A 56,504-nucleotide genomic window follows, 5' to 3' on the forward strand; every position below is an offset into this window, starting at 1 on the left:
TCTTTTCTAAATAGTCAATCATGATCTGTTTCTGTCCAACGGTTCGCTCGAGCTCCTTGACCTTTTCTTCGAGTTCCTTTAACCGATGTGTCTGGCTGTCTTTCATCTCAACGATTCTGATATTTTTTTCATTGTAAGTAGAATACTTGTAAATCCAACGATAAATAAGAGCATTACAAACTCCGTAAAGCTTTTGCATTTGAGGAACAGACATGACTCCTTTTTCGAAGTCGTCTACCAATTTACGTTTAAATTCTTCAGAAAATTTACGATGTGAATTGATCCTTTTTCCCGTTTTTAGCATCTTCATTCTGATTTAAAAACGGTCAACCTATTTCAGGGAATGACAAGGCCTAGCTTTGAATTCTTTCCAAAAACCCGACAACTAATAACTCAATAACCAATAACTCAATAACCAATTACCCAATTACTCCTCCCACGAAGGGTAATGAATAGATTTATCCCCTGACACTGAAGTTTATTTTTCATTTTTAGAATATTGTTGCAGTTTTGTAGCAAATCAGAAATAATGGCTGTACTATTCAGAGGTATCACCCTCATTGCTTCAGGAAAATCTACTCAGGGAGATTTTATTTTTGATCAAGGGAATTTCACTCCTTTTTCTTCCTCCGAAGAATCACCCAAAAAAGAAATAAATGCATCAGGCTGGATTGCTAGTCCAGGCTGGACTGATCTTCGCGTTAAAGCTGGAGAACCCGGATTGGAATACAAGGAAACTATTGAAAGTTTATGCGAATCACTTCAAGTAAGTGGTTTTTCAAGGGCTGTTTTAATGCCCAATACAGATCCCGTAGTTCAATCCAAAAATGAGGTTGATTTCATCAAATCCAAGGCTGCTCAGTATTCTCCTAAATTGGTTGTCCAAGGTGCTGTAACGAAGAACACCGACGGAGAAGATCTGACCGAAATCTTGGATATGCATTACCAATCTGGTGTTAGGATTTTTGGAGAAGGTAATAAGCCCCTTTCTAATAGCGATCGCTATTTAAAAGTTATTCAGTATTTACAGAAGTTCGAGGGTATTCTGTTTGACCATGCATATGATCCTTTATTGTCTATTTTCGGACAAATGCACGAAGGAGAGATGTCTACTCATTTGGGTATGAAAGGGATGCCTTCTTTGGCCGAAGAAGTGGCCATACACCGTAACCTGGAATTGATTCGCTACGCTGGTGGCAGAGTACATTTTCAAACAGTATCTACAGCAAAAGGGGTGGAATTAATAAGACAAGCTAAAAAAGAAGGCTTGGCCGTTACTGCTGATGTATCCATCTATCAACTCTTGTTTTCAGACTCTGACTTAAAGGATTTTGATCCAAATTATAAAGTGATTCCACCTTTCAGAGGTATTGGAGATCGAAAAGCCTTGATTAAAGGCCTCAAAGATGGAACAATAGATGCCTTGGTGTCCAACCATCAGCCTCAGGATTTTGACTCCAAATTTATGGAGTTTGATCTCGCCTCTTTTGGGATGTCTGGCCTTCAAACATTTCTTCCTGCTATGGTAAAGCTTGAAAAAGATTTGGGCTGGGATCTTTTGATTGAAAAAATCACGGATGGGCCAAACAAAGTTTTATCCGATAACCAGGATAGCTCTTGGACGATTTTTGATCCAGCGGAAAAGTGGACCTATAATCGTAAATCCAATAAGTCTCTCTCAGCAAATCACCCTTGGTTCGGAACTGAGTTGACCGGTAAAGTGAAGTATGTGTTTCAAAAAGGGCAATTGATAAGAATTGATGAATAAATATTTTGGATCTGCGTATCAATTCGGAACCTTAGGTGGAATCTTAAGTGTCATAGCTTTCGGGATATTAGCTTGGATGGAACCGGATCCTACGAATCTTAATTTGATTTTCGGCTATGTCATCACTCCCATATCCATATTTTTGGCTTTGAAGTTTTTCAAAGATTATTCTAATAACGGCTTTATTTCTTTTGCAGAGGGGATGTCGGTTGGTTTCGTGACCTATTGCTTGATAGCCATTATCTCTGGATTAGGTATTTGGATAATTTTGCTTTCATTTCCTGAATTATTTGAAGAAATCAAATCCTCCAAACTTGAGGTTTTGGGATCAAGTAAAGACACTATCATATCTCAAGTGGGAGAGGATTCTTATCAGAGTACTTTAAAAAATGTACAATCTATGGTTCCTTTTGACATTGGATTGAATGATGCCATATGGAAAATCATCCCCGGACTGTTTTTTACCATTATTATTTCTATTATTTTGAGGAAAAACCCTAATTGATCACTTATGGAAGAGCAACAAACTCCCTTTAAAGCCGCAGTCCAACCTGGTTTGACAATCGGCCTAGTTTCTTTGGCAATAACTTATATAGCGTATTTCATTGATTCTACTTTACTCGCTTCTGGTTGGTTTGGCTTAGTTGCAATCGTATTATTTTTTGTATTGATAATTTACTTTGGAAGGCAATACAGAGCCGAATTAGGTGGGTTCATGAGTTTCGGGACTGCCTTTAACTTTAGCTTTATAGCTATTATCATCTCAGGAATAATTAGCATTGTAGGGCAAATCCTACTATTTCATGTGATAGACCCATCATTACCAGATGTACTCGCAGATGCATCAGTTCAGAATACTCTGGAAATTATGGAGAGTTTTGGTGCGAATCCTGATAATATGAGTACTGAGCAGCTGGATGAGATGAGGGAAGCTACCAGAAATAATTTTACGCTAGGAGGCCAAATCAAAAACTTTGGCTTTGGATTGGTAGTATATGCAATCATTGCCTTAATTTTGGGAGCTATCCTTAAAAAAAGAGATAAGTCCCTAGATTATTAAAATGCTTCAAGTCTCAGCTGTAGTTCCAGTATTCAACGAGGAGGAATCTTTACCGGAATTGACCCAATGGATTAGCCGTGTCTGTAATGACAACGGCTTTTCTTATGAAATTATACTGGTCAATGATGGAAGCAGCGATCAGTCCTGGGAAGTAATCCAACGCCTTGCCAAAGAAAATGGAAATATAAAAGGACTGAATTTCATTCGAAATTATGGCAAATCTGCAGCTCTCGATGCTGGATTTAAAAAGGCTGAAGGACAAGTAGTGATTACCTTGGACGCTGATTTGCAAGACAGTCCCGACGAAATTCCGGGACTCTTTAAAATGATAACAGAAGAAGGGTATGATGTAGTGTCTGGCTGGAAAAAAGAACGGCATGACCCTATTTCCAAAACCATTCCTTCCCGATTTTTTAATGCAGTTACCCGTTGGATATCAGGAATAAAACTTCATGATTTCAATTGCGGACTGAAAGCCTATAGGTCTAAAGTGGTTAAAAACATTCAAATCTATGGGGAGATGCATCGCTATATCCCCCTTTTGGCAAAATGGAATGGGTTTGCGAAAATCGGTGAAAAAGTTGTTCAGCATCAGGCCAGAAAATACGGATATTCCAAATTTGGGATCGAGCGTTTCCTGAATGGGTTTTTAGACCTGATTTCGGTTTCATTTGTGCACAGATATAAAAAGAAGCCTATGCATTTTTTCGGGTTGTGGGGTACTCTTTCCTTCTTTTCAGGATTTATTATTACCTGCTGGCTGATTTTTCAAAAAGTTTATGGGCTAAGCCAGGGAAAACCAGTTCGGGAAATCGTAGACCAACCTTTATTCTTTTTGGCCTTGGTTGCCTTGATTATAGGAGTTCAGTTGTTTGTGACAGGTTTCATTGCAGAATTGATGACATCTAATCAATCTAAGGAAACTGAATACAAAATTGATGAAGAAATCAATTTTCACTTTTGATGAAATTTTCGGTAATCATACCGGTCTATAATCGTCCTCATGAAATTCGAGAACTTTTAGAAAGTCTACAAAATCAGAGTTATTCAGATTTTGAAGTTGTCATTGTTGAGGATGGGTCTTACATCAAATCTGAAGAAATTGCGGCTTCATTTTCCTCAGACCTAGAGGTCCGGTATTTTTATCAGGAAAATTCAGGTCAGGGCTTTGCCCGAAATTTTGGGATGAAAAATGCTTCTGGTGACTTTTTTGTCATTCTAGACTCGGATGTAATTCTCCCACCAAATTTTCTGCAAGTCTTATCGCAGGAAATTCCGAAAAGGAAATTGGATGCATATGGAGGGCCAGATGCTGCAAAAGAAGAATTTACAGCTCTTCAGAAGGCAATGGATTTTGCCATGACCTCTTTCTGGACAACTGGAGGTATTAGAGGTAAATTAAAAGATCCCTCCAAGTATCAGGCAAGAGGCTTTAATATGGGAGTTTCCAGAGAAGTTTTCGAAAGCACTGGTGGATTTCTGGATCCCAATAGGGGAGAGGATATTGAATGGAGTATCCGAATAAAAAAGGCAGGATTTAAATTGGAGTTAATAGAAGATGCCTTTGTTTATCATAAGCGAAAAAATACACTTTTAAGCTTCACCAAGCAGGCATTTTCTTTTGGGAGAAACAGAGTGAATGTGTCAAGATTTCATCCAGGTGCAATCAAGTTGGTGCATTTGTTTCCTTCCCTTTTTCTCCTATTTCTATTTATTACTTTGATTGGTTGGCATCCTCTAACTATTCAACTTCAACAGGGATTGATCTGTCTATGGGCCTTCTTAATCCTAGTTTCTGCATCTCTTCAAACCAAGTCATTGCTCACAGGATTTTTGGCCTTAGTCTGCTCAGTTATACAACTCTCAGCCTATGGGAAAGGTCTTATTTATGAGTTGGTGTTAAAACAATTTAAAGGCTAATCTCCTTTTTTACAGACAAAAATGATTTCCTGAGAAGGTAAAGCAAAGTGAGATACTTTTTCTGTGGATAATTCCTTCACGAATTGATTTTCTTCTATGCGCAATCCTGAGCGCCTTAATCTTTCTGCGTAATCTTTACCGAATTTTCGAACATGGTCTCTTTGGCCAAAGAGTTTTTCTCTTTCAGCAGGGTCTGTAATGGAGGAGTCTTCCAGAGTTGTTTCTATAGGGTATACTGGAGACTGGAGAATACCCCATCCGCTGGGCTTCAGGACTCTATTAAACTCCTGACAAGCCCTTATATCGTCTTCTACGTGTTCCAGAACATGGTTACAGAATACTACGTCAAAAGAATTTTCAGGAAAGGGAATATCATGAACGTCCATTTTAACTTTTGCCAAGGGGGACTCAATATCTGCTGTGACATACTCCAAATTTGGAAGGGCTTCAAATCGCTGGATGAAACAATGCTCCGGTGCAACATGCAAAACTCTCAATGGAGCTGTAAAAAAGTTGGTCTTTTCTTTCAGAAAAAGCCACATCAATCTGTGTCTTTCTAAGGAAAGGCAGTTGGGGCAAAGAGCATTTTCCCTTGCTATCCGGCCGTAAGGGAGGAATTTTTTGTATGATTTTTCACAAACGGGGCATTGAACTGCGGTGCCACGATTAGTGATGGCGAAAAATTTCATAGCCAAAGGACTCACTCTTTGTAAAAATGGCCTAGGAATATACCGGATGACAAAACTGATTATCTTCTTCATATCGCTTTTCAGGCTGCAAGATAATCAATCATTTTTGCCTGAAAGAATCATCAAATACAAGGGATTTAGGATTTTTTAGGATTTGGGATTCTGCGCTTAATTTGTAATTCGTAGAACTATCATTATTTTAGTTCAAATTACCATTTTATGATTTAAAATCTGATGAAAAAAAGATACTTTATTGGCTTATTATTTTTTGCTCTGACCTATTTTCCAACCAATTTAAAAGCCCAAAATGAAGCTACTTATACGCTTCAGGAAATGGTTCAACGAGCTAAAGATAGATCTCCCGCAGCCTTAAGAGCATTGACCAGAAAGGAAAACAGGTATTGGCAATACAGGCTTTTCAAGTCCAATTACAACCCTCAACTTCGCCTTAATGGGACAATTCCCAGCTACTCTCAGGCTTTTAATAGTATCACTCAGCCAGATGGTAGCATTGAGTTTTTGCAGGTAAGACAGAATTTCATGGACTTGGAGTTGGGGCTGCAGCAGGTGATTGCTCCTACAGGAGGTATTATTTCGGTGAATACTTCAACCAACCGCTTCGATAACTTTCTAGCTGGACCTAATGAGATTCAAACTCGCTGGTCGGGAGTTCCTGTGAATGTCAGGTTGCAACAGCCGCTTTTTGCTTATAATCAATTCAAATGGGATAAGAAGATTCAGCCTTTACTATTTGAAGAAAGCAAAAGAGAGTATGTACAGGAGATGGAAGAGGTTTCTTTGTTTGTGACTCAATTGTTTTTTGACTACCTGATAGCTCAGGTAAACTTGCAGGTGGCAACTCAAAATCTCGAGAATACAGAGGAGATTTTCTCTATTGAAAAGAAGCGTTACGAATTAGGAACTACTTTCGAAGATAGACTTTTGCAGGTTGAATTACAGGCCTTACAGGCAAGACAGGATTTAGCTCAGGCGAAATTAGATTTGGAGAGTTCCGCCCTCTCAGTCAACTCATTTATTGGATTGGATCCAAGCACCAAAATTAATTTGTTGTCTCCTGAAAACTTGCCTGATTTTGAAGTCAATGTGGAAGAAGCAATTCGATTGGCTTTTCAAAACCGGTCTGAAGCCCTAGGGTTTGATCGCAGGAAATTGGAGGCAGAAGCTCAGGTGGCAGAAGCCAAAGGTCAGAGAATAGGAATGCAACTGAATGCGAGTTACGGTTACAATAATGCCGCTTTTGCTTTTCCCGATATTTTCAACAACCCAAATACTCAAGCTTTGGTGAATTTAGGCGTGTCGGTGCCTATTTTGGATTGGGGAAGAAATAAGGCGAGAATGGCTCAGGCCGAAGCTAATCAGCAGCTCGTAAATTATACTGTGCAGCAGGATGTGATAAATTTTGAACAGGAAATATTTACCAAAGTCAAAAACTTCCTAATGATCAAGGAACGGCTGAATGTGACCAAAACTTCCGATGAAGTGGCTCAAAGAAGATACGAAATTGCTTTGAAACGATATCAAACAGGCAATGTCACGGTGACTGATTTGAATATTGCTCAAAATGAAAAAGACAGCAATAAGAGAGCTTATTTCAATGCATTGAAAGATTTTTGGGTCGCCTATTATGAATTAAGGGCTTTGACCTTGTATGACTTTGAAAAAGAGGAATTATTATATAAACCTGAGATCTAAATGAAAAAAGACGGCTATATGCCGTCTTCATTTTCATTAATGTACTTCTCGAGTTTTTCAATGTCCTTTTTCAAGCCTTCAATACTTTTCTTTTGCTTGGCAATCTTGCTTGTGATTTTCTCGACATCATTTGGGGAAAGTTTCCCCGCTGCATTGTCTTTTTCAAATTTGGTTTGGGTTTTGACCAGCTTTGCTTCTTCTTTTTGAAGCTTTTCTAATTTTTTCCCCAAATCAATCTTCGCCTTGACTAGCTTTTCGGCCGATTTGATTTCTTTTTTTTCTTCTTTAGACATCTCCGACGTCTGAGCTGAAGCAAGATTTGGAATTGTAATCAATCCAAAAACTGCAATCAGGCTTAAAAGAAGTGTTTTCTTTATCGTGTTCATTTTAAAGTTCGTTTATCCAATATACTCACTTATATAAGGAAATGATTCTCTTTGGAGTTCAATTATTAGCCTTTGCTAAGAATTTTTCGGAAGCCTACCTGCTTTTTTAAGCGCTTCTCTGATCACCCATTCTAATTGACCATTGGTACTACGAAATTCATCTGCAGCCCATTTTTCGATGGCCTTCATGGTTTCTTCATCGATACGAAGTGCAAATGCTTTCTTTTTTGACATAATCTAATCCTCCCTCCAATCAATGATAAAAACTCGTAACTCAGGCCCTTTTTGTGTTCCCAGCATTATCTTTTTAGAATCGCCGGTATCGATTAGTAAGCCTTCATCTCCTACTATACTATAAGCCTTGGTGGTCTTGTTTCCTTTCAAACCCCATCCTCCATAATCGGTGATTGGACTGTAATGAATCACGTCGATAGATTTGATTTTTTCTCTTGGAATATTCCTCCATTTGTTGATGAATGGGAAAAACTTATAGTGAATACCCTGATCATCAATTCTTGTTTGCAGTTGAATATTCATTATTAACAAAAATGTACCAATGATGGCAATGGATGCAATAGTAAGGCCCACTAAGTTCTCTGTGACATCTTTGTCAGAGTTTATCAAAACCACAGTAAGAAGTATGAGTATGGGCACCTCTGTCATGAGCAAAAGATACATGACCCAAGTTCCTCTGTAGTTTTGATTTTCATTGAAGACTCTATTAGCCATTTTATTGATGTAAGGTTCCTACATTCAAAACCGGGCTGGCACTCTTATCAGAGCAAAGAACAACCATCAAGTTGGATACCATGGTAGCTTTTTTATCCTCATCAAACTCAATAATATCTTTCACTTTGAGATCTTCTAAAGCCATTTCCACCATACCAACAGCCCCTTCTACAATTTTCTGTCTCGCTGCTACGATTGCAGTGGCTTGCTGTCTTTGAAGCATGGCTGAGGCGATCTCTGAAGCATAGGCCAAGTGGGAAATTCTGGCTTCAATTACTTTGATCCCGGCATGATTAAGTCTTTCTACAATCTCTTCCTCTAAGGAATGATTTACTTCTTCCACACCTGAACGTAGGGTGACCTCTGCCTCTTCATCTTCAAAATTATCGTAAGGATAGGATCCGGCCATTTTTCTAACTGCCGCATCCGATTGGAGATGAACAAAGTTTTCATAATCATCCACATCAAAAGTGGCCTTGAAAGTGTCTTCCACTTGCCAAACTACGATGGTACCAACCATGACTGGATTACCGATTTTGTCATTTACCTTCAATGGCTTGTTTTCAAAGTTTCTTACCCGAAGTGAAATTTTCTTCTTGGTCATAAAAGGGTTGACCCAGAAAAAACCGTTTGCTTTCACTGTTCCCTTGTATTCTCCAAACAAGAGTAATACCATGGCTTTATTAGGCTCCACTATAAAGTAGCCCGGTATAATGAGAATGAATGCAAAGATTGAAGCGACTCCCAGCACTACTTGTCCATTAATCAATGAAAAGATAGCTGCTGGAATCAAGGCTAGGTTCAATAAAAGAATCACATAGCCTGAGATGGGTTTGGTTATTTTTTCCATTTCAATATGATGTTAAAATGATATCATATTAAATTACGATAGAAAAAATTAAATGTTCAAATTTTTGCAAAAAAAAGCTCCGGAAATTCCAGAGCCTCTTTGGTTTGTGGTCTTCGATTATTTCTTGGTAAAAAGAGAATCAACAAACTCCTTTCGATTGAAGATTTGCAGATCAGTCATTTTTTCCCCAACCCCTATGTATTTAACCGGAATTTTGAATTGGTCAGAAATACCAATAACTACTCCACCTTTGGCTGTTCCGTCTAACTTGGTAATGGCCAAGGATGTGATTTCCGTTGCCTTGGTAAACTCTTTTGCTTGAATGAAGGCATTTTGTCCCGTAGACCCATCCAGTACGAGTAATATCTCATGAGGTGCATCAGGGATAAACTTTTGCATTACCCGCTTGATCTTGCTCAACTCATTCATCAGGTTAATTTTCGTATGAAGTCTACCTGCAGTATCTACAATTACAACGTCTGCTTTTTGATCAACTCCTTGTTTGACTGCATCAAAAGCAACAGAAGCTGGATCAGTATTCATCCCGTGAGAAATTACAGGTACTCCTACACGATCGCCCCAGAGAATCAATTGATCCACCGCAGCTGCTCTAAAAGTATCAGCAGCTCCTAAAATCACATTTTTACCGGCACTTTTAAAAAGGTTAGCGAGTTTTCCGATAGTGGTTGTTTTGCCAACTCCATTCACCCCAACAACCATTATGACATAGGGCTTTTTGTCTTCAGGTAAATCAAAGTCTAGAAAATCCTGTGAATTATTCTCTTCCAACAGAGCCGCTATTTCCTCTTTCAAGATAACATCCAGCTCCTCTGTATTCAGGTATTTGTCACGAGCTACTCTTTCCTCAATTCTTCGGATGACTTTGATTGTGGTGTCAACACCCACATCAGAGGTGATTAGGATCTCCTCCAGCTCATCCAATACATCTTCATCCACCTTGGATTTCCCAACTACAGCTTTACTGAGTTTGGAAAAGATATTGTCGCTGGACTTTTGAAGTCCTTGATCTAGACTTTCTTTTTTATCCTTTGAAAAGAAACCAAAGATTCCCATGATAGTATGATTTAAAAGTGGAATATAATGAAAAAGTCCCTGCTGACCGATGGACAGAGGGACTAGAAATCATTACGATGCTTTTGGCAAATTATTTCTTAAGGGTATCCTGAACCAATGTGGAAGGAACCATTTCTTCTCTGAAGGTGTATGCACCGGTCTTCTCAGACTTCACGGCTCTAATCACTTTGGCGTAAGACACGCCACCTTCTTTTTTTAGGGTTGCTACTACTTTCTTAGCCATATCTTTGTCGTTTTATCGGATTGAATCCGAGCTTAAATTACTTAATTTCTTTATGAACAGTAACTTTCTTAAGAATAGGGTTGAATTTTTTCAACTCCAATCTCTCAGTTGTATTCTTTCTGTTCTTGGTAGTGATGTATCTGGAAGTACCTGGCATGCCAGAGTTCTTGTGCTCTGTGCATTCCATTATCACTTGTACTCTATTTCCTTTCTTAGCCATCTTCTTATTCTTTTATTGCGTCGTGACTTTGATTATCTGATTACAATCATTCCTTTATCCTGCGCTTCTTTCAAAACTGCAGTGATACCTTTTTTGTTGATCGTCTTCAATGCTTTAGAGCACACTTTTAAAGTGATCCATGCATCCTCTTCAGGTACGTAGAAAGTCTTCTTATGAAGATTTGGGTAAAATCTACGCTTCGTTTTGTTGTTTGCATGGGACACGTTGTTACCTACTCGAGGTCTTTTTCCGGTAATGTCACAAACTTTTGCCATGATTATGTATCGTAATTTGTATGCGTTTCTGTAATGAGTCTGCAAATATCGGAACTTTTTGGGAATTAACAACAAAGGCTTTTAAAAATATCCAGGAATATTTTCAGCCTTTGGGATATGGACAGTGTTTGCAGCCACTGCCACAGCAATAACCGCGTTTGAGGTGGTACTTTTCTGTGAAGACCATCAGGCCTTGCTCATTCAAATAATAATCTCCCGGCTCCAAGGCAGGTAATTTACCCTGCTTCTTTTCTGATTTCATAGTAGCCCTCTTCTGCATTTGTTATATTTGCATTAGAGGAATTAATTAAGAACTCAAATTTACGAAAAAACATGGAGACTATCACTTCGAGCAAGCAGGCAATCGCCTTGGAAGATAAATATGGAGCACATAATTACCATCCTTTGCCTGTGGTATTAAGCAAGGGTGAGGGGGTGTTCCTATGGGATGTGGAAGGAAAAAAATATTATGATTTCCTATCTGCTTATTCCGCGGTCAATCAAGGACATTGTCATCCTCGTATCAAAGATGCATTAATTGAGCAGGCTGGAACTCTTACTTTGACTTCCAGAGCTTTTTATAATGATGTACTTGGGCCTTTTGAAAAATATATCACCGAGTATTTTGGCTTTGACAAAGTGCTACCGATGAATACCGGTGCGGAAGGCGTGGAAACAGCCATCAAAATCGCCAGAAAATGGGGCTATGAAAGAAAAGGAATTGCTGAAAACAAAGCCAAAATCATAGTTGCTGAAAACAACTTCCACGGAAGAACCACTACTATCATTTCATTTTCCAATGATGCTAATGCTAGGAAAAACTTTGGTCCTTATACTGATGGATTCATTCGCATACCTTATAATGATATAACAGCATTAAAGACCGCTTTGCAACAGGAAGATGTAGTTGCATTTTTGGTGGAGCCTATACAAGGTGAAGCTGGAGTGTATACACCAGCAGATGATTACATCAGACAAGCGAAGGCAGCCTGTCAGGAGCAAAATGTGCTGTTGATTGCTGATGAAATTCAAACTGGAATAGCAAGAACCGGGTCTTTATTGGCAGTTTGCGGTGATTGTACTTGCCAAGGCCATTGTGAAAAGCAGGAGACTTATACAAAACCAGATATGCTGATTTTGGGGAAGGCAATTTCAGGGGGCTTCTATCCAGTTTCTGCAGTATTGGCAGATAAAGAAATTATGGATGTGATCAAGCCTGGTCAGCATGGATCTACTTTTGGAGGAAATCCTCTGGGGGTAAAAGTAGCTATGGCAGCTTTAGAGGTTGTTCGCGATGAAAAATTAGCCCAAAATGCCAGGAAACTTGGACAACTTTTCAGGGATCGCATGCAAAAAATGGTGGACAAATTCCCGATTGCAAAATTGGTTCGTGGCAAAGGGTTATTGAATGCTGTTGTCATTAATGACTCTGAAGATAGTTCTACAGCATGGGATATTTGTGTGAAACTCGCAGAAAATGGTCTCTTGGCAAAACCAACGCATGGGAATATTATCCGCTTTGCGCCACCTTTGGTAATGACCGAGGAGCAATTGCATGAGTGCTGCGATATTATAGAAAGAGTAATTGCTGAATTCAACCGATAATTTCTTGTCATTTCTATTAGTCGCTTTTCATTTAAATATGGAAAGCGACTCTTTTATTATATAACTATGGGTAAAGCAGTGATTTTTGATATGGACGGCGTGATCTGTCATACCAATCCATTTCATTCTATGGCATTCAAAGAGTTTTTTGCAAAAAGAAACTTATTTCCAACGGAAGAAGAATTTGCGGCCCATATGTATGGGAAAAGTAACTCATATATAATGAGTCATTTCTTTGGGAGAAAAATAGAAGGAGAGGAGCTATTGATTTTAGAAGATGAAAAAGAAGGTTTGTTTCGTGAAATCTATCAGCACCATGTCAACCCAATTGATGGTTTCTTGGAATTTTTTCACGGTCTGAAAAAAAATAACCTAAAAACAGGAGTAGCGACATCAGCACCTAAAGCAAATCTGGAATTAATTGCTGGGAAGCTGGATCTATTTCCGCATTTTGAATCCAGCATGGCAAGTGAGGATGTGAATAAACATAAGCCTGACCCGGAAGTTTATCTGAAGTCTGCTTCAAATCTTAAGGTAAAGCCGGAGAACTGTTTGGTGTTTGAGGATTCTTTTTCTGGTATAACAGCAGGATTGAATGCGGGGATGAGGGTAGTGGGGGTTCTTTCTTCACATCAAAAGGAAGAGTTGCCGCCATGTCATTTATATATTAACGATTACAAGGAGCTTGATGTAAAAACTGTAATTAGACTTATCGAGGATTAATTTTTCATAGGGAAGTGAAACTTTTTTTATCTAAACTTCAAAAAATTCAAAAAACGGCTTGATTGTTTACTAATAATCTAAGGAGAGTAACGAATTGATAATATACGGGTAACAATACAGACACTTTTAAAGTGGTACTTTGCAGCGCTGTACAATTTATTATTCATTAAATCTTCCTGCCATGCGAAGGATTTTCGCAATCACTGCTTTATTGGCGGTGATGACCATTACTGCTCTCTCTGCAAGAGGAGAGCAAGGTGACTCTATACCTTCCAAGGTAGTACCATCGCCAAGCCCGACAAAGGGATGGTATGAAACGCTCAGATTACGAGGTTATGCCCAGTTAAGATACAACGGGCTATTCGAGACTAACCCTAACTTGGCGTGTGATCAGTGTGATAAATCCTGGGGAGGAGAAGGTGGAGGTTTTTTCTTCCGTCGAATTCGACTTGTGTTTTTTGGGCAAATCCATGAAAGGGTTTATTTATATATTCAGCCAGACTTCGCTTCTGGAGGATCCAATTTGGCACAAATCAGAGATGCTTATTTTGATTTAGCCTTGGATGCTAAGCAAGAGTTTCGCTTGCGGATAGGACAGTCAAAGGTTCCGTTTGGCTTTGAAAATATGCAATCCAGTCAAAATAGATTGCCCCTGGATAGACATGATGGGATGAATTCAGCAGTTCCAAATGAGCGAGAGGCAGGTGTTTTCTTTTATTATGCACCCAAAGAAATCAGAGATAGATTTCGATACTTAGTCTCATCTGGACTAAAAGGTTCTGGAGATTACGGAATGTTCGGTTTTGGCCTTTACAATGGTCAGGGTCCGAATGCTCAAGACAGGAATAAGAGCGTTCATGTGGTGTCCAGAATGACTTATCCTTTTCTGATGAAATCTGGACAGATCATAGAGGCCTCATTTCAAGGGTATTCGGGCAAATATATTGTTCGACCAAGTGCAGCAATTGATGCGGGTCAGAATGAATTCAAAGATTATCGATATGGACCTTCTTTAATTATTTATCCTCAGCCTTTTGGTTTACAAGCAGAGTATAACTGGGGTGTGGGGCCAGAATATGACCCTGAGTCAGGTAAAGTGGTTGAAGCTCCTCTAGGTGGGGGGTATATTTTGGCCAATTATCAAATTAAAGCAGGAGAAAGGTTGATTATTCCGTTTACTCGTTACCATTATTATAAAGGAGGAAAGAAGTTTGAGGCCGATGCAACCAAGCATAGAGTAAAAGAATTTGAAATCGGAGTTGAATGGCAGCCTCATAAAAACTTTGAATTGGTAACGATGTATACTATTTCTGATCGAACTTTCGAGGATTCCTCAAATCCAAATAACAGACAAAAAGGAAGTTTACTTAGGCTTCAAGCTCAAGTGAATTTCTAAAATGAATTTTCCAAAAATTGAAAAAGCAGGGTCTGTCCTGCTTTTTTTGTTTCTATGTAAACTTTATCAGGTAAATTCTCATTAGTAACTTTGAAGAAATTTTGAAAATCCATGAACAGACGCCCAAGAAGAAATCGAAAATCAGAAGTTATCCGGAATATGGTGGAGGAAACCACCTTGTCTGTCAAGGATTTGATTTTTCCAATGTTTTTGGTGGAAGGGAGTGGAAAGAGGATTCCCGTAGACTCTATGCCTGGGATTTATCGGTATTCTACAGATACCCTACTAAGTGAAGTTGAATCCTGCATGAAGTTGGGGATTCAGGCAATTGATGTTTTTCCGGCATATCCTGAAAGCCTAAAGGATGCGATGGCTACTGAAAGCTATAATCCAGAGACATTTTACCTTAAAGCCTTGAGGGAAATAAAGAAAAACTTTCCCGAAATCTGTTTGATGTCTGATGTGGCTATGGATCCTTATAGCAGCGATGGTCATGATGGTATAGTGAAAGATGGAAAGATTTTGAATGATGAAACCTTGGAAATTTTGGGGAGAATGTCATTGGCACAGGCTGACGCCGGGGTTGATATCTTAGGGCCTTCTGATATGATGGATGGAAGAGTGGGCTATATCAGGGAGTTATTGGATCAAAATGGTTTTACGGATACTTCCATCATGTCATATACTGCTAAGTATGCAAGTGCATTTTATGGTCCTTTCCGGGATGCGTTGGATTCAGCTCCGAAGTTTGGAGATAAAAAGACTTATCAAATGAACCCCGCCAATTCTCAGGAGGCACTGGTCGAGGCTGATTTGGATATGGAGGAAGGAGCTGATTTTTTAATGGTTAAGCCTGCTTTGGCTTATTTAGATATTATCAAGCTTTTGAAAGATAATTACCCCTTGCCTATTGCAGCTTATAATGTGTCAGGTGAATATAGTATGCTGAAAGCTTCAGCAGAGAAAGGTTGGCTCGATAATGATCGTGCCATGATAGAAATGCTTACAAGTATCAAGAGATCAGGAGCTAAGATTATCCTAACTTATTTTGCAAAGGAGTTTGCTGAGCTTTCTAAGTAAATATATGGTTTGTTTTAAGCCCAAGAGCCTGAAATTTTTCAGGCTTTTTTATTTTTCAGGTTAAAAATCAAACCAATTTTTCAATTAAAATTGAATTTTTTTTAGGGTTTGATAAAAAAAAATACTGATTTTTTAAAATTTATATATTTGATAATCCTGATGCTTTAGTATTAAATTAAGTTTTTTTCGGTTTTTCAGAATAATAGTTCGATAAGGAGTTATTTAATTTTTATTTATTCTGATTTCTATTTCCCGCAACCGATTTCAAAAAATAATACTTATCTATTCGAAATATTATTTTATTAATTATCTGGTTTATAAAAGCATCTATTTTGAATCATTTTTTGAAAAATCGTTAATATTTGGCTCAAAAATCAATTGAAAATTCAAGTAATTATGACTTTTTATAAAAATGTGATTTGTTTTTTAATCAAAAATTAAATTACATTCGTTCAAAGCTTTTGCTTTCAAACCTATCGAAAATTTTGAAATAAGTTCAAATTTTAATCTCAAACCTATGAAGTATTTCGCAACCCTGTTGGCCAATGATGTGGCCGCGATGGATCTCTCTTTGGAGATATCCCAAAACATCCTCACGACGAACAATGTCTGGATGATGCTTTCCACCGCCTTGGTATTTATTATGCACCTCGGATTTGCTGGAGTGGAAGCAGGATTTGGCCAAGCCAAAAACACGGTGAACATCCTGTTCAAAAACACCGTCACTCCAATTATCGGAATTATCTCCTATGCCGCCATTGGATTTTATCTAATGTACCCAGGCTTTGAAACTCCAGGGTGGCTAAGTTTTGATTTTGCCGGTTGGAACATGTTCTGGTTTTCACCTGCCAGTGCTGATGTAAGTTCTGCTTATGCAGATGGTGGCTACACCTATTGGACAGATTTCTTGTTCCAAGCCATGTTTGCTGCAACAGCTGCCACCATTGTATCTGGCGCAATAGCCGAGCGTGTGAAACTAGGTGCCTATTTGGTGTTTACTCTCTTCTTTGTTGGAATTGTTTATCCTTTGATAGGCAGCTGGAAATGGGGTGGAGGTGCATTGGATGCCATGGGATTCTATGACTTTGCTGGAAGCACGCTAGTTCACTCTGTAGGTGGATGGGGAGCCTTAGCCGGTGTGATCTTGGTTGGCCCTCGAATCGGTAAGTACGTAAACGGAAAAATTGTAGAAAAGCCTGGCGCTTCTGTGCCTTTGGCAGTAATCGGTGTATTCTTACTTTGGTTAGGCTGGTTTGGATTTAATGGTGGCTCTGTGCTATCCGCTGATCCTGGATTGGTTTCCTTTGTCTTGGTAACTACTTCTCTTGCGGCCTGTGCAGGAGGATTGGGTGGATTCCTTACAGCCTACTTTGCTTTCAAGAGATTAGACTTAGGGATGGTTTTGAACGGTATTCTGGCTGGTCTTGTAGCCATTACAGCTGGAGCCGATGTGATTAACCCAGGTTCCGCAGTGTTAGTTGGTTTAATCGGAGGGGTTTTGGTAGTGCTTTCTGCCATCCTTTTAGATAAATTTCACCTGGACGATGTAGTAGGAGCCGTGTCGGTTCACCTGACCTGTGGGGTTTGGGGAACATTGGCAGTGGGTATTTTTTCCACTAATCCTGAGCATACATTGCTAACTCAACTTATCGGTGTTGCAATCTGTGGCGTTACTGCCTTTACTGCAGCTTTTGTAATCTTCTTTGTTTTGAAGAAGACGGTTGGTATCCGTGTCTCTGAAGAGCACGAGCGTACAGGTCTTGATTCCCACGAACATGGAATCAGAGGTTACACTATCGTTTACGACGAATAGTATCAAAAAAATAAAGAACCCCGCCCGTAGAAAAAAATGCGACTCTCTTTCAAGCGGGCAGGGGTCCTATTGGTCAACTCTATCATTCACCAACACTCAAAATTAAAATGAAAAATACATTACTACTAATCCTATGCATAGTTGTTTCTTCCTTCCATGTATCTTTTGCTCAAGAAGAAACTGAAAAAGCTCCTCCCGCTTTGACACTTTCCGGTTCTGTCGATGCGTATTTCAGAACTAATCTCAATGCACCTAATAAAGGTGAAAACATCATGGCTCCGGCCACTTCTTTCGGAAATCTCCCTGGATTTTCATTGGGTATGGCAAATATTATAGCCACTTATGAGGGCGATAAGATTGGAGCTGTGGTTGATTTAGTATTCGGCCCAAGAGGCGAAGACGCCGTTTTTGGATCTCCACTTTATGCAGGAGGAATGGCTGGAAGCTCCCAGATTATCAATCAGATGTATGTCTATTGGAATGCGAGTGACAAAGTGACTTTCACTTTGGGGAACTTTAATACCTTCTTGGGTTACGAAGTGATCTCTCCGACTGGAAATTTTAATTACTCGACTTCCTACATGTTTTCTTATGGACCTTTCTCTCATACAGGCTTGAAGGCTGATATCGCACTTTCTGATAAATTTTCTTTCATGGCCGCTGTGATGAATCCGACAGATATGACGGAGTTTAACCTAAATGGGACCTATACGCTAGGAGCTCAGTTGGGGTATTCAACTGATGCAGGAAGTACATTCTTGAATGTGGTTTACGGAGATCAGGACGGGAAACTAAGCAACGACGGATCATTAATTTCCGGGCAAACTTCCGGAGGAAATACCTTTCAGGTAGATTTGACTACGGGCTTTAATCTAACTGATGCCGTGTATTTAGGTGTAAATACCACCTATAACACCACTTCTTCTGGAGAGTTTTTCAGTGGTTCGGACGTGCAAGACTCCGAAGGTGATGGTTATGGTTTTTATGGATTTGCTGGCTACTTGCAAGCTACAACTTCTGAAAAATTTGCCTTGGGCTTACGAGGTGAGTACTTCAGCGTATTCAACTCAGGTTTGGACGGTGTTGTAGGATTAGATAGTTCCGGTGATGGAAATGTATTTGCGGTGACTCTTTCAGGGAATGCAAAAATTGGCAAGAATTTGACCCTAATTCCTGAAATCCGATTGGATACCATGGGGAATGAATTCTTTATGAATAAAGATTTGGCTGCAACCAAAAATCTTTCTTCGTTTTTACTGGCTGCAGTATTTGCATTTTAAGCTAATAAACAGGGTCTATTGTTGTGTGAAAGCCGGGGTGATTTTCGCCTCGGTTTTTTTTATTTTATAATTTCTTTAAGATTTTCAGATCAAATGGAATGATGAACAAACAATAATGCTGCGATTTTTCAATTATTGGGATGAAATTAAAACTGAATAGAAAATAAGTTTTTGAACATTTTTTAAAATTTAATTTCTAATCATCGAATTTTTTGGAGAAAAAATATTGAAAAGTGAAACAATTTCTTTTTTCTGCTGTATATCTTTGTACAACCCAAATATACAGATATGAAAAAGTTATTGCTCTTTCTATCAGCCTTTTGTATCCTAGGTTTCGCTCAAGCACAAAGCTTATCCAAAGGACCTAAAGCCAAAAATGCTAAAGTCTGGAAAACCCAAGATAAGTCGCTCAAAGTTGTTTTCCATTCTTCTCCTCAAACTCTAACCGGAGCAGAAGCTAAAAATTTTAAGCAGTGGAATTCTGAGTCGGCAAAACTTCAGATTAGAACTAGATCGGAAATCAACAATCCTAAAGGTCTCGAAGCTAAAAACAGAAAGGTCTGGGAGGAATCTCAAAAAATCCAGGTTAATTCCAAGGCATCCTATATTGAGCCTAAATCCATGAGGAAGAAAAAACTCTGGTGGCATTAAAAAAGAAAGCTCGGTTTATATACCGAGCTTTTTTAATTATAGGTCTTGTTCTCTTTCCAGCATCAATACAGATGCCTGTGAGACTATAAAGTATTTTTCTCCTTCGTACATTACTTCGTGAGCCCCAGAAAGAAGGAATATTGCTAAGTCTCCTTCTTTTGCCTGTAGAGGGACATACTTTACTTTTTCTTCATTTTCCATCCAGGGTTCATGATCATCTGCAGGCATTGGAATAGGATATCCCGGGCCTGCCTTTATGATGTAGCCTTGTTGAACTTTTTCTTTTTCCTGAACTCCAGGAGGCAGATAAAGTCCGGTGCTTGTTTTTTCGTTGGGTTTTTTCAGGCGAATTAATACTCTGTCCCCCACTACAATTAGCTTTTTCAATTTATTGTCTGCCGTGAGTTGCATAATCGAATGATTATTGATGAAAAAAGCCAAGAGTCGAGATACTATTATCTTGATCCTTGGCTCTTAAAAGGATTAGGCATCCGCAATTGACGGATGCCTAAGTTGGTTTAGTTTATTATTTCTTGTCTTCGTTTACTTCTTCGTAATCTACATCAGAAACTCCGTCACCGGCATTTTCTGCTCCAGATGAAGCTCCTGCATCAGCACCCGGCTGAGCTCCAGCTCCCTGAGTTGCATTGTAGATTTCTTGTGAAGCTGCTTCCCAAGCCTTATTCAAGCCTTCCATGGCAGAATCAACTCCAGCCAAATCTTGAGACTGATGAGCGGCTTTCAAAGTGTCAAGTGCTCCTGAAATGGCAGTTTTGTTACCTTCAGAAAGTTTGTCACCATATTCTTTCAACTGCTTTTCAGTTTGGAAGATCAAGCTATCAGCTTGGTTCAACTTTTCGATTTTTTCTTTCTCAGCTTTATCAGCAGCTGCATTTGCTTCTGCCTCTTTCTTCATTCTGTCGATTTCTTCCTGAGAAAGACCAGAAGAAGCTTCTATTTTAATCTTTTGCTCTTTGCCAGTTCCTTTGTCTTTAGCAGACACATTCAGGATACCATTCGCATCGATATCAAAAGTAACTTCAATTTGAGGTACTCCTCTTGGTGCTGGCGGAATATCCGTTAACTGGAATCTACCAATAGTTCTGTTATCCTTCGCCAATGGTCTCTCACCTTGTAGGACGTGAATATCTACTGCTGGCTGATTGTCAGCTGCTGTAGAGAAAACCTCTGATTTTTTGGTTGGGATAGTCGTATTTGCTTCAATTAATTTGGTCATTACTCCACCCATGGTTTCGATACCAAGAGAAAGAGGAGTTACATCCAATAGCAATACATCTTTCACTTCTCCAGTCAAGACACCACCTTGAATAGCAGCACCGATAGCTACTACCTCATCAGGGTTTACACCCTTAGAAGGTTTCTTGCCGAAGAATTTCTCTACTTCTTCCTGGATTTTTGGTATTCTGGTAGAACCACCTACCAAGATTACTTCATCTATGTCAGATGGAGACATTCCTGCATCTGACAAAGCCTTTTTACATGGCTCCATAGATCTTTTAACCAAATCCTCTGAAAGTTGCTCAAACTTAGATCTGCTTAAGTTTCTCACCAAGTGCTTAGGGCCTGACTGAGTGGCAGTAATGTAAGGAAGGTTGATTTCTGTAGATGAAGAGCTGGATAATTCAATCTTTGCTTTCTCAGCTGCTTCTTTCAATCTCTGAAGAGCCATCGGATCTTTTCTCAAATCGATTTGCTCTTCAGCTTGGAATTCAGAAGCCAACCAGTTGATGATTACTTGGTCGAAGTCATCACCACCCAAGTGTACGTCACCGTTGGTAGACTTTACTTCAAATACACCATCGCCTAATTCAAGAATTGAAATATCGAATGTACCACCACCAAGGTCATACACTGCGATTTTCATGTCTTGGTTTTTCTTATCCATACCATAAGCCAATGCAGCTGCAGTAGGCTCGTTGATGATACGCTTTACTTCCAAACCAGCGATTTGACCAGCTTCCTTCGTAGCTTGACGCTCTGCATCATTGAAGTAAGCTGGTACTGTGATTACCGCTTCTGTTACTTCCTGTCCCAAGAAGTCTTCCGCCGTGCTCTTCATTTTTTGAAGAATCATCGCAGAAATCTCCTGAGGAGTATATGATCTGTCACCGATTTTTACGGCAACTGTATCGTTTGATCCTTGTTCTACTTTATAAGAAGCGTGTTTTTTCTCTTCTGATACTTCAGAGAACTTCTTACCCATAAATCTCTTTACGGAGGAAATGGTATTGCCCGGGTTGGTAATTGCCTGACGCTTTGCAGGATCACCCACCTTGCGCTCTCCATTTCCATTGTCAAGAAAAGCCACAATTGATGGAGTGGTTCTTCTTCCTTCACTGTTTTGGATGACTACAGGCTCGTTACCCTCCATTACAGCTACGCAGGAGTTGGTGGTACCCAAGTCAATGCCTATAATTTTTCCCATGATTATAAATTTTAATTTAGTTGCTGAATTAATACGTCTCCCTATCTTCAATGCTTATGCCAGCCCATATTTTTCTTTTATTCGTGTCACAATGGCAGAAAACAAGACAATTTTTTAGCTGGATTTTCAGTTTTTGACAAGACAGTTCGGAATTTGGCTGAGATTATGACAGACAAAAAAATATTGTGCCATGCAACTTTGATTGGCTATGTAGCATCTTAAGATTATGAGAAAAGTAATTTTTAGATCCTTCAAATCGGAAAAAGCTAAATGGGTGTTTGTTTTGCTTCTAGGGTTCTCATTTTGGAGCATTAGGGAGTTGTTCCAGACTTATTTATGTAATTGGGAGACTTGGGAAAGCTGGATTCCTGATTATCATTTTTTAGACTTTAAACGAGTATTGTTTACGATTTTTAGCAAATAGTGCCTTTTTCCAAATACAGGCTGTTTTGATTCCAACTTTCGCTTTTATAAAATGTAGGCTGGAAAAGAAGATTCTCAGCTAAACCTGTTTTATCTTAAAGGGTTAAAAAAAAACGTATATGAGTCAGGGTATTTTTCTACAGGATATTTATATATATCCCATCAAATCATTGGGAGGAATTCGAATGGAGGTCTGTCGGGTGGAGGAAAGAGGATTTCAATTTGACAGAAGATGGATGCTGATTGATCCTCAGGGAATGTTTGTAACTCAGAGAGAATACCCCCAGCTGGCCTTGTTAAAAGTACAGTTGGAATCTGATTTTCTGAGAGTTTATTCTTCAGAAAGACCTGAGGATTATATTCAAATCCCTTTGATTTTGGAGGGTTATGAATCAGTGGAAGTAGTAGTCTGGGATGATACCATGCTCGCCAAAAAATTAGATCCGAATATCGATAAATGGTTTTCTGAAAAATTGGGCATGGAGGTTCATTTGGTCAAAATGCCTGAAACTACCCATAGACTTGTGAGTCCTAAGTACGCTGTTAACAATGAGTCTGTCAGTTTTGCAGATGGTATGCCGTATTTACTGATAGGACAAGAATCCTTGGATGATCTAAATTCCAGATTGGAAAGCTCTGTGCCTATGGATAGGTTTAGACCTAACTTAGTTTTCAGTGGAGCCAAAGCTTATGAGGAAGATTCTTGGAAGACGCTTAAGGTAGGCGAGGTCGATTTTCAAATTGTGAAACCTTGTGCCCGCTGTGTGATGACTACCATAGATCAGGAAAATGCAACAAAAAGTAAGGAGCCTCTTAAAACTCTAGCCGGCTATAGAACTTTCAATAATAAAGTACTTTTTGGGCAGAATATGGTAGCACTTTCTCATGGTATACTCAAGGTGGGAGATCAGGTTAGCATCCAATAAAAAAGAGCCCGAAGGCTCTTAATCATTTAAAACTTTTTACTGTTTGGATAAATACTTTGACCATTTCAGGGTCTATATCTGGATATACTCCGTGTCCTAAATTCGCAATATGTCTGCCGCCTTTAAATTGCTCCATCATTTGTACAGTGGCGGTTCTTACTTGGTCGGGGTTGCCATATAGAGCAGCAGGATCCAGATTTCCTTGTAAAGTCTTATTTTCTCCAATCATCTTTCTGGATTCAGAAATCCCCATATTCCAATCCAAGCCTATGGTTTCACAGTTTAATTTCCCCATGGCTTCTCTTGCGAAAAAGGCTCCCTTTGCAAAAACTGTTTTAGGAACTTCATTTACTGCATCACAGATTTGTCGGATATATCGAAGAGAAAATTCTTCATATTGTTCTGGCCCTAATATTCCTGCCCAACTATCAAAAATCTGAACTAAGTCTGCACCTGCTTGAATTTGAGCTTTGAGATAGTTGACAGTGCTGTCAGTAATCATCTGAAGCAATTGGTGTGATAATTTAGGCTCTGTATAGAGCATCGCTCTGGCTTTGGAGAAAGTTTTGCTGCCACTTCCCTCAACCATATAGGCAAAAATTGTCCATGGAGCTCCTGCAAATCCGATTAGAGGAACTCGTCCATTCAATTCTTTTTTGGTGATTTCTATGGCTTTAATCACATAACTCAAGTCATTTGCTCCATCAGCGACCCGAATTTTTTGAAGATCAGAAGCCGAGCTCACCGTGTTTGGAAACCAAGGCCCTCTTTTCTCTACCATTTCATAAGGTAATCCCATTGCTTCCGGAATTACCAAAATGTCTGAAAAAATGATCGCTGCATCCACTCCCAAAAGATCAACAGGCTGAATGGTCACCTCAGCCGCTAGCTCTGGAGTTTGCGCTAATTCGATAAAACCGGAAACAGATTCTCTTACCGCTCTGTATTCCGGAAGAATTCTACCAGCCTGGCGCATGAGCCAAACAGGAGTTCTCTCCACTTTTTCACCTTTTGCTGCTCTCAGCAGCAGATCGTTTTGGATTTGCATGGTGCAAAGATAGGAAGCAAATAATATTTGGCTGATAATTCTTCCACATAAAAAAAGACCGGAATCAAGTTCCGGTCCTAATTTTCTTTAAAGTGCACAGTTGTTTTTAATTTCTAGGATAGGTTTTTATAAAATCCTCTTCTTCTATTCCATAATATTCCATAGTAGCTGAGTAATACGAGTAGTCCATTCTAAAGTTGGCAGGATCTGCAGGAATTACAATTGCACGGAAAATTTGATTTTGGGTGAAATCTGAACCTAAAGTGGAAGGATCAATTGCGCCATCTAAGAAGCAAATCACATCTCTTCGGGTAAAGTCAAAATTATAAACCAAAATACCATTGTCCAGATAATAAGTTTGAGGCATTAGTCTCCAAATGTCTTCACCTTCAAATTCTCCTACTAATAAGTAAACCAGGACCTTATCACTTGCTAAATTGGCAGAAGGAAATGTGAATGAAATTTGGTAATCATTGGCGGCTGTAAAATTGCCCCCAAATTCAAAGGCTTTTCCTACAATAGTTACTCCATCTAAACCATCCAATCCCGGAGGTCCTGGAGGTCCCATTGGACCTTCACATGCCTGAAAAGCCAATAAGGCTATAAGGCTGAAAATTGCGCTAAGTCTTTTCATGTTTATTTATGGGTTAAGTGATTAAAAGAATTTAAACTAGATCGAAAACTTAGAGACGCAACTCTTGTTCAAAATAGTTTAGTTTATTAAAATATTATTTGGCAATTGATTTAATCTTTAACACGAAATTTCGGGATAGAAAGTTGGTTAAAAATCCTTAAGAGGAGATTTACTCCTTTACTGGAGCGATAACTCTTACCTCACTTTCGGAAATAATCTGGTCAATATATATTCCGGTCAAAGTCAGGTTGGCAGAGTCAGCATAAGTTTTTAATTCCTCCTTCACAGTTTCCGGTCCAGGCATCACCCATTTATTTCCCCTAATCGTAGCAAGTAAATAGCTTGATTCAGCAAAAATCCGGGTTTCATATTTCTCGCCTGTGAGCGATTGATTTAATCCGATGAATACTTTCATTGTGTCTAATTTACCTGCCGGCTCCACTTCATAGATGGTATGAAGGCTAGATCCTGGACGTAAGTTTTTTTGCCCTTCCATTTCCTTAAAGGCTTCTGCAAGCTTCTCATCTTGAGGTATGCCTACAAAATAGATTCCGCTGAGAGGTGGAGGCGTTTTTTGCTCCCAAGTAATTTCAATTGGATTTTTTCCTCCAAGATTTACAAAAACGTAATAGGCTGAAGCTCCTAGAAAAAAAAGAACCAATAGAATTACAAAAACCTTCTTTACCATAATCAGAATAAGTATCGAACTCCAATGCCGCCTTGACCTTTGATATGGCCCACTCTATCCAACAGCTCCAAAAAGAATCCTACCTCTGCGAAAACTGAAATAGGGGCTTCACTGAAATAATATTCCGCTCCCCCGAATAGCTCAGGCCCAAAATCAATATTGCTTCTTTCTTCTGTCCTTGGTACTAGTCCGGGACCTCCGACCTGGCCTTGGCTGTAGGTGTAATTCACCCTCGTGGAGCGCAATTGTGCACCTATCCCTGCATAGCCTAAAAGATAGCCTTCAGTGATCTCAAACATATCTGTGATGTCTTCATGCAAAGCTATTCTTCCATGGATGGATGCTCCTTTTTTGGCACTGTGACCAATGTAAAAGGCATTGGATGCAGGAGGATTATTTTCAAAATCTCTCTGATAATAAGAGTTTCCATTGACTCCTCCGCTTCCGACCATCAGTTCCCAGGAAATGTAGTCATCAAAGAAGTCTTTGTAAGTCAAAGAAAATGGTTCTCCTAGACGAACGCCTGCTCCTCTTTCCTGTGCCATAGCAAAAAAAGGCAACAGAAATAAAAGTGTTACTAATCTGTATTTCACGATAATAGTTGGTTTTTGAACTTCTAAGCAAAATTCGGGCTAAATAGCCATCGTTTTCAATTGCATTTGATGCAATTGGGTATAATAGCCACCCTGATTCAGTAAAGAATCGTGCGTTCCCTGCTCCACTATTTCACCTTTATGCAAGACGATAATTTTATCTGCTTTTTGGATAGTGGAAAGCCTGTGAGCAATGACAATGGAGGTTCTCCCTTTCATCATCCTCTCTATAGACTCCTGAATTAGTTCTTCTGTCTCAGTATCTACAGAAGATGTCGCTTCATCCAAGATGATAATTTCAGGATTATATACCATTGCTCTAACAAAGGATATCAGCTGACGCTGCCCAACTGACAAAGTCGCACCTCTTTCCATTACATTGTAATCCAAACCTCCTGGAAGGCGCTCAATAAATTTCTTTGCACCAACCATTTCAGCTGCTTCCATTACTTGTTCTCTACTGATATTGGGATTGCCTAAGGTGATGTTGTAGTAAATGGTATTGGAAAAAAGGAACACGTCCTGTAATACAACCCCTATGTGTTTTCTTAAAGTGCTTAATTCAAATTCCCGAATATCTGTTCCGTCGATGGTAATGGAGCCTTTATTGATTTCATAAAAGCGGGAAAGCAAATTGATAATAGAAGATTTCCCAGCCCCTGTAGCTCCGACCAGTGCTACCGTTTGCCCTGGTTTTACTTCGAAATTGATATTTTTTAATACATAATCTTCATCAACATAAGCAAACCAAAGATCTTTGACTTGAATATCTCCTTTGACTTTTTCAGGGCTGAAATTCCCTTCATTAGCAATATGTTCCTTGCTATCCAGCAATTTGAAGATTCTGGAAGAACTCACTACACCCATTTGAAGTGTATTGAATCTATCAGCAATCATCCGAATTGGACGGAAAAAAAGCTGCAAATACATGATAAAGGAAATCAAAACTCCTATTTGGAGTTCCATGCCCAAAACTCCCACAGCCCCATACCATACCACTAATCCAATACCAATGGCTTGGATGATTTCAGCAACCGGAAAATAAATGGAGTAGTATAGAACTGATCGAATGTGCGCTCTTCTATGCTCGCGATTTATTTCTTTGAATTTTTCAAACTCTCTATCCTCCCGGTTGAAAATCTGTACAATATTCATCCCCGTGATGTGCTCCTGAAGAAATGAGTTGAGGTTAGAAACAGCATTCCTCACATCATTGAAAGTCACCTTGATTTTCTCTTTGAAAATGTAGGTCGAAATGATCATCAATGGCAGCGTACATAAACTGACTAAAGTAAGCTTCCAGTCGATATAGAACATCACTCCTAAAATGGTTACTAACTGAAGAAGGTCACCAATAATAGCAGCAAGTCCCTCGCTGAATACATCTGCCAGCGTTTCGATATCGGAGATATTTCTAGTAACCAATCTACCGATAGGGGTGGTATCGAAAAATTTCAATTTTAATTTCAACAGGTGATTGTAGAGCCGAACTCTTAAATCTCGGATGATCACTTGACCGATCCAGCCTGAATAATAGGTGTGTGCCCACTGAACAATAGCCTGTAAAATCATCAGACCCACCAAAATGTAGATCATTCGAATCAGTCCCTGACTATCTCCAATTGCTACATAGTCATCGATGGCGACCTGAATAAAATAGGGTCTTGTTGGGGCCAAAAGGGCCAAAGCAATAGTCAAGAATACCAAAAAATAGAATTGGGCCTTATAAGGCTTTACGTATTGATAAAGCTGCCTCAGTACTTTGGTGTCGACTATTTCGCCGGATGATTCTTTTTCTTTCTGTAAGCTCAAGGTATGCTAATCTAAGTAAATATTTTCCGGATATACGATTTTGCTCAGGAATAGCCCCTTTGCCGGAGCAGCCTTTCCAGCTTTGTTTCGATCTTTGGATTTAATTATTTCATCCATTGATTCCACTGGCTTTTTTCCCAAACCTATATCCACTAAAGTTCCGACAATCGCCCGTACCATGCCACGTAAAAAACGATTAGCGGTTATATGGAATAACAATTCCCCGTCTTTTTGTTCCCAGTGGGCTTGTTTTATTTGACATCTGAAATGATTGACTTCAGTATGGACTTTACTGAAACATTCGAAGTCCTCATGATTCAGTAAAATTAAAGCTGCATCATTCATTTTCTGGAGATCAGGAGTGAAAAAAGAAGTCCACGCAAACTCATCTAAAAATGGGCTTTTTCTGAAAATCATCCTGTAAACATAAGATCTCTCTATCGCGTCGAATCGGGCATGTGCATCATCAGTAACTTTCCTAATCGAATGAATGGCAATTTCCTTAGGAAGAATTCCATTGAGTCCTTTGAGTAATTTTTCCCGGTCAAATTCATGAGAAATATCCACATGACAAACTTGCATGCTGGCATGAACACCGGTGTCAGTTCTTCCGCTTCCCATGATAGTCATGGGTGTTTTAAAATAGGTGCTCAAGGCAGACTCGATGGATTCCTGCACCGTAAAGGCGTTTTGTTGAATCTGCCAACCATGAAAAGGACCTCCATGATAACTCAATTCCAGAAAATATCGCTGAATTCTGCTCATAAGGCGCAAAGATACAATTCCTGCCTGATTCCGATAGCTTCCATAAGGCTTTCCTTGTGAAAGCGGGGATTTGGGCTTTTCTTTGCCAAAAATTATAGAAAAATGATTCAGCGCGTTCAAACCATATTTCTTTTCTTAGTAGTCATCTGTATGGGAGTGACTATTGGTTCAACTCTTTGGATACAAAGCCAAACTGGCTCAGGTACTGGAGATTCTTGGGAATTAACTGCCTTTGTCTTGAATAATGTGGATTCTAGCGGAGAAGTGATTCAATCCTCTTCCAAATGGTATATTGCCACATTAGCTTCATTTGCCGGTTTATTAGCTTTGATTTCAATTTTTCAGTACAAGAATCGAACCCGTCAAATGATGTTTAATATGATCAATAGTTTGATTATGGTAGGCTTGGTTGTTGCCGTGTTTCTTACTACTAATGGGATCAACTCAGCAATCAATGCAGTAGAATCAGGAAGCTATCAGTTAGGTTTTTGGGTAATTTTGGCTGCAATGGTCCTTAATATGCTAGCCAATCGATTTATTAGAAAAGATGAGGCTCTAGTCAGGTCAGTAGATAGAATCAGATAAAAGATGCCCTGAGGATTTAAATTCTCAGGGTTTTTTTATGGGTTTAAAATTTTGCGATGAATTGAAATCTATTTTCATTTCTTAATTTCAGGGCAAATACATTTGACATGAAATTCGAAACCCTAGCAATACATAAAGGAAATACCAATTCGGATAAAAATAATCCGGTTGTTCAACCCATCACACTGAGTACTACTTTCCATCACGGAGAGGGTGAAATGCTTTACACTAGGGCTAATAATCCCAATAGGCAGTCCTTGGAGCAAGTAATTGCTGTTTTGGAAAGGGGAGAAGATGCAGCTGCTTTTTCCTCAGGGAATGCTGCAGGAACAGCTGTTTTTCAGGCATTGGAACCGGGTTCTCACATTGTAGCTCCTGATGACATGTATCATGGACTTCATAATTCCATGACCATGTTATTCAAGGGTGTACATGAGGTAAGCTTTGTTGACATGTCCAATCTTGAAGAAGTGAAAAAAGCAACTCGGCCTAACACTAAACTATTTTGGGTTGAGACTCCTTCCAATCCCTTGTTGAAAGTCACAGACATCAGGAAAATCTCCGAGCTTGCAAAAGCCCAAAAAGCGCTATTGGTATGCGATAATACTTTTGCAACGCCAGTATTTCAAAATCCACTATTGCTTGGCGCAGACATGGTCATGCACAGCAGCACAAAGTATTTTGGAGGGCATAGCGATATCTTAGGTGGAGCCTTGGTTACTAAAAGTAAAAATGATTTTTGGGAGAAAATCAAAACCGTTCAGAAGGTAGGAGGAGCTGTACCTTCCGCGATGGATTGTTATTGGTTGTGTCGTAGCATCAGGACTCTTGCCTACAGAATGAAAGGACATGCTGAGCATGCCATGATTCTGGCAGAATATTTAAGCGTTCACCCAAAAGTAGAAAAAGTACATTATCCAGGATTGAAATCTCATCCGGGACATGAGGTGGCAGCAGGCCAAATGAGCGGGTTTGGAGGAATTGTTTCTTTTCAAATTAAAGGAGATGCTCAAAGGGCAGATCAATTCATCTCTCATCTTCAACTTTTTGCAAATGCAACCAGTCTAGGAGGAGTGGAGAGTTTGATTGAAAGAAGAGCTGCTGTAGAAGGTCCAGATACTAAAACTCCGCCAAATTTGATTCGAATTTCTGTAGGCTTAGAGCATACCGATGATTCGCTGGAGGATTTGGATCATGCTTTTTCCAAGGTTTAATCATTCAAAAGGGTATCCCTTTCTAATCCAGTTGCCTAAACCGCCTTCTAAATGGTATATTTTGCTATATCCATTTTTAGTCAAGAATTCAGAAGCTTGTAAGCTCCTGACTCCTGCGCTACAATAAATCAAGATTTCTTGGTCTTTAGGGAGTTTTAGAATTTGATCCTGAAAATCGGCTCGATAAAAATCGATGGAAATAGCATTGGGAATTTTACCTGATGTGATCTCCTCGGCAGTTCTAACATCTATCAAAAGGGCTTTTCCGGAGGAAAGCTTTTCAGAAAATTCTTTCTCGTCCAGCGAGACAACCGAATTTTTTACTTTTTCAGAGGATTGATTTTCTCCTTTTGGAGTACAGGCCAATACGCTGGTTATGAAGAGAAGTAATAGAGCTAGGTTTTTCATACAGCAAAAAAAAGAAGGTTTCTTCTAATTCTTGGTGATTTTTTTCACATTTCTTCATGAGGAAACAAGGAAAAAGCTGATACAAATCATAGAATTTTTAGAAAATTAGTTTTATACTTAGGGAAGCAAATGGCAAAATGATGAGAATTCCCAAGGCTCAAATATTCGAAGCGTGTAAGCTCAAGCAAGAGCAGATTATTTCTGATTTCAAGACAGAAATATCCAATTTAAAGAGTGAAATCTATGATCGGGATGTTATTCCAAGTCAAGGCGACTCAAGCTCTTCAGAGCGCCATCAGGTCTTGCTCAGATATGAGCAGGAGCTTGAACATTTGGAACAGGAGTTAGGTGTTTTGGATTCTATTTCTGATGAAAAGATTTGTGAAATAGTTGAACTTGGAGCGGTAGTAATTACTGATTCGCTCAGTTTTTTTGTCTCGATTTCTGCTGAAGAGTTGAATGTAAATGGTGATAAAATCTTTGGAATCTCAGTTCAGGCTCCACTGTTTAAGGCCATGAAAGGAAAGAAAAAGGGAGATACTTTTTCCATCAATCAAAAGCAATACGAGATTTCGGATGTCTATTAATTCCCTTTAAAATTGATTGTTTTTCAAGAATTTAGCGAATTATATTAGGATTTTTCTTAACTTTTTAGAGGGTTATATAATAAAAAAGAACCATGCCAGCACAAGCCTTAGAATTAATCTTAGGTAGACAATTTGTAGATAGTCTCAGTATGCCCGCATTTTTGGTAGATACCGAGGGTAATTTATTGTTTTATAATGAACCTGCAGAACAAATTTTCGGACTTCGGTTTGGTGAGACTGGTGGGATGAGAGTAGAGGAATGGTCTACAATTTTTACTCCTACAGATAAAGATGGCAAACTGCTCCCTCCAGAAGGACTACCACTCGTAAAGACCCTGACATCTAAAGAACCGGCCCATGGATCTTTTTATATAGATAATTTGAACGGAGAAAGGATTTTTATCACGGTGACGGCATTTCCAATTATTGGTAGGCCAGATCGGTATCTAGGAGCTATGGCTATGTTTTGGAAAAGCGAAATGCTATGAATATCAAAGTTTGGGGCTGTCGAGGATCCCTTCCTTCTCCAGGACCTGAAAATAATAAATACGGAGGGAATACATCCTGCGTCCAGGTCTACGATGAGGATACCTGTATTATTTTGGATGCTGGCTCTGGTATCCAACGCCTTGGAAGATTTTTGAGTCCTGAAATTAAGGAAATACATATTTTACTGACTCATCTTCACATAGATCACACGATGGGCCTGGGTTTTTTTCTGCCATTATACAATCCAACGGTTGAGGTTCATTTATGGGGACCTTCTTCCAGCACAGATCCTTTGTTACAAAGATTGAGAAGATATTTTTCAGCTCCCTTATTTCCAGTGAGACTTGGAGATCTACCCAATCATCCGATCATTCATGAGTTGAGTATGACTGATTTTGAACTTGGAAGATTTAAAATTAAGTCTGAATACGTATGTCACCCAGGGCCAACTCTCGCGTATAGAATTCAATATGGAGATTCAATTTTTGCCTACATTCCGGATCACGAATTAAGAATTGGGTCAGCTGATTTTCCTAATAATCCAGAATGGACAAGTGGCTTTGAAATCGCAAATAATGCAGACTTACTTTTTCACGATGGGTCATATTCTATCAAGGAGTATCCCCAAAAAATTGGTTGGGGACATAGCGCAGTAAAAGATGTTATTTCATTTGCCCAAATGTGCAAGGTCAAGAGGCTTGCTGTATTTCATCATGAACCCACCAATACCGATCAGCAACTAGATGAGATTCTTATGAATAATTTGAAGGATCAAACATTTGATTTTCAAATTGAGATGTGTATGGAGGGAAATACTTATTCTTTTTAAGGCTATTGGAAACGTTGATTGTCAATTTTCCGGATACCAGTTTCTCAATCTAACTTCTACTTCTGGAGTAGTTCCATTTACCAAGGTTTTAAATTTCTCTACATCACTCAAACCATTTCCTCCTCGGTAATGATAGGGATAAACTATTCCCGGTTTGAATGCTGACACTGCACTTGCAGCCTGTTCTACATCCATGGTGTAAGGAAGATTCATGCATACAAAGGCAACATCAATATTATTTAAGGATCTCATTTCAGGTATGTCTTCTGTATCTCCTGATAGGTAAAAGTTCTTTCCTCCCAGATTCAAAATATATCCATTACCACGTCCTTTTGGATGCCTGGAGTCAGATGTTTCGGGTAAATTGTACATGGGGATAGCCGAAATCCCCACCCCTAAAAGACTTTTAGACTCTCCATTCCCCAAAACTTCTACACTTTTGTATGTATTGGCTGGCAGTTTTTCAGCCACAGCCGAAGGTGCGATAATAATGGCTTGACTGAGATCTAAGCCGTCCAATGTTTCTTGATTATGATGATCTCCGTGAATATCAGTGATTAGTACTATATCTGCATTTTTTTGATTTGAGAATAGCTCTGCACCACCATAAGGATCGACATAAATTGTTAAGTTTTCATATTCCAATACCACTGTCCCATGCAGGATGGGAGTAACTTTTACAGGGGTTTTCTCTGTAGGAATTATATCTTGGGCGAATCCTATACTTGTAAAGAAGAGAAAAAGAATGGTCAGTTTTTTCATGGCGAATGTATTTGGGCTTTAACAAGAAAAGCCTAATTGCTGTTTGGATATTTGATTTAATATCGGGTATTTATCGATTATATTCCACAATCTTTTACAAGATTCACATTATGAAGAAACTTTTAATATCGACTGGCGGAGGTGATTGTCCGGGATTGAATGCAGTTATAAGGGGCATAACCAAAAGAGCTTTACAGGAAGGAGGATGGGAAGTTTGGGGAAGTTTTGAAGCATTTAATGGATTGATGGAAGAACCTTCCAGATTGATCAAATTAGATGAGAAAAATACGGCAGGAATTCATGTTTTGGGAGGGACTATACTAGGAACTACCAACAAGGGGAATCCTATCAGATTCTCCGAAAAGCAAGCTGATGGAAGTATCAAGATAGTTAACAAGATTCCAGATTTGGTGGCAAAATTAAAAGCTGAAGGCTTTGAAGCAGTAATCAATATTGGGGGTGATGGTTCACAGGAAATATCTCAGGCTATGTATGAAGCAGGATTTCCAGTTGTTGGAGTACCTAAAACCATCGATAATGACTTGTCTTCCACAGATTTCACTTTTGGTTTCCAAACTGCCGTTCAGATAGCCACAGATTCATTTGATAGGTTAGTAACAACTGCAGCCAGTCACCATAGGGTAATGATCATGGAAGTGATGGGCAGAAATGCCGGTTGGATTGCGCTTTACACTGCCATTGCAGGAGGAGCTGAAATCTGCCTGATTCCTGAAATTCCCTATGACCTTGATGAAGTGGTCGAAAAAATCGAGTCCAGATATAATAAGGGGAGAGGATTTGTAAACATTGTCATTGCCGAAGGAGCACATGCCAAAGAAGGCTCAATTACTTCCAGCCAGGGAGAAGAGGGGAGGATTTCTGTTCGTCTGGGAGGAGTAGCCTACACCCTCAGTGAACAATTGAAGGCTGCCGGAATTGATGCAGATATCAGAGAGACGGTTCTGGGTCATACCCAGCGAGGAGGAACTCCTATTGCTTTTGATAGAGTGATAGCTTCTGTTTTTGGGGTAAAAGCTTTTGAGTTGGTTTTGGAGAAAAAATTTGGGCAATTAATCGTCCTGTTGAATAATGAGTATACTTCAGTACCAATCAAGGAAGCAATTTCCGCATACAATTATGTAGATCCAAAGGGAACCTTGGTAGAGGCAGCGAAAGGTTTAGGGATTAGTTTTGGAGACTGAAAGTTATAATATTCTGATTCCCTTGGCCATCAAACAAGCAAGAATGGGAATGATAATTAAAAGGATTAATTCAGTATAAATGGACCACCTGACCAACTTGGGGATATTGACAATTTGGTCGGGAAGTCCTTTCCCTTGTTTGATAAAGAAAACAGTAGGATAGATCGATATTAGTCCAATTGCAATAAATAAACCTAGTTTCAAGTGAAAGGTAGGATTCTGGCTGTAAAACTCAGTGGGTTTCCCATATCCACCCAACCAGAGGGTTAAGCCGACGGCAAGGAGCGTTAGAGCCGAAATACCATAAAGTCCATCGATTTTTCCAAGAACTTGAATTTGCTTTCTGTTTAATGATTTTTCTATCAAAAAAAACTCAGCGAATAATGTTCCTGCTAAAGCAAATACGGAAACAAAATGAAGGTAGCGTAACAAAATCTCCATGATAAAAATGATTGAACCTCAGGAAATATCGCTATTTATGAAATGAAATCAAATGGTTATTTATCAGTAATAAGGAGGGATTAGAAAGTCAGAATGACCAGATTATACAAAGGGGATAATTTCTCTTTTGGTGATTTTTTTCATTTCAAATTTTTTATTTCTGACTTTCTTTTACCCTGCCCATCCTTCTCTATCCAGGCTTCTGTATTGTATGGCTTCTGCTAGGTGTTCTACTTTAATATCGGCTGAATCCGCAATATCAGCAATGGTTCTGGCTACTTTCAGGATTCTGTCATAGGCTCTGGCTGATAAGCCAAGCCTTTCCATAGCAGTTTTGAGTAGAGCCTTGCCAGCTTCATTAATTTGGCAAACTTCCTTCACCATATGAGAGGGCATCATGGCATTACAATAGACTTCAGGATTGTTGGAAAAGCGCTCTTTTTGCCTATCTCTTCCCTGAATTACACGTTCTCGAATAGCTTTGCTGGATTCACTCTTTCTGGTGGAGGTCATCTCATCAAATTTCACTGGAGTCACTTCCACATGTAAGTCTATTCGGTCTAGAAGAGGACCTGAAACTTTGTTTAGGTAACGTTGAACTATGCCTGGGCCACAAACGCACTCTTTTTCCGGGTGATTGTAATACCCGCATGGGCAAGGGTTCATACTTGCGATCAGCATAAAATTCGCAGGATAGTCTACTGAAACTTTTGCCCTTGAAATGGTCACTTTCCGCTCTTCCAAAGGTTGTCGCATTACCTCTAGAACTGTTCTTTTGAACTCGGGTAATTCATCTAAAAAAAGAACTCCATTATGAGCCAGGGAGATTTCTCCAGGTTGGGGATTACCTCCTCCACCGACTAAGGCTACATCTGAAATCGTATGGTGGGGACTTCGAAATGGTCTATTGGCCAATAAAGAGGCATTCTTTCCTAGTTTTCCCGCAACTGAATGTATTTTAGTAGCTTCCAGAGCTTCCTGTAAGGATAGTGGGGGCAATATTGAAGGCAGTCTTTTAGCCAGCATAGTTTTTCCTGCACCGGGAGGTCCAATCATGATGACATTGTGCCCTCCTGCAGCTGCTATTTCCATGGCTCTTTTGATATTTTCCTGACCTTGTACATCTGCAAAATCAAACTCTATATCGTCCAGCGAGTGATAGAATATTTCCCTAGTATCAGTAATCAAAGGCTCTATGGCGAGGTCCCCCATCAAAAAATCGGCTGCTTGATTTAAGGTTTCTACTCCGATGATATCCAAACTATTGACGATAGAGGCTTCCTTGGCATTTTCCAAAGGAAGAATAAAGCCTTTAAAGCCTCTTTTTCTAGCTTCAATCGCAATAGGCAGTACTCCTTTGATCGGCCGAAGTTTGCCATCTAATGCGAGTTCGCCCATGATGACGTATTTGTCTAGTTCCGGAAATTCTACCTGTTCAGATGCCTGTAAAATTCCCATAGCAATGGGCAGATCATAGGCAGATCCTTCTTTTCTGATATCAGCAGGTGCAAGGTTGATTACTACTTTTTGTCGGGGCATTCTAAACCCAAAATATTTCAATGCTGACTCCACCCTTTGCTGAGATTCTTTCACTGCAGAATCAGGTAGGCCTACCATGTAAAAACTGGTGCCTTGTCCAACATTGACTTCTATTGTGATAAGATTTGCGTCTACTCCCGAGACTGCGCTTCCAAAAGTTTTTGCGACCATAATGAAAAAAGGAAACCGATTGGTTTCCTTAAATATACTATTAGTTAATAATTATTCCTTAATCCTTAGTGAAATTTTGTCGTGGAGGTAGTGTTCCAGATTCAGGTTCAGAACTTTTGGTAGAAGCTGATTTAGGCTTTTCAGGTAAGTCAGGATGCTCAAAATCATAGATTTTAGCTTTCAGTTTATTGATCTCAATTTCCATTTTGTTGATTTTGGAATTTTGAGATGAGGAAACTGCTTTACCTATTCCCCAGCTAATCAAGAACAAGACAAAACCAATCAAAAGGATAGTTACCATGGACTGAGAGGTGACTTCCTGCATTCCAAAAAGCTCTCCTAAGGTGTCAAAAGCCATAAAAAACACCAAATAAAGAAGGAAATAGACCAACAGGACAATCTGAAGTACTTGGTGAAACTTTTTCATAATTCTATCAATTAAATTTTTCGAATATACTAAACTGACTGAATACTGGAAAGCTTTTGATATAAGCCATCTCTTTGCATCAGCTCTGTATGTGTGCCTCTTTGAACGATCCTTCCCTTTTCAATCACGAGAATTTCATCTGCATGTTGGATGGTACTTAGCCGATGGGCAATTACCAAAGTGGTTCTATTTTTCATCAATTTGGTAAGGGCTTCCTGGACAAGTAGTTCAGATTCAGAGTCCAGTGCTGAAGTTGCCTCGTCCAAAATCAAAATTGGAGGGTTTTTTAGAACTGCTCTGGCAATACTCAGTCTTTGTCTTTGGCCTCCTGAAAGTAGAGAGCCTCGTTCTCCTATGCTACTTTGGTAGCCATCCTCCATCTTTATGATGAACTCATGAGCATTGGCAATTTTGGCAGCCTCTATTACTTGTTCTTCGGTAATGTTTTCAAGGCCAAAAGCTATGTTATTGAAAACAGTGTCATTGAATAAAATGGATTCTTGGGTGACTATTCCCATGAGCCTTCTAATACCTTCCATGTCAAACTTTCTCAGATCCTTCCCATCTAACAGGATTTCCCCTTCTGTAGGATCATAAAATCTGGGGACTAAGTCTGCAAGCGTAGATTTCCCTCCCCCTGAAGGCCCCACCAATGCAATTGTCTTCCCTTTTTTCAAAGAAAAATTGATGTCCTGAATTACCTTTTGATCTTGGTAAGCAAAGCTGACATTTTTGAATTCAATGCTTTGATTGAATCCTTCTGGAATTAAGGCGTTCTCAGGGTTTTTTATTTTCGAAGGAGTATCGACTACTTCGAAAATACGTTCAGCTGAGGCTATTCCTCTTTGAATACTGCTGACTGCTCTAGAGATTTCTTTGGCTGGATTGAGTACCTGCGTAAAGATGATAATGTAGGTGATAAAGTCTGATGCGCTTAAGTCTGAATTTCCACTTAATACCAAACTGCCACCATATACAAGAATCCCTGCAACTACAGTGACTCCCAAAAACTGGGAAATAGGAGAGGCTAACTCATTTTTGCGGGCCATATTCACATTGACGGCTGCATAGTAATCAGTTTCCTGATCAAATTTACCAAACATGAATCGCTCTGCGTTGAAAGCTTTGATCACCCGCATTCCTCCTAAAGTCTCGTCTAGGATATTGACAATTCTACCCAAAGATTGCTGACTTTGAACAGCTCTTTTTTTCAAGCGACGGGTAATCCCTCCTATAATTGCTCCAGAAATAGGAATAATTAAAATGGTGAACAGTGTCAATTTGACAGACATGAAAAACAGCACGGCAAAATAGAGAATGATGGTCGCTGGCTCTCTGAAAACAACTCTCAATGATTGTACAATAGTGTTTTCAACTTCCTGAACATCATTGGTCATTTTTGACATCAAATCACCTTTTCGTTCATTGGAAAAATATCCAATGTGAAACCTAGTCACCTGACCGAATATATCGGAGCGCATATGCTTGATGACAACAGCGCGAACTTTGGCTAATACTACTCCCGAGAGATAGGTGAATAAGTTGGAAAGAAAAACGGAGCAAACAATAATGATACAGACGAATATCAGGGTTCCCACCTTTCCATAATCATCCTGAATATCAAGAAAATAATGATTGAATAAGCCCGTGAAGTATTCAATGGACAGAGAGAATTCAGGTAGAGCTCTGTATTGCTCCAAGGTTTGAGGGTCTACTTGCTCAAATATGACATCAAATAAGGGCTTTAATAAAGTGAAGTTTACTAAGCCGAAAATGATGGAAAAAAGCGTGTAGAGAATATATGTGGGAACGAATCTTCCAAAGGGTCTAGCGTAGGATAGAATTCGTAAATAAGTCTTCATGCAGGTTTATTCGGTAATCAAGGCGGCAAGTTACGCAAAATTGAATTCCGCCTAGAAATTGAAATCAGGACGGATAAAGTTCCATCGAATTCCCAATTGCAAAAACTGGCTGTTTTCAGGAGCATTTAAGTCTTGAGCTGTCCTCCTTCTGAAAGTATGGGAGGCATCAATGAAGAAATTATGTTTCAGCATATAGCTCGCCACCAGGTTAGATTGGACAACAGTATTTTCTACTCCCTGTCCTGTAGTATTTCCGAAAAGGCCGGTAGGACTACCATTTAATCTGTTTTTCAAGACATCACCACCCCAATTGGTATTCTGATCAGGATCGTCTCCATAAAGTTGATACATTCCCAATAGGCTGATATTCAATTTTGGAATTGGTTGAAATCGGACTATTCCCAAAAACTCCTTGAAATTAGCACCCAAAGGATGGGTTAGGGGAGTTCTCCAATTAGAGAAGGATTGATAGTCAAACTTTTCCTGAAAGGTATAAGGTCTAGCGGAATTAAATTCCAGCTGCAAATCCAGATTAGAAACCTCTAAGGCATTGATGTATTTATATCCTGCTTGAACTCCGTACTTATTTCTTTTGGATCCTTTGCCATCTATGCCAAAAAACTCATTAAATACGAACTCATCTAAGGCAAACTGTCCGTACAATTGCATGCCTGGATAAAAATTCCACTTACCATCCATTCCCAGCATGACTTTATCAGGAGTTCCCAATTGCTGCTCTACCCAACGAAAGAATACAATAGGGTTAAAATAATTGAAGTTGACTTTGTCTGTCATGACTGATTCAAAGAATCCTAGATTCAATTTTTTGCCCACATTGAATCCCAGTCGGTGCATGGAAAAGTATTTTTGCGGATAGCGTCCGTCAGTTGGTCTTCCTCTGTTGTATAGAACGTCCGCAGTCATTTGGGTCCATAGGTTTGTCACCTGAAACTTCCAGACTTTGGTGTTCAATTTGACAAACATGTAGGGATTGGAAAAGTCGGAAAGTAAAAAGGAGCGGTAACCTTCTCCTACAAAATTTCTGTCATGCCCAACCTGCGCTTGAATACTTTTGGTCAAATGGAAATTGACATGTCCTCTTGCTGAAAAATAGCTATATCCATCAGCATTGTACTCTTTCCAGAATCCTTCTCCAGGAACAGCACCGTTATATGCTGCGTAATTTTTAACCCAAGAAGGAAAGAAAACCTCCGAAGTAGTCATGTAGGTGAAAAAGCTCACTTTTTTGTCTATAGCGCCCCTGACGACAATCCCTCTGCTCAATTGGGCGGGGTTTTGATCATTATCAGTCTCCATACCACCTGAAATATAAAGTACCGGGCTTAGATGAATGTCAAAATCATCACTGTAATAATGCGCAAAGTCTCCTGGTCTTCTATAGATCTTTTTGAGAAAAGGATTTTTGGATTCTGGGGTTTCCTGATTGACAAACTCCCAATTGTCTTGTGCCAAATACGCTAAGTTAAACCTATCTGAGGAACTCTGAATTACTGGATCGTTCACCAAGCTGTCCAAGTACTTTGCTACAATATCCCTTCTGTAGGGTTTGAATCCAGTTTGAAAAAAGGGGTTGTTTTGTCCCTGCAAAATTTCGTAGCGCTCTATACGGTGATAATATTCTCTTTCGTAAGGAATATAGCTTCCTTGCGCAAAGGTTGATGTGTGAGATGTTAGGAACATTAAAAAAAACAGGTTGCTCCAAGCAAGGTAATGGCAGGTAAGTTTTTGCATCATTTAAAACTAGGAAAGAATTGAAAATTCGAAATAAATATTCACAAAAAGATATAGTGTTGTCGATAATTTCATCTGAAGCAGGGTTTCAAAAATATAATTAGTGAACTACATGGTTAGACGTTTAGTTGGAATGGGTATTGCCATTATACACATAAATAAATTTCCATATGAAAACTTCAAATCAAATTTTAATTGGCCTTGCATTAGGAGGGATATTACTTGGGACTCCCTCTTGTAAAACTAGTAATGCTGTCAAAGGAGCTGCAATAGGCGGTACTACAGGAGGAGTTTTGGGCGGAATTATAGCAGGGAAGAAAAATACTGCAACAGGTATAATAATAGGCTCTGCAATAGGAGGTACGGCTGGCGCTATCATTGGAAGGCAAATGGATAAGCAGGCAGAAGAGTTGAGAAGAGACCTCAAGGGTGCTAAGGTGGAAAGGGTCGGGGAAGGAATAAAAATCACTTTTGACTCAGGCTTATTGTTTGGTTTTGATCAATCGGCCTTGACTCCAGCTTCCAAATCAAACCTTCAGGATTTAGCTAAAACCCTGAATAAGTACCCAGATACAAACATTCTGATTGAGGGACATACAGATAATGTTGGGGAAGATGGCTACAATTTGACCCTATCTAAGCAACGGGCACAATCAGTGGACGCATTCTTGACAAACCTTGGGGTAAGTTCTCAAAGAATTACAAATAAAGGTTTAGGGGAAAATTATCCTGTAGCCTCCAATGATACCCCATCTGGAAGATCCCAGAATAGAAGGGTCGAGGTGGCCATTTATGCCAATAAAAAAATGAAAAGGATGGCTAGACGAGGGCAATTAGGTTAATTTTGAAGACTCAGAGTAGTCTGAATTGGAATGAAAGATTCTGGAGCTTTAGAATTCTTTATAAATAATCCTTGCTGAGAAAACATTCAGGCAATGAGCTTCAATATTTTCCATAAAGATTTGGTGAGTTTTACGAAAAAGAATAACTTTGTGCCTCATTTGAAAAAGCTACTCCAAAAATACTAGTAATATGAAAGCTGATATTCATCCAAACTACAGAGACGTTGTGTTTTATGACACTTCTTCTGAGTTTAAATTCTTAACTAAATCAACTATCGAAACAGACGAAACTATCGTTTGGGAAGATGGTAAAGAATATCCTGTGTATAAGATCGAAGTGAGCTCTGAGTCTCACCCATTCTACACTGGTAAGAAAATGTTGCTCGATACTGCTGGTCGAGTGGAGAAATTCAACAGAAGATACGCAAAGAAGTAATTCTTATTTGCTTACAGCTAAAAAGTCTTCCGGAGCATGGATTCCGGGAGACTTTTTTATTTTTGCCCCATGGAAAATATACTTTTGTTTGATGACCCCTCCATCAGAGGTTCCTTGCTGCCATTTGCATTTACAAGACCCATCGCTGACTTTCGGGTTGGTATTTTGAAAATATCTGAAAAATGGGAAAAGCGCAGTGGTAAATCTGTTTCTTTTCTGACTCAAGACTATTTGCAAAAGAAATTTCCCAGAGCAGAGGGGCATTTGTTGGCTATAAACGGTGCATGGCTTCCTGATGAAAAATCATTGGAGGCTATTGAAAACTTAAAGGAGGATGAGTCTTTATTTTTTGGAAAAATACTTCTGGCGAGTAAAATCCAGCCAGGTGAATCCAATCTTAGTTACGTAGCCGAGAAGAATGTAATCCAAATTCAAGGCGAGCCTACTTTGATCCAAAAGACCTGGAATATTTTCCAATATAATGGGTCGGAGATCAAGAAAGACTTTGAGTTATTGACCAAGGGAAGGAAATCAAAAGAACTTACAGATCCTTTTACAAAAGTTTACAATCCTGAGCAGGTATTCATTGAAGAAGGTGCAATCATAAAGGCTGCGGTTTTGAATGCAGAGGCCGGCCCTATATACATTGGTAAAAACACAGAGATCCAGGAAGGCTCTTTAATTCGGGGACCATTTGCACTTTGTGATCATTCTACGGTAAATATGGGAGCCAAACTCAGAGGAGATACTACAGTAGGGCCTCACAGTAAAGTTGGAGGAGAAATTTCCAACTCAGTTATTTTTGGCTATTCAAACAAAGGTCATGAAGGCTTTTTGGGCAATTCTGTGTTAGGGGAATGGTGCAATATGGGGGCTGATACCAATACTTCCAATCTGAAAAATAACTATGCACCGGTTAAGCTTTGGGATTATACCCGAGGAGGATTTGCAAATACGGGTCTTCAATTTTGTGGATTGATGATGGGAGACCATTCCAAATGTGGAATCAATACCATGTTTAATACGGGAACGGTAGTCGGTGTAGGGGCAAATATTTTTGGAGATGGATTTCCGAGAAACTTTATTCCTTCTTTTGCTTGGGGTGGAGCTGCAGGATTATCTACCTTTCAATTTCCTAAATTCGAAGAAACAGCCAAGGCAGTCATGGCCAGAAGAAAATTGGAGTGGACTGATACGGAGGCCGAGATCTTTCAAAAAGTTTTCGATTTGTCCAGAAACTATAGAATTTGGGAAAAGAACTCCTGATTAAGAAATCATGCAATTCGCCGATATTCCGGGACTTCCCGAAACCAAAGAACATTTGATCAATGCCGTCAAAAATAACCATTTGGCGCATGCACTTCTTTTTTACGGTCCTGAGGGTTCTGCCAATTTGACTATGCCTTTGGCATTGGCAACCTACTTATATTGCCAAAATCCAAGTGACTCAGACTCTTGCGGAACCTGCTCTTCCTGTCAGCGGATGGCTAAATTAGTAATGCCTGACTTGAACTTTGCCTTTCCGATCATTTCTTCTAAAAAAGAAGACAGCGGAGAAGAGGGGCAGGATAAAAAAGTGGATTACTTGGCTAATTGGAGAAAGTTTGTGCAAGAACAACCCTACGGCAATGTCCATGATTATATCTATTTCAATGGTTTTGAAAAGAAGCAACTGAATATTTCTGTAGGTGCAGCTCGACAGATCATCCAGACATTGTCGTTGGTTTCCTTTGAAGGGGGATACAAAATCATGATGATTTGGGGAGTGGAGTTTTTGAATCCACAGGCTGCGAATGCCTTGTTGAAAATTTTGGAAGAGCCTCAGCAGAAAACTATTTTCATGCTTATCACTACCCAGCCTGAGCAGCTTTTGACCACTATCCTTTCCAGAACTCAAAAGGTCTCCATTAGAGCATTCAGGGATGAGGAAGTTCATCAATATCTAGTGAATTCCGGTCTATGTGATGATCAAACCGCCACTCAAATTTCCATGATTGCAGATGGAAATTTAAGAGAGGCTATGAGACTGGTCAATCAGGTGGAAGATCAACAAGTTTCGTGGATCAGAAACTGGTTTAGAATGTGTCACAGTAAAAACTTCAAGGAGGTTTTCGCCATAGCTGATATATTTCACAAATTTGACAAGGAGGCTCAGAAATCCATTATTCAGGCTGGAATGAATGTTTTGAGAGAGATTCTCCTCAAAAATGCTGCAGTAGATTCACTTTTAAGGACTAAAGGTGAGGATAGGGATTTTATCGAAAAGATCAGTGGCAAGGTACTTCAGGAAGAGCATATACCAGGATTATACGAGCACTTCAATAATGCCTATTATCATTTAGAAAGAAATGGCAATGCTAAATTGATTTTTACTGATCTTTCTATGGAGATTGTGCTGCTAATGGCTAAAATAGACTAAGATGGAAAAGAAAATCATTGGCAGAAAAGAGAAAATATCATTGCCAGACTTGGGTTTAAAGCTAGTCTGGGCAAAAGTGGACACTGGGGCTTATACCAGTTCGGTTCATGCTGAAAATATTCGATTAGAAAACAGAGAAGGAAAAGAAGTATTGGTATTTGAAGCATTACTTCCCGGCCATAAAAAATTCACAGGGAAGGAAGTAGTTGTCGAAAATTTCCGTGAAAAGAAAGTAAAAAACTCTTTTGGTCAGGCTGAAACCAGGTTTCTAATTATTACAAAGATGATTTTGGCAGGTGAAACCTTTGATGCTGAAGTGACACTTACCGATAGGTCCAGTATGAAAAACGCTATTTTACTGGGAAGAAAAATACTCCGAAACCGATTCTTGGTGGACGTGTCAGGCATGAATGTCGCAAAAGCCTACCGAAAAAAATAATTATGAAAATCGCAATCCTTTCAAGGAACCCCAATTTATACTCTACCAAAAGGCTTTATCAGGCTATTCAGGCTGCCGGACATGAAGCTATGATTGTCAATCACAGTATTTGTGATTTGATTATTGAGCAGGAAGGCCCTTCGATTATTTACAAGGGAGAAAAACTCACAGGCGTGGATGCTATCATCCCTCGAGTGGGAGCTTCTGTGACTTTTTATGGCACAGCTGTAGTTCGCCAATTTGAACTGATGGGTGCATTTTCGGCTGTCAATTCACAGGCAATTGTACGAAGTAGAGATAAGCTTAGAAGCTTACAAATTCTTTCGAAAGCAGGCTTGGGGATGCCTAAAACAGCATTTACCAACTTTTCTAAAGGTGGAGAAAAGCAGTTGATAGAACATGTCGGTGGAGCTCCTCTGATCATCAAACTACTGGAAGGAACCCAAGGTCTTGGGGTAGTTTTGGCTGAGACTAAGAAAGCCGGACAATCAGTAATAGAAGCGTTTCACGGTTTGAGAGCGAGGATCATCGTTCAGGAGTTCATCAAAGAAGCTAAAGGAGCAGATATCCGGGCCTTTGTAGTCAATGGAAAGGTAGTAGGAGCAATGAAAAGGCAAGGGGCAGAAGGAGAGTTTAGATCCAATTTGCACCGGGGAGGAAAAGCTACCGTCATTAAATTGAGCAGAGCTGAAAAGCAGGCAGCATTGGGAGCGGCCAAAGCCTTAGGCCTTGATGTGGCAGGGGTCGATATGCTTCAGTCTGCAAGAGGTCCTTTGATCTTGGAAGTCAACAGTTCTCCTGGTTTGGAAGGAATTGAAAAGGCGACTGGGCTTGATATAGCTGCTGAGATTATCAAGTTTATAGAAGAAAGAGTAAACAAAAAGAATAGCCCAAAGAGGGTCAACGATCAATGAGAAAGATTAAAATCGGAACCAGAGGCAGCAAATTGGCATTGTGGCAGGCTTATCATGTAGAGGATTTGCTAAAAAAATCCGGATTGGAGTCTGAAATAGTGATTATCGATACCAAAGGGGATCAAATTTTAGATGTCTCCATTTCCAAAATTGGCAGTAAAGGAGTTTTTACCCAAGAATTGGAGGATCAACTGTTGGATGGCCGAATCGATATAGCCGTGCACTCTGCGAAAGATATGCAGTCCAATCTTCCTGAAGGATTTGAAATCATTGCTTTTACCGAAAGAGAAAAAGAAAACGATGTGCTGCTTTCTCACAAAAAAGGAATCAATTTGAAAGACGCATCTCAGCCTTTGGTTTTGGGTACTTCTTCTACCAGGAGAGTAGCCACATTAAAGCATTTTTATCCCCATGTGAAAACGGTTGAGGTAAGAGGTAATCTTCAAACCCGAATTCGAAAAATGGAGGAAGGTCTTTGCGACGCCTTATTACTTGCTTTTGCTGGTGTGCATAGAATGGGTTACGACGATCAGATAGTGGAAGAGCTGTCTTTGGAGGAGTTTACGCCGGCAGTCGGGCAGGGTTCTGTGGCCATAGAAGTAGCTACTATCTTGGATTCTGAAATCAAAAAGCAACTTATTCAGGCATGTAACCATCAAGAAACCTCACTCAAATTGAGAGCTGAACGTGCATATTTAAGAGTATTGGAAGGAGGTTGTAGTATTCCGGTATTTGCTTTGGCCCAGACAGAGCAAGATCAACTGGTTTTAAAAGGAGGGATTGTTAGTCTGGATGGATCCGAGAGAATTAAATTGGAAGTAAAAGGTAGTCTTGAAAATCCGGAGGTCATTGGCCAAGAACTCGCCGAAAAAGTATTTGCTGCCGGAGGCAAGAGAGTCTTAGATCAAATCAAATCAACATTGAATTCATGATTAAGTATTGTGCTTTTTGGGGCATTTTAGCCCTAGGTCTTCTGATGTCTTGTGCAGGGCAGAAAGAACAAATTGTCAGAATTGACACCCGCCATGGGGAAATTGTTGCCATCCTATTTGATGACACACCTGCTCATAAAAATAATTTTCTGGACTTGGCAGAGTCAGGCAGATTTGATTCAACAGAGTTTCATAGAGTTTTGCCGGACTTTATGATTCAAGGAGGAGATGTTTTTACCAAAGAAGAAATGCCCGCTGAGGAGTGGCCAACGTTACCGGCAGAGATCTTACCCCATCATTTTCATAAAAAAGGGATGATTGCTGCGGCAAGGCAAGGCAATAATATCAATCCACAAAAGCGGTCAAGTGGTTCCCAGTTTTACATTGTCTTGGGGAAAGTCTACACACAAGACGAGCTCATAACAGACATGGCTAAATTGCAGGCTGCTTTTATGCAATATGTCCAGCTACAGAGTCAGGATAATCTTAGACAGGAATATACACGACTCTATGAATTACAGGAGTTTGATTCGTTGACTAATCTGATGATTTCCAAACGAAAAGAAATCGAACAGTCCTTGAATATGAAGCTTACCAAAGATATGTCTGCTGAAAGAATAGAAGCATACACCACGGTGGGAGGGACTCCTCATTTGGATGATGAATACACTGTTTTCGGCGAGGTTATTTCAGGGATAGATGTAGCGGAAAAGATTGCTCAAGAACAGCGAGGAGCAAGGGATAAGCCTTTGAATCCAGTCTATTTGAAAATGTCAGTAGAGCCTATGACCAAAGATAAAATCACCAAAGAATTCGGCTATCAATTTCCCAATGGCAACTAAAAAGAAAATCCTAATCACAGGTGCGAATGGTCTTTTGGGCCAAAAGTTGGTAAATCAACTGGTTGAAGAGCAGCAATTTCAAGTAATAGCTACTGGAAGAGGATCTTGCAGACTACCCGGGGATGGTTTTGAATACGTTCAATTGGATCTTGAAATTCAAGAGGAGGTGGAGAGAGTCCTATCAGAAACCCAGCCTGATGTAATCATTCATGGCGCGGCAATGACACATGTGGACCAGTGTGAATTGAATCAGGAGGCTTGTTACAAGGCCAACGTTTTGGCTACCCAATATTTGATAAAAGAAGCTGAAAAACTGGAAGCGCATTTTATTTTTGTTTCCACTGATTTTATTTTTTCAGGTGAAGAGGGGCCACTTTCTGAGGAAGCGGATCCTGCTCCTATAAATTATTACGGCGAGACCAAGCTAGAAGGTGAGCGACTAGTACAGGCAATGAAAAGTAAATGGGCAATAGCTAGAACGGTTTTGGTATTTGGTTTAGCACATGATATGAGCCGAAGCAATATCATTCTTTGGGTGAAAGAAAGCTTGGAGGCAGGGAAAGAGATTCAGGTAGTGGACGATCAATTCAGGACTCCCACTTTGGCAGAAGATCTTGCAGCGGGATGTATCTTGATTGCCAATCAGGGCGCAGATGGCATATTTAATATTTCCGGCCCTGACTTTTTAACTCCCTACCAGATGGCGGTTGAGACAGCGGAGTATTTCAAGCTAGATCAGAGTTTGATCAAGCGTACAGACTCAACACAATTTACTCAACCCGCAAAAAGGCCTTTGAAAACAGGCTTTAAAATTGAAAAAGCCCAAAAAGAGCTGGGATTTGAGCCCAAAAGTTTCCGAACGGCAATTGGTATTTTAGCAAAACAAATTATCTTAGCCCGCTCTTGAAAAGCAGTTTATACCCTTTAATTTAACTTTAGCATAATCTATGGCAGTAAGCGCAAATACCGAAGGCAGGGGCCAATGGGGATCTAGTCTCGGTTTTATCATGGCCGCAGCAGGCTCGGCAGTAGGCTTGGGAAATATTTGGAGATTTCCATATTTAACCGGTCAAAATGGAGGTGGTGCATTCGTTTTTGTTTACATCATCTGCGTCTTATTCATCGGAATACCTCTTTTATTTAATGAAATTGCTTTGGGAAGACGTTCCGGTAAAAATCCTATTGGAGCTATTCGTGATACAGGCGGAAATAAGTTCTGGCAACTAGCAGGTGTACTCTGCGTATTGGTCTGCTTTTTTGTGTTCAGTTATTATTCAGTGATCGCTGGCTGGACAGTTGGATATATTTTCACTGAAATTATCAATCTGCCAGTAGATTTTGAGGTGTTTGTTCAGACACCTATGTATGTTATTCCATTGACCTTCTTATTTATATTATTGACAATCCTTATCGTATTGGGAGGTGTCTCTGGAGGTATTGAAAAGGCAGCTAAATTCTTGATGCCGGTATTATTCATCATCATCATTTTTATTGCTGGTAGATCTGTGACTTTAGAAGGGGCAGAAGCAGGTATTCAGTATTACTTGAATCCGGATTTTTCTAAAATCAATGGAACAGTAATTCTACAGGCCCTTGGTCAGGCTTTCTTCTCTATGTCGGTGGGATGGGGCTTGATGATCACATTCGGCTCATATTTGCCAAAAGAATCCAATATCATCCAATCTTCAGGTTGGATCGCAGGTATGGATACCATGGTCGCTCTATTGGGTGGTTTGATGGTTTTCCCTGCCTTGTTTGCTTTGTTGCCTGGAAAAGATCCAGCGGCCGGTCCTGCATTGGTATTCGACGTATTGCCAAAAGTATTTGATGCCATGCCAGGCGGTAACATCATTGGCTCTTTGTTCTTCCTATTGCTGATGGTTGCGGCTTTGACCTCTACCATATCCATGTTGGAAGTGCCTGTAGCCTATTTGATTGATGACAGAAAGTGGAATCGTAAGAAAGCAACTTGGATTGTTGGTATTGCAGCGATGATCATGTCTGTTCCGTCTGCTTTGTCATCCATTGAAGGAAACTTCTTTAATACAATCAATTTCAATTTCCTCAGCAATCCTATCCAAGGTTTCTTTGGAGCTATGGACTTCATTTTCGGAACATTTGCGGTGGTTATTATTTGTTTGATGCTTTCACTTTATACCGGATGGGGCCAGAAAATTGCAGACTATGCTGATGAATTGGCAAGTGGGGCTCCTGGTTTTAAAGGTATCTACAGAAAAGGCTGGATCTTCTTTATCAAATGGGTTTGTCCAGTTGTTATCATACTGCTTATCTTAAATATGATTGGTCTTTTTGGGGCACCTCAAGCTGCTTAACCGAATTATAATTCTAAATGAGGAGGCTATATGCCTCCTTTTTTTTTGAAAATTTTTTCATAGAATAACGATTTTATTAAGTATTTGTGTATCTTATGTCAACAAAATTGTATTTCATGAGAGTACTAGTTGTCGACGATGATAATTTACATCTATTGATTCTTCGAAAAATCTTCGAAAAGTCTCAGGATACAGTGGTTGTAGCTCATAATGGCATTGAAGCTATAGAGGAGTTGAGGAAGGATCCTAATTTTAATGTGATACTGACAGATATCATGATGCCTGAAATGGATGGGCTTGAGTTACTGGGTAGGATAAAAGGTGATTTGAAAACCCAAAGTATTCCAGTGATAGGCTTTACGGCAGGAGATGTAGAATATTACAGAAGAAAATCCTTAATCCCTTTTGATATTTTGGTTCCGAAACCTATGGATTTCTGGGATTTACATCAATTAGCCAAGAAAAAGGCTGTTAGCAATTTGAATTGATTTTTTGAGATTTATCCTGCTAGGGAAATCTTTTTTGAAAATTGTCGTTTAAGAAACTAAACCAATTTTCACTACCATGAAAAAATTTTCAGCTCTTTTCACACTCTTTCTTATTTGTGCTATTCCAGCATTTTCTCAAAACTTTGGTCTTGGAATTAAGGCCGGTTTAAGTAGCACTGAAGTTGATTTTAAATCAGAAGAATTTATTCCTTCAGATTCTCAACTAGGTTATCACGTAGGTTTATTTGCCAGGTTTGGTGGGGCAGGATTTTTTGTGCAGCCAGAGTTTCTATTTACCCAAACCAGTGGCGAATTCATTTTCAGATCAAATCCACAGGCTCAAGGGGAAAAATTTGAAGCAAATTTTAACCGTTTGGATATTCCCCTTATGCTAGGCTTTAGAGTTCTGAAAGTATTACGCGTTCAGGCTGGGCCCATTGCAAGTTTGAATATTGATTCAAATCTCAAAAATGCGGGTGGCACTGTTCAGGATGCTGAATTTAGTAATGCCACTCTGGGTTATCAGGCAGGCTTAGGGGTGGATATTGGCAACTTGTCCATCGATGGAAAGTACGAAGGTGGTTTGAGTAAATTCACCGACAATATTTCGAGTTTTCAAACTGACAACAGAATCAATCAATGGGTTCTTTCTGTTGGGTTTAGATTGTTTTAAATAAAAAAGGGCTGCAAAATAAATTGCAGCCCTCTCTTTTTTTAGCTTATACTTAATCCATTACTTTTTGATCTGGTTTAGCCAATTTATGGATAGGCTCCAGTTCAACGATGTATACGCTTCTACCATGGGTACCGATGACAAGATCATTTTCTCTTTCTTGAATAACCATATCATAGATCGCTACATTTGGAATTTCACCTTGGAATAGATTCCAATTATTTCCTCCGTCCATGGTAACATATAAGCCATGGTCGGTACCCAAATACAGGATATTAGGGTTGGTATGATCTTCAACTATGATATTACTGGATTCTTCCGGCATATTTCCTTTGATAGAAACCCAGGTTTTTCCATAATCAGTGCTTTTGAATAAATATGTATTGAACTCGTCAAATCTATATCCATTCAAGGTGATGTAGACTAAGCCCTCTTGATGTTTGGAAGGAGCTATAGAGCTTACCCATCTGTCTTGAGGTAATCCTGCATTCAAAGATGTCCAGTTTCCTCCATTATTGCGGGTGATCCAGACATTGCCGTCGTCAGAACCAGCGTATAGAGTTCCAAACTCAAATGGAGACTCTTCAACTACTGTCAAGGTTGCAAATGGTACATTTCCACTTTTCTTGTTTTTAGTTAGGTCCGGTGAAATGGTAGTCCAAGTACTTCCTTGATCCAAGCTCTGATAAACATACTGCGAACCCATATAAATGATGTCCTGGTTATGATGGCTCAAACGAGCCGGAGTTCTCCAGTTCCATCTGTTTGGAGTATTTCCAATATCATGGCCCGGTGTGATTCTCTTTCTGTCTCCTGAACTTTTGTCTATCCTGAAATAATTCCCGAACTGGAATCCCGTATAGACGATATTGTTGTCTCTTGTATCCACGGCGACCACCATTCCGTCACCACCCATCAGAGATTCCCAAGGAGCTGAAGGGTCATTTTTTGAACTTCCAAACCATACTCCATTATCCTGCATACCTCCATAAACATTATATGGACGGGCATTATCTGTCATGATGGAATAAAATTGAGAAATAGGCATCTGCGTGTTGAGATGATCCCATCTCGCACCGCCACCATAACTCCTATATAAGCCTCCATCATTGCCTAATAATATATGTTTCCCATCTTTAGGATTGATCCACATGGATTGATGGTCTGAATGTGGTCTTCCTATGGAGTCTGTTCTGGAAAAGTTTTTACCTCCGTCTCTAGATACCATCAAAGGCACGCCTAAAACGAAAACCTCATTTTCATCCTGAGTATTTACCCGAATTTCTCCGAAATAATAACCGTAAGTATTGTACAGCCTTCTTAAATCTGACTCTGAAACTTTAGTCCAGGATTTACCTGCATCTGCAGATCTGTAAATTTCAGCGCCTTTGATTGGTGCATCAAATAATGCAGCATTGGCATCATTAGAATCCCCATTGTAATTTGCTATTTGAGCCAAAGTGATCTTACCTGTTCGAAGCTGTCTTTTTACCTCTTCAGCCGTGTACTTACTGGCAAATTGATTTCTGCGTAAAAATGAGTTCAATCGCTTTTCTTCCAGTCCCAAAGCTTCAGCCAGGTTCATTTGTTTGAAATCATCAAATTTCAAGGGATTTTCCTCTTCTTCTCTTCTTTGTCTAGGTTCCTCTTGGATTTGGTCAGATTTTGCCTGATTATCTAAGAGTGCATAAACTACATTGGGATTGCTCTGTGCAAAATCAAATCCGATTCTACCAACAAATTCATCTTGAGGAAAGCCAGCAACTGCCTTTTTCCAGGTGTTTCCTCCATCTTCAGATCTCCATATCGCAGAGCCTTTGCCTTGACCGACGAAGTCATATGCTTGTCTGAATCGCTCCCAAGAAGCCGCTAATAATACATCAGGGTTAGAAGGATGAATTTTGATATCGATGATCCCTGTATTGTCATCTATGTATAATACTTTTTTCCAGCTCTTGCCCCCATCAGTGGTTTTGTAAAGTCCTCGTTCCTTGTTTTTGGAATACAGACTTCCCATGGATCCTACCCATACAATATCAGGGTTGGTAGGGTGAATTTGAATCTGTCCTATATGCTGCGAATATGGAAGGCCCATGAATTCCCAGGTTTTTCCCGCATCTGTAGATTTGTAAATTCCTGCACCGGCATAGGTGGATCGGGAAGAATTATTTTCTCCAGTTCCTACCCATAAGATGTTATTATTTGAAGGGGAAAGGGCCATATCTCCAATTCCCAAAGCTCCTTGATGGTCAAAAATAGGGGTGAAGGACTGTCCGTTGTCCTCAGTTTTCCAAACTCCTCCCGAAGCTGCAGCTATATAGAATGTATTGGGGTTTTGCGCTACCTCGATATCTACGATTCTCCCTGACATGTTGGTAGGGCCGATATTTCGAGCTTTGAATGATTTCAATGGCGTAGAGCTAAACATCTGTTGATGTTTTTCCATAGACTCCTTGAATGCCTTTTCGCTGGTGGGTTTGATATCCTGAGCCTGCAAGCTACTAAATGAGAGAATCCCTGCAGCTAGAATCAGGTAAGTTGTGGTTTTTTTCATACGGTTTTCTGTGATTGGACAGGAATATAAGCATAAGCGGGCAAATCCGTATGGAAATGCCCGCAAGAGGAAAAGGTGGATGTTGAATGGTTTTATTTATTCACTAACCTAGTCTTGTAAATCACTGAGTAATCATTTTCAGCTTCAGAAAAATTCAAAGAAAACCAGATCTCTTCTCTTGATTTGACTTTATTCAAGCTTCCAAGAATTTCAGGGATTTCAATGAGTTTGCTAATTGATTTTCCATCAAAAATCACCAAGCCACCTTTGTTGAGTTTACCTGCTTCATCGAACATTTTATTAAAGTCAGATCCAGCTTCAGAAATAATTTGATTTGCAGTTTCATCATCGAGGCCTGGTAGATAAGAAATCAAAAGCTCTTCCTGATTGAGGCTCAAGACAGAATTGATAGATCCTAGGAAAAAGTCCCTAGCATTGAAGCCTCCATTTGTTGGCTTTTTATCAGTATTTCTTTCTTGGAAATTTGGGATAGGGATCGGTTTTACCAGTGGAGGATTTTCCAAGTTTTTGAGTGAGTAGCTGAAGATTTTCGCTTCATTACGAAAACTTAAATGAAGCGAATCTCCACTTACAGTAAAACTGCAATAAAAATCAAGGGCGCCGTACTCTTTGGTTTCGCTGTTAAACTTGGACTCTTGAGGAAAGGGGATGATTGCTTGATATTCTCCTGTATTCAAATCAACCATTTCCAATCTTTTTGATTTGAGCTGTAAATCGATTCCCTGTTGACCCAGATCGGAAAATCTACCGGGCATTTGAACAATTACTTGATTTCCCCAAACGAAATGAGATTGACTGGATGGAATCACCAAGCTGGATAATCCAGTAAATTCAGGTTTGAAGGAATCTGATCGTTTTCCATCCAGCGTGTAGGTTGCCAGTCCTTTACTTCCAGGTACGAGGTATTTCTCATTATCCATAAATTTTGCTACTCCTAGACGATTACCCAAAATCTGATCAGGACCTTCTTGACTTAGGTTGTATTGGTGAAGAATGGTTCCTTTTTGATCCGTAACTAGGATATCCTCTGTGTTTTGATCAATTAATAAATAGCGATTTCCCGCAGGATTGATATCCATCAAAGTAAGATTTCCCAAATAATCCACAACTAAAGAGTCGTAGATTTCAAATTGCAATTCTTGCTCACTGAGGGGAGTGGTTGGTTTTTCGCTTTTCTCTTGACTACACCCAATCAAAAGAATAAAAGCAGATAGAAAAATCAGTAGTCGGTTTTTCATTTTCGCTTGAGTTGAAGTTTATAAAAGGTCAGATAATCCTGCTCTTCGCCTAAGTATTCATCATGTCGTAGAGCATAAAAAGGTTTGTCCAAAGATTCAATATTCAGTATTCTTTGAATTTTATAGGGAATTGAAATTTCATTGGAGAGTGTTGAGTCGGGTTGAACAATCTTTAAGATCTGTCTCTGATGATTTGGGTATTCCGGGAAGTTGTCGGGATTAAATAATTCATTTTCCATAAATACATCTTCATTTATTCCCTCTGTGTAATAAACAGCTATGCCTTGCTGAGTAGGAAATACCTGACGTACCGATCCATCTAACATTTTACTTCCTGAGATGTATTGATATTTTTCTGAATGCTCCCCGTTATCCATGAATTTTGAAGGACTAATTGAAATCGTTTTGAGGAATTTTCCATCGCCTTGAGAAAGGTCGTAGATATGGATTAGGGGTTCATTGTCCAATATCAAATAAAGCAGGTCATCTAAAACTGAAAAATGAATCCACGGCCTTTCATAGAATGCATCAGATGAATATCTAGAAATGGGAGGGATCTTAATTATGGGTTCGGATTTTCCAGTTTCTGGGTCTACTTTTTCCAATAAATAATGATCTCTTATAAAATGAGGGTCATAAGGGTTGGCACCATCTCTTCCAGGATAATAAAGAATCAAGAAATCTCTCCATTCATCAATAGTACGCATTATCCCACCACCATCTTTGGCTTCTGTTAGGAATTCTAAATTGATTTCGCGCTTGAAAGTTAGATCTTGATTAAATTCATATAACCAACCGACAAAGCTTGCTGCGTACAATTTTCCATCTTTGGTAATTCTGGTTTTGGTTGGGTAAAAAACCTTACCGGGCCCTTCTACCGGGTAGGATTCTTCATAAAGGATGTTGCCTTCCTCATCGAATTTGAGAAGTTTGTTTTCTTTGAAATTAAATAATAAGCCTGTACCGTTGGTGAATTCTCCCCCATTAAAAGTTCCCAAATAATCCACTTGAATCGAGTCTACAATTTCTAACTCCCATTCATTAGACTCAGGAATATTTTGTTCTTTTTCAGTCTCGCAGGCAAAAAGGCTGATTGAAAAAAGGCAGATGCCTAGAATATTATTTTTCATAATACAAAAAAGAAAGATGAACGCTAAAAATAGTCAAGGATGACCTAATTAAAAATTATTAGTTGTCTAATTTTGTGGGTTATTATTTTTTTGAAAATAATAAATCTGATTATCTGCAATCATGCCAGTTGCCTTATTTTCTTTGCTAGACAGGCTAGAAGACC

Annotated in this window: 61 protein-coding genes; 32 read left to right on the forward strand and 29 right to left on the reverse strand. The window is 39.5% G+C overall.

All coding sequences use genetic code 11. The features are described from left to right. A partial coding sequence (locus BM073_RS00005) for a transposase (RefSeq protein ID WP_245756331.1) occupies positions 1–310 on the reverse strand: 310 nt, incomplete at its 3' end. A gap of 219 nt (positions 311–529) precedes the next feature. Here BM073_RS00005 and BM073_RS00010 point away from each other — a divergent pair. From BM073_RS00010 to BM073_RS00030, 5 genes are read left to right on the forward strand one after another with little or no spacing between them, the layout of a single operon-like run. Further along, on the forward strand, positions 530–1,768 hold the full coding sequence (locus BM073_RS00010) for a dihydroorotase (RefSeq protein ID WP_091648512.1): 1,239 nt from the start codon (positions 530–532) through the stop codon (positions 1,766–1,768). Continuing rightward, entirely contained in the window at positions 1,761–2,273 is a 513-nt protein-coding gene (locus BM073_RS00015; RefSeq protein ID WP_091648515.1) for a DUF4199 domain-containing protein, read from the forward strand. The genes BM073_RS00010 and BM073_RS00015 overlap by 8 nt, the downstream gene beginning before the upstream one ends. 6 nt (positions 2,274–2,279) lie before the next feature. After that, on the forward strand, positions 2,280–2,828 hold the full coding sequence (locus BM073_RS00020) for a DUF4199 domain-containing protein (RefSeq protein ID WP_091648518.1): 549 nt from the start codon (positions 2,280–2,282) through the stop codon (positions 2,826–2,828). A gap of 1 nt (position 2,829) precedes the next feature. Beyond that, complete coding sequence (locus tag BM073_RS00025; protein ID WP_091648522.1) at positions 2,830–3,792, forward strand: glycosyltransferase family 2 protein; 963 nt, start codon at positions 2,830–2,832, stop codon at positions 3,790–3,792. Further along, entirely contained in the window at positions 3,792–4,748 is a 957-nt protein-coding gene (locus BM073_RS00030; RefSeq protein WP_091648526.1) for a glycosyltransferase family 2 protein, read from the forward strand. Before BM073_RS00025 ends, BM073_RS00030 begins: the two co-directional genes overlap by 1 nt. On the opposite strand, the gene BM073_RS00035 is transcribed toward BM073_RS00030, so the two are convergent. After that, positions 4,745–5,509 carry a class I SAM-dependent methyltransferase gene (locus BM073_RS00035; RefSeq protein ID WP_091648529.1) on the reverse strand — a complete coding sequence of 255 codons (765 nt, stop codon included), beginning with the start codon at positions 5,507–5,509 and terminating at the stop codon, positions 4,745–4,747. The genes BM073_RS00030 and BM073_RS00035 overlap by 4 nt on opposite strands. 162 nt (positions 5,510–5,671) lie before the next feature. Between BM073_RS00035 and BM073_RS00040 the strand changes: the two genes are divergently transcribed. Beyond that, positions 5,672–7,150 carry a TolC family protein gene (locus BM073_RS00040; RefSeq protein ID WP_091648533.1) on the forward strand — a complete coding sequence of 493 codons (1,479 nt, stop codon included), beginning with the start codon at positions 5,672–5,674 and terminating at the stop codon, positions 7,148–7,150. A 14-nt stretch (positions 7,151–7,164) separates the two neighbouring features. On the opposite strand, the gene BM073_RS00045 is transcribed toward BM073_RS00040, so the two are convergent. The 9 genes from BM073_RS00045 to BM073_RS18000 form a co-directional block, all read right to left on the reverse strand. Beyond that, positions 7,165–7,536: a hypothetical protein gene (locus BM073_RS00045; protein WP_091648536.1), complete on the reverse strand. Its 372-nt coding sequence runs from the start codon at positions 7,534–7,536 to the stop codon at positions 7,165–7,167. A gap of 75 nt (positions 7,537–7,611) precedes the next feature. Next, a complete protein-coding gene (locus tag BM073_RS00050; RefSeq protein ID WP_091648538.1) occupies positions 7,612–7,770 on the reverse strand; it encodes a type II toxin-antitoxin system antitoxin in 159 nt (52 codons plus the stop codon). A gap of 3 nt (positions 7,771–7,773) precedes the next feature. Beyond that, a complete protein-coding gene (locus BM073_RS00055; RefSeq protein ID WP_091648541.1) occupies positions 7,774–8,265 on the reverse strand; it encodes a hypothetical protein in 492 nt (163 codons plus the stop codon). A 1-nt stretch (position 8,266) separates the two neighbouring features. Next, complete coding sequence (locus tag BM073_RS00060) at positions 8,267–9,115, reverse strand: SPFH domain-containing protein (RefSeq protein WP_091648544.1); 849 nt, start codon at positions 9,113–9,115, stop codon at positions 8,267–8,269. A gap of 117 nt (positions 9,116–9,232) precedes the next feature. Next, positions 9,233–10,189, reverse strand: coding sequence for a signal recognition particle-docking protein FtsY (gene ftsY, locus BM073_RS00065; protein WP_091648546.1), 957 nt, complete (start codon positions 10,187–10,189; stop codon positions 9,233–9,235). A gap of 91 nt (positions 10,190–10,280) precedes the next feature. Further along, positions 10,281–10,433: a DUF4295 domain-containing protein gene (locus BM073_RS00070; RefSeq protein WP_091648549.1), complete on the reverse strand. Its 153-nt coding sequence runs from the start codon at positions 10,431–10,433 to the stop codon at positions 10,281–10,283. A gap of 37 nt (positions 10,434–10,470) precedes the next feature. Then, positions 10,471–10,653 (reverse strand): 50S ribosomal protein L33, encoded by a 183-nt coding sequence (gene rpmG / locus BM073_RS00075; RefSeq protein WP_009036148.1) that lies wholly within the window; start codon positions 10,651–10,653, stop codon positions 10,471–10,473. A gap of 32 nt (positions 10,654–10,685) precedes the next feature. Beyond that, entirely contained in the window at positions 10,686–10,928 is a 243-nt protein-coding gene (gene rpmB / locus BM073_RS00080; RefSeq protein ID WP_091648551.1) for a 50S ribosomal protein L28, read from the reverse strand. Between the two features lie 103 nt (positions 10,929–11,031). Then, entirely contained in the window at positions 11,032–11,190 is a 159-nt protein-coding gene (locus tag BM073_RS18000) for a C1orf53 family protein (RefSeq protein ID WP_175557828.1), read from the reverse strand. A gap of 71 nt (positions 11,191–11,261) precedes the next feature. On the opposite strand from BM073_RS18000, the gene rocD reads away from it, so the two are divergent. The 7 genes from rocD (at position 11,262) to BM073_RS00115 (ending at position 19,476) form a co-directional block, all read left to right on the forward strand. Beyond that, a complete protein-coding gene (gene rocD, locus BM073_RS00085; protein ID WP_091648554.1) occupies positions 11,262–12,533 on the forward strand; it encodes an ornithine--oxo-acid transaminase in 1,272 nt (423 codons plus the stop codon). 66 nt (positions 12,534–12,599) lie between these two features. Continuing rightward, a complete protein-coding gene (locus BM073_RS00090) occupies positions 12,600–13,256 on the forward strand; it encodes an HAD family hydrolase (protein WP_091648559.1) in 657 nt (218 codons plus the stop codon). Positions 13,257–13,437: 181 nt separating this feature from the next. Then, complete coding sequence (locus BM073_RS00095) at positions 13,438–14,652, forward strand: porin (protein WP_091648563.1); 1,215 nt, start codon at positions 13,438–13,440, stop codon at positions 14,650–14,652. 111 nt (positions 14,653–14,763) lie between these two features. Beyond that, complete coding sequence (gene hemB / locus BM073_RS00100) at positions 14,764–15,732, forward strand: porphobilinogen synthase (protein WP_091648566.1); 969 nt, start codon at positions 14,764–14,766, stop codon at positions 15,730–15,732. A 517-nt stretch (positions 15,733–16,249) separates the two neighbouring features. Then, complete coding sequence (locus tag BM073_RS00105) at positions 16,250–17,545, forward strand: ammonium transporter (protein ID WP_091648569.1); 1,296 nt, start codon at positions 16,250–16,252, stop codon at positions 17,543–17,545. Between the two features lie 107 nt (positions 17,546–17,652). Further along, on the forward strand, positions 17,653–18,825 hold the full coding sequence (locus BM073_RS00110; RefSeq protein WP_091648572.1) for a porin: 1,173 nt from the start codon (positions 17,653–17,655) through the stop codon (positions 18,823–18,825). A gap of 288 nt (positions 18,826–19,113) precedes the next feature. Then, the gene (locus BM073_RS00115) at positions 19,114–19,476 is read left to right on the forward strand and encodes a hypothetical protein (protein WP_091648574.1); all 363 of its coding nucleotides are present in this window, start codon (positions 19,114–19,116) and stop codon (positions 19,474–19,476) included. Between the two features lie 36 nt (positions 19,477–19,512). Here BM073_RS00115 and BM073_RS00120 read toward each other — a convergent pair whose 3' ends face one another. Together BM073_RS00120 and dnaK are read right to left on the reverse strand one after the other, a co-directional pair. Further along, positions 19,513–19,887 carry a co-chaperone GroES gene (locus tag BM073_RS00120; RefSeq protein ID WP_091648577.1) on the reverse strand — a complete coding sequence of 125 codons (375 nt, stop codon included), beginning with the start codon at positions 19,885–19,887 and terminating at the stop codon, positions 19,513–19,515. A 115-nt stretch (positions 19,888–20,002) separates the two neighbouring features. Further along, positions 20,003–21,922 carry a molecular chaperone DnaK gene (dnaK, locus tag BM073_RS00125; protein ID WP_091648580.1) on the reverse strand — a complete coding sequence of 640 codons (1,920 nt, stop codon included), beginning with the start codon at positions 21,920–21,922 and terminating at the stop codon, positions 20,003–20,005. Positions 21,923–22,464: 542 nt separating this feature from the next. On the opposite strand from dnaK, the gene BM073_RS00135 reads away from it, so the two are divergent. Next, the gene (locus tag BM073_RS00135) at positions 22,465–23,271 is read left to right on the forward strand and encodes an MOSC domain-containing protein (RefSeq protein ID WP_245756332.1); all 807 of its coding nucleotides are present in this window, start codon (positions 22,465–22,467) and stop codon (positions 23,269–23,271) included. A 22-nt stretch (positions 23,272–23,293) separates the two neighbouring features. On the opposite strand, the gene hemE is transcribed toward BM073_RS00135, so the two are convergent. The 6 genes from hemE to truA form a co-directional block, all read right to left on the reverse strand. Further along, positions 23,294–24,319 (reverse strand): uroporphyrinogen decarboxylase, encoded by a 1,026-nt coding sequence (gene hemE / locus BM073_RS00140; RefSeq protein WP_091648585.1) that lies wholly within the window; start codon positions 24,317–24,319, stop codon positions 23,294–23,296. A gap of 106 nt (positions 24,320–24,425) precedes the next feature. Continuing rightward, positions 24,426–24,953 (reverse strand): hypothetical protein, encoded by a 528-nt coding sequence (locus BM073_RS00145; RefSeq protein WP_091648588.1) that lies wholly within the window; start codon positions 24,951–24,953, stop codon positions 24,426–24,428. A gap of 169 nt (positions 24,954–25,122) precedes the next feature. After that, complete coding sequence (locus BM073_RS00150) at positions 25,123–25,641, reverse strand: hypothetical protein (RefSeq protein WP_091648591.1); 519 nt, start codon at positions 25,639–25,641, stop codon at positions 25,123–25,125. A 2-nt stretch (positions 25,642–25,643) separates the two neighbouring features. Continuing rightward, positions 25,644–26,234, reverse strand: coding sequence for a hypothetical protein (locus BM073_RS00155; protein ID WP_091648594.1), 591 nt, complete (start codon positions 26,232–26,234; stop codon positions 25,644–25,646). A gap of 39 nt (positions 26,235–26,273) precedes the next feature. Then, the gene (locus BM073_RS00160) at positions 26,274–28,046 is read right to left on the reverse strand and encodes an ABC transporter ATP-binding protein (RefSeq protein ID WP_091648597.1); all 1,773 of its coding nucleotides are present in this window, start codon (positions 28,044–28,046) and stop codon (positions 26,274–26,276) included. Between the two features lie 6 nt (positions 28,047–28,052). Beyond that, complete coding sequence (gene truA / locus BM073_RS00165) at positions 28,053–28,811, reverse strand: tRNA pseudouridine(38-40) synthase TruA (protein ID WP_091649631.1); 759 nt, start codon at positions 28,809–28,811, stop codon at positions 28,053–28,055. 102 nt (positions 28,812–28,913) lie between these two features. On the opposite strand from truA, the gene BM073_RS00170 reads away from it, so the two are divergent. Continuing rightward, entirely contained in the window at positions 28,914–29,396 is a 483-nt protein-coding gene (locus BM073_RS00170; RefSeq protein WP_091648600.1) for a DUF4293 domain-containing protein, read from the forward strand. 107 nt (positions 29,397–29,503) lie between these two features. Further along, complete coding sequence (locus tag BM073_RS00175) at positions 29,504–30,610, forward strand: trans-sulfuration enzyme family protein (RefSeq protein ID WP_091648605.1); 1,107 nt, start codon at positions 29,504–29,506, stop codon at positions 30,608–30,610. Here the strand turns inward: BM073_RS00175 and BM073_RS00180 are convergent, their stop codons facing one another. After that, positions 30,611–31,018, reverse strand: a complete 408-nt coding sequence (locus BM073_RS00180; protein ID WP_091648608.1) for a rhodanese-like domain-containing protein — start codon at positions 31,016–31,018, stop codon at positions 30,611–30,613. It abuts the gene before it with no gap. A 137-nt stretch (positions 31,019–31,155) separates the two neighbouring features. Here BM073_RS00180 and BM073_RS00185 point away from each other — a divergent pair, with 137 nt between their 5' ends. The 3 genes from BM073_RS00185 (at position 31,156) to BM073_RS00195 (ending at position 32,923) form a co-directional block, all read left to right on the forward strand. Next, the gene (locus tag BM073_RS00185) at positions 31,156–31,605 is read left to right on the forward strand and encodes a hypothetical protein (protein WP_091648610.1); all 450 of its coding nucleotides are present in this window, start codon (positions 31,156–31,158) and stop codon (positions 31,603–31,605) included. Between the two features lie 92 nt (positions 31,606–31,697). After that, positions 31,698–32,093, forward strand: a complete 396-nt coding sequence (locus BM073_RS00190) for a PAS domain-containing protein (protein ID WP_091648613.1) — start codon at positions 31,698–31,700, stop codon at positions 32,091–32,093. Further along, on the forward strand, positions 32,090–32,923 hold the full coding sequence (locus BM073_RS00195) for an MBL fold metallo-hydrolase (RefSeq protein WP_091648617.1): 834 nt from the start codon (positions 32,090–32,092) through the stop codon (positions 32,921–32,923). The genes BM073_RS00190 and BM073_RS00195 overlap by 4 nt, the downstream gene beginning before the upstream one ends. A gap of 21 nt (positions 32,924–32,944) precedes the next feature. Here BM073_RS00195 and BM073_RS00200 read toward each other — a convergent pair whose 3' ends face one another. Next, positions 32,945–33,685: an MBL fold metallo-hydrolase gene (locus tag BM073_RS00200; RefSeq protein ID WP_091648620.1), complete on the reverse strand. Its 741-nt coding sequence runs from the start codon at positions 33,683–33,685 to the stop codon at positions 32,945–32,947. A 110-nt stretch (positions 33,686–33,795) separates the two neighbouring features. On the opposite strand from BM073_RS00200, the gene BM073_RS00205 reads away from it, so the two are divergent. After that, positions 33,796–34,887, forward strand: coding sequence for a 6-phosphofructokinase (locus BM073_RS00205; protein WP_091648622.1), 1,092 nt, complete (start codon positions 33,796–33,798; stop codon positions 34,885–34,887). A gap of 3 nt (positions 34,888–34,890) precedes the next feature. Here BM073_RS00205 and BM073_RS00210 read toward each other — a convergent pair whose 3' ends face one another. The 5 genes from BM073_RS00210 to BM073_RS00230 form a co-directional block, all read right to left on the reverse strand. Then, positions 34,891–35,328 carry a DUF2214 family protein gene (locus tag BM073_RS00210; RefSeq protein ID WP_217643077.1) on the reverse strand — a complete coding sequence of 146 codons (438 nt, stop codon included), beginning with the start codon at positions 35,326–35,328 and terminating at the stop codon, positions 34,891–34,893. Positions 35,329–35,499: 171 nt separating this feature from the next. After that, entirely contained in the window at positions 35,500–37,038 is a 1,539-nt protein-coding gene (locus tag BM073_RS00215) for a YifB family Mg chelatase-like AAA ATPase (RefSeq protein ID WP_091648630.1), read from the reverse strand. Between the two features lie 58 nt (positions 37,039–37,096). Then, complete coding sequence (locus BM073_RS00220; protein ID WP_091648632.1) at positions 37,097–37,465, reverse strand: hypothetical protein; 369 nt, start codon at positions 37,463–37,465, stop codon at positions 37,097–37,099. Between the two features lie 29 nt (positions 37,466–37,494). Continuing rightward, entirely contained in the window at positions 37,495–39,327 is a 1,833-nt protein-coding gene (locus BM073_RS00225) for an ABC transporter ATP-binding protein (protein WP_091648634.1), read from the reverse strand. 51 nt (positions 39,328–39,378) lie between these two features. Continuing rightward, positions 39,379–41,028 carry a hypothetical protein gene (locus tag BM073_RS00230; RefSeq protein WP_091649634.1) on the reverse strand — a complete coding sequence of 550 codons (1,650 nt, stop codon included), beginning with the start codon at positions 41,026–41,028 and terminating at the stop codon, positions 39,379–39,381. A gap of 221 nt (positions 41,029–41,249) precedes the next feature. Here BM073_RS00230 and BM073_RS00235 point away from each other — a divergent pair, with 221 nt between their 5' ends. The 12 genes from BM073_RS00235 (at position 41,250) to BM073_RS00290 (ending at position 51,397) form a co-directional block, all read left to right on the forward strand. Continuing rightward, positions 41,250–41,921, forward strand: a complete 672-nt coding sequence (locus tag BM073_RS00235) for a YiaD family glycine zipper/OmpA-like lipoprotein (RefSeq protein ID WP_091648637.1) — start codon at positions 41,250–41,252, stop codon at positions 41,919–41,921. 190 nt (positions 41,922–42,111) lie between these two features. After that, complete coding sequence (locus tag BM073_RS00240) at positions 42,112–42,357, forward strand: type B 50S ribosomal protein L31 (protein WP_026956569.1); 246 nt, start codon at positions 42,112–42,114, stop codon at positions 42,355–42,357. 69 nt (positions 42,358–42,426) lie between these two features. Beyond that, positions 42,427–43,623, forward strand: coding sequence for a GlmU family protein (locus BM073_RS00245; protein ID WP_091649637.1), 1,197 nt, complete (start codon positions 42,427–42,429; stop codon positions 43,621–43,623). Positions 43,624–43,633: 10 nt separating this feature from the next. Beyond that, positions 43,634–44,776 (forward strand): DNA polymerase III subunit, encoded by a 1,143-nt coding sequence (locus BM073_RS00250; protein WP_091648639.1) that lies wholly within the window; start codon positions 43,634–43,636, stop codon positions 44,774–44,776. 1 nt (position 44,777) lies between these two features. Then, positions 44,778–45,215 (forward strand): ATP-dependent zinc protease family protein, encoded by a 438-nt coding sequence (locus BM073_RS00255; RefSeq protein WP_091648641.1) that lies wholly within the window; start codon positions 44,778–44,780, stop codon positions 45,213–45,215. 2 nt (positions 45,216–45,217) lie between these two features. Continuing rightward, a complete protein-coding gene (gene rimK / locus BM073_RS00260) occupies positions 45,218–46,129 on the forward strand; it encodes a 30S ribosomal protein S6--L-glutamate ligase (protein ID WP_091648646.1) in 912 nt (303 codons plus the stop codon). Then, the gene (hemC, locus tag BM073_RS00265; protein ID WP_091648649.1) at positions 46,126–47,061 is read left to right on the forward strand and encodes a hydroxymethylbilane synthase; all 936 of its coding nucleotides are present in this window, start codon (positions 46,126–46,128) and stop codon (positions 47,059–47,061) included. Before rimK ends, hemC begins: the two co-directional genes overlap by 4 nt. Beyond that, positions 47,058–47,903 carry a peptidylprolyl isomerase gene (locus BM073_RS00270; RefSeq protein WP_091648652.1) on the forward strand — a complete coding sequence of 282 codons (846 nt, stop codon included), beginning with the start codon at positions 47,058–47,060 and terminating at the stop codon, positions 47,901–47,903. The genes hemC and BM073_RS00270 overlap by 4 nt, the downstream gene beginning before the upstream one ends. Beyond that, positions 47,893–48,810, forward strand: a complete 918-nt coding sequence (locus BM073_RS00275) for an SDR family oxidoreductase (RefSeq protein ID WP_091648655.1) — start codon at positions 47,893–47,895, stop codon at positions 48,808–48,810. The genes BM073_RS00270 and BM073_RS00275 overlap by 11 nt, the downstream gene beginning before the upstream one ends. Positions 48,811–48,850: 40 nt before the next feature. Continuing rightward, positions 48,851–50,236: a sodium-dependent transporter gene (locus BM073_RS00280; protein ID WP_091648659.1), complete on the forward strand. Its 1,386-nt coding sequence runs from the start codon at positions 48,851–48,853 to the stop codon at positions 50,234–50,236. Between the two features lie 116 nt (positions 50,237–50,352). Continuing rightward, positions 50,353–50,724, forward strand: coding sequence for a response regulator (locus BM073_RS00285; protein WP_091648662.1), 372 nt, complete (start codon positions 50,353–50,355; stop codon positions 50,722–50,724). A 76-nt stretch (positions 50,725–50,800) separates the two neighbouring features. Beyond that, a complete protein-coding gene (locus BM073_RS00290; RefSeq protein ID WP_091648665.1) occupies positions 50,801–51,397 on the forward strand; it encodes a porin family protein in 597 nt (198 codons plus the stop codon). Positions 51,398–51,449: 52 nt separating this feature from the next. Here BM073_RS00290 and BM073_RS00295 read toward each other — a convergent pair whose 3' ends face one another. The 3 genes from BM073_RS00295 to BM073_RS00305 form a co-directional block, all read right to left on the reverse strand. Continuing rightward, entirely contained in the window at positions 51,450–53,951 is a 2,502-nt protein-coding gene (locus tag BM073_RS00295; protein ID WP_091648668.1) for a WD40/YVTN/BNR-like repeat-containing protein, read from the reverse strand. A gap of 92 nt (positions 53,952–54,043) precedes the next feature. Continuing rightward, complete coding sequence (locus BM073_RS00300) at positions 54,044–55,210, reverse strand: DUF4221 family protein (protein WP_091648671.1); 1,167 nt, start codon at positions 55,208–55,210, stop codon at positions 54,044–54,046. Next, on the reverse strand, positions 55,207–56,340 hold the full coding sequence (locus BM073_RS00305) for an NHL repeat-containing protein (protein ID WP_091648673.1): 1,134 nt from the start codon (positions 56,338–56,340) through the stop codon (positions 55,207–55,209). The genes BM073_RS00300 and BM073_RS00305 overlap by 4 nt, the downstream gene beginning before the upstream one ends. Positions 56,341–56,504: the final 164 nt, after the last annotated feature.

This window comes from Algoriphagus ornithinivorans, assembly GCF_900115305.1.
Lineage (GTDB): Bacteria > Bacteroidota > Bacteroidia > Cytophagales > Cyclobacteriaceae > Algoriphagus > Algoriphagus ornithinivorans.

What these genes read in the sequence shown, in the direction of transcription:
- BM073_RS00135 (WP_245756332.1), top strand. Translation starts at nt 22,465, where the DNA reads ATGAGTCAGGGTATTTTTCTACAGGATATTTATATATATCCCATCAAA.
- BM073_RS00245 (WP_091649637.1), top strand. Translation starts at nt 42,427, where the DNA reads ATGGAAAATATACTTTTGTTTGATGACCCCTCCATCAGAGGTTCCTTG.
- BM073_RS00270 (WP_091648652.1), top strand. Translation starts at nt 47,058, where the DNA reads ATGATTAAGTATTGTGCTTTTTGGGGCATTTTAGCCCTAGGTCTTCTG.
- BM073_RS00255 (WP_091648641.1), top strand. Translation starts at nt 44,778, where the DNA reads ATGGAAAAGAAAATCATTGGCAGAAAAGAGAAAATATCATTGCCAGAC.
- dnaK (WP_091648580.1), bottom strand. Translation starts at nt 21,922, where the DNA reads ATGGGAAAAATTATAGGCATTGACTTGGGTACCACCAACTCCTGCGTA.
- BM073_RS00180 (WP_091648608.1), bottom strand. Translation starts at nt 31,018, where the DNA reads ATGAAAAACCTAGCTCTATTACTTCTCTTCATAACCAGCGTATTGGCC.
- BM073_RS00175 (WP_091648605.1), top strand. Translation starts at nt 29,504, where the DNA reads ATGAAATTCGAAACCCTAGCAATACATAAAGGAAATACCAATTCGGAT.
- BM073_RS00145 (WP_091648588.1), bottom strand. Translation starts at nt 24,953, where the DNA reads ATGAAAAGACTTAGCGCAATTTTCAGCCTTATAGCCTTATTGGCTTTT.
- BM073_RS00195 (WP_091648617.1), top strand. Translation starts at nt 32,090, where the DNA reads ATGAATATCAAAGTTTGGGGCTGTCGAGGATCCCTTCCTTCTCCAGGA.
- BM073_RS00215 (WP_091648630.1), bottom strand. Translation starts at nt 37,038, where the DNA reads ATGGTCGCAAAAACTTTTGGAAGCGCAGTCTCGGGAGTAGACGCAAAT.
- BM073_RS00250 (WP_091648639.1), top strand. Translation starts at nt 43,634, where the DNA reads ATGCAATTCGCCGATATTCCGGGACTTCCCGAAACCAAAGAACATTTG.
- BM073_RS00295 (WP_091648668.1), bottom strand. Translation starts at nt 53,951, where the DNA reads ATGAAAAAAACCACAACTTACCTGATTCTAGCTGCAGGGATTCTCTCA.
- BM073_RS00230 (WP_091649634.1), bottom strand. Translation starts at nt 41,028, where the DNA reads ATGTTCCTAACATCTCACACATCAACCTTTGCGCAAGGAAGCTATATT.
- BM073_RS00200 (WP_091648620.1), bottom strand. Translation starts at nt 33,685, where the DNA reads ATGAAAAAACTGACCATTCTTTTTCTCTTCTTTACAAGTATAGGATTC.
- BM073_RS18000 (WP_175557828.1), bottom strand. Translation starts at nt 11,190, where the DNA reads ATGAAATCAGAAAAGAAGCAGGGTAAATTACCTGCCTTGGAGCCGGGA.
- BM073_RS00045 (WP_091648536.1), bottom strand. Translation starts at nt 7,536, where the DNA reads ATGAACACGATAAAGAAAACACTTCTTTTAAGCCTGATTGCAGTTTTT.
- BM073_RS00290 (WP_091648665.1), top strand. Translation starts at nt 50,801, where the DNA reads ATGAAAAAATTTTCAGCTCTTTTCACACTCTTTCTTATTTGTGCTATT.
- BM073_RS00150 (WP_091648591.1), bottom strand. Translation starts at nt 25,641, where the DNA reads ATGGTAAAGAAGGTTTTTGTAATTCTATTGGTTCTTTTTTTTCTAGGA.
- BM073_RS00190 (WP_091648613.1), top strand. Translation starts at nt 31,698, where the DNA reads ATGCCAGCACAAGCCTTAGAATTAATCTTAGGTAGACAATTTGTAGAT.
- BM073_RS00030 (WP_091648526.1), top strand. Translation starts at nt 3,792, where the DNA reads ATGAAATTTTCGGTAATCATACCGGTCTATAATCGTCCTCATGAAATT.
- rimK (WP_091648646.1), top strand. Translation starts at nt 45,218, where the DNA reads ATGAAAATCGCAATCCTTTCAAGGAACCCCAATTTATACTCTACCAAA.
- BM073_RS00040 (WP_091648533.1), top strand. Translation starts at nt 5,672, where the DNA reads ATGAAAAAAAGATACTTTATTGGCTTATTATTTTTTGCTCTGACCTAT.
- BM073_RS00205 (WP_091648622.1), top strand. Translation starts at nt 33,796, where the DNA reads ATGAAGAAACTTTTAATATCGACTGGCGGAGGTGATTGTCCGGGATTG.
- BM073_RS00010 (WP_091648512.1), top strand. Translation starts at nt 530, where the DNA reads ATGGCTGTACTATTCAGAGGTATCACCCTCATTGCTTCAGGAAAATCT.
- rpmB (WP_091648551.1), bottom strand. Translation starts at nt 10,928, where the DNA reads ATGGCAAAAGTTTGTGACATTACCGGAAAAAGACCTCGAGTAGGTAAC.
- BM073_RS00225 (WP_091648634.1), bottom strand. Translation starts at nt 39,327, where the DNA reads ATGAAGACTTATTTACGAATTCTATCCTACGCTAGACCCTTTGGAAGA.
- BM073_RS00305 (WP_091648673.1), bottom strand. Translation starts at nt 56,340, where the DNA reads ATGAAAAATAATATTCTAGGCATCTGCCTTTTTTCAATCAGCCTTTTT.
- BM073_RS00070 (WP_091648549.1), bottom strand. Translation starts at nt 10,433, where the DNA reads ATGGCTAAGAAAGTAGTAGCAACCCTAAAAAAAGAAGGTGGCGTGTCT.
- BM073_RS00285 (WP_091648662.1), top strand. Translation starts at nt 50,353, where the DNA reads ATGAGAGTACTAGTTGTCGACGATGATAATTTACATCTATTGATTCTT.
- BM073_RS00275 (WP_091648655.1), top strand. Translation starts at nt 47,893, where the DNA reads ATGGCAACTAAAAAGAAAATCCTAATCACAGGTGCGAATGGTCTTTTG.
- BM073_RS00055 (WP_091648541.1), bottom strand. Translation starts at nt 8,265, where the DNA reads ATGGCTAATAGAGTCTTCAATGAAAATCAAAACTACAGAGGAACTTGG.
- BM073_RS00050 (WP_091648538.1), bottom strand. Translation starts at nt 7,770, where the DNA reads ATGTCAAAAAAGAAAGCATTTGCACTTCGTATCGATGAAGAAACCATG.
- BM073_RS00115 (WP_091648574.1), top strand. Translation starts at nt 19,114, where the DNA reads ATGAAAAAGTTATTGCTCTTTCTATCAGCCTTTTGTATCCTAGGTTTC.
- truA (WP_091649631.1), bottom strand. Translation starts at nt 28,811, where the DNA reads ATGAGCAGAATTCAGCGATATTTTCTGGAATTGAGTTATCATGGAGGT.
- BM073_RS00090 (WP_091648559.1), top strand. Translation starts at nt 12,600, where the DNA reads ATGGGTAAAGCAGTGATTTTTGATATGGACGGCGTGATCTGTCATACC.
- hemC (WP_091648649.1), top strand. Translation starts at nt 46,126, where the DNA reads ATGAGAAAGATTAAAATCGGAACCAGAGGCAGCAAATTGGCATTGTGG.
- hemE (WP_091648585.1), bottom strand. Translation starts at nt 24,319, where the DNA reads ATGCAAATCCAAAACGATCTGCTGCTGAGAGCAGCAAAAGGTGAAAAA.
- hemB (WP_091648566.1), top strand. Translation starts at nt 14,764, where the DNA reads ATGAACAGACGCCCAAGAAGAAATCGAAAATCAGAAGTTATCCGGAAT.
- BM073_RS00235 (WP_091648637.1), top strand. Translation starts at nt 41,250, where the DNA reads ATGAAAACTTCAAATCAAATTTTAATTGGCCTTGCATTAGGAGGGATA.
- BM073_RS00105 (WP_091648569.1), top strand. Translation starts at nt 16,250, where the DNA reads ATGAAGTATTTCGCAACCCTGTTGGCCAATGATGTGGCCGCGATGGAT.
- BM073_RS00240 (WP_026956569.1), top strand. Translation starts at nt 42,112, where the DNA reads ATGAAAGCTGATATTCATCCAAACTACAGAGACGTTGTGTTTTATGAC.
- BM073_RS00095 (WP_091648563.1), top strand. Translation starts at nt 13,438, where the DNA reads ATGCGAAGGATTTTCGCAATCACTGCTTTATTGGCGGTGATGACCATT.
- BM073_RS00220 (WP_091648632.1), bottom strand. Translation starts at nt 37,465, where the DNA reads ATGAAAAAGTTTCACCAAGTACTTCAGATTGTCCTGTTGGTCTATTTC.
- BM073_RS00170 (WP_091648600.1), top strand. Translation starts at nt 28,914, where the DNA reads ATGATTCAGCGCGTTCAAACCATATTTCTTTTCTTAGTAGTCATCTGT.
- rpmG (WP_009036148.1), bottom strand. Translation starts at nt 10,653, where the DNA reads ATGGCTAAGAAAGGAAATAGAGTACAAGTGATAATGGAATGCACAGAG.
- BM073_RS00110 (WP_091648572.1), top strand. Translation starts at nt 17,653, where the DNA reads ATGAAAAATACATTACTACTAATCCTATGCATAGTTGTTTCTTCCTTC.
- BM073_RS00060 (WP_091648544.1), bottom strand. Translation starts at nt 9,115, where the DNA reads ATGGAAAAAATAACCAAACCCATCTCAGGCTATGTGATTCTTTTATTG.
- BM073_RS00185 (WP_091648610.1), top strand. Translation starts at nt 31,156, where the DNA reads ATGATGAGAATTCCCAAGGCTCAAATATTCGAAGCGTGTAAGCTCAAG.
- BM073_RS00280 (WP_091648659.1), top strand. Translation starts at nt 48,851, where the DNA reads ATGGCAGTAAGCGCAAATACCGAAGGCAGGGGCCAATGGGGATCTAGT.
- BM073_RS00300 (WP_091648671.1), bottom strand. Translation starts at nt 55,210, where the DNA reads ATGAAAAACCGACTACTGATTTTTCTATCTGCTTTTATTCTTTTGATT.
- BM073_RS00015 (WP_091648515.1), top strand. Translation starts at nt 1,761, where the DNA reads ATGAATAAATATTTTGGATCTGCGTATCAATTCGGAACCTTAGGTGGA.
- BM073_RS00020 (WP_091648518.1), top strand. Translation starts at nt 2,280, where the DNA reads ATGGAAGAGCAACAAACTCCCTTTAAAGCCGCAGTCCAACCTGGTTTG.
- BM073_RS00210 (WP_217643077.1), bottom strand. Translation starts at nt 35,328, where the DNA reads ATGGAGATTTTGTTACGCTACCTTCATTTTGTTTCCGTATTTGCTTTA.
- rocD (WP_091648554.1), top strand. Translation starts at nt 11,262, where the DNA reads ATGGAGACTATCACTTCGAGCAAGCAGGCAATCGCCTTGGAAGATAAA.
- BM073_RS00120 (WP_091648577.1), bottom strand. Translation starts at nt 19,887, where the DNA reads ATGCAACTCACGGCAGACAATAAATTGAAAAAGCTAATTGTAGTGGGG.
- ftsY (WP_091648546.1), bottom strand. Translation starts at nt 10,189, where the DNA reads ATGGGAATCTTTGGTTTCTTTTCAAAGGATAAAAAAGAAAGTCTAGAT.
- BM073_RS00025 (WP_091648522.1), top strand. Translation starts at nt 2,830, where the DNA reads ATGCTTCAAGTCTCAGCTGTAGTTCCAGTATTCAACGAGGAGGAATCT.
- BM073_RS00035 (WP_091648529.1), bottom strand. Translation starts at nt 5,509, where the DNA reads ATGAAGAAGATAATCAGTTTTGTCATCCGGTATATTCCTAGGCCATTT.